Annotated in this window: 34 protein-coding genes and 3 pseudogenes (1 of these 37 only partly in view); 22 read left to right on the top strand and 15 right to left on the bottom strand. The window is 71.3% G+C overall.

What is annotated here, in order from left to right:
• Window positions 1-61 precede the first annotated feature (61 nt).
• The gene (locus ABZ721_RS18965; protein WP_358789764.1) at window positions 62-3352 is read left to right on the top strand and encodes an AAA family ATPase; all 3291 of its coding nucleotides are present in this window, start codon (window positions 62-64) and stop codon (window positions 3350-3352) included.
• Window positions 3353-3578: 226 nt separating this feature from the next.
• On the opposite strand, the gene ABZ721_RS18960 is transcribed toward ABZ721_RS18965, so the two are convergent.
• The 3 genes and pseudogenes from ABZ721_RS18960 to ABZ721_RS18950 all read right to left on the bottom strand — a co-directional run bounded on the left by ABZ721_RS18960 (window position 3579) and on the right by ABZ721_RS18950 (window position 5421).
• The gene (locus tag ABZ721_RS18960; RefSeq protein ID WP_358789763.1) at window positions 3579-3923 is read right to left on the bottom strand and encodes a transposase; all 345 of its coding nucleotides are present in this window, start codon (window positions 3921-3923) and stop codon (window positions 3579-3581) included.
• A gap of 476 nt (window positions 3924-4399) precedes the next feature.
• Window positions 4400-4813, bottom strand: a pseudogene (locus tag ABZ721_RS18955) (VOC family protein).
• Between the two features lie 104 nt (window positions 4814-4917).
• On the bottom strand, window positions 4918-5421 hold the full coding sequence (locus ABZ721_RS18950; RefSeq protein WP_358789762.1) for an SUKH-4 family immunity protein: 504 nt from the start codon (window positions 5419-5421) through the stop codon (window positions 4918-4920).
• Window positions 5422-6451: 1030 nt separating this feature from the next.
• Here ABZ721_RS18950 and ABZ721_RS18945 point away from each other — a divergent pair.
• The gene (locus ABZ721_RS18945; RefSeq protein ID WP_358789761.1) at window positions 6452-6805 is read left to right on the top strand and encodes a WYL domain-containing protein; all 354 of its coding nucleotides are present in this window, start codon (window positions 6452-6454) and stop codon (window positions 6803-6805) included.
• A 297-nt stretch (window positions 6806-7102) separates the two neighbouring features.
• Here the strand turns inward: ABZ721_RS18945 and ABZ721_RS18940 are convergent, their stop codons facing one another.
• Together ABZ721_RS18940 and ABZ721_RS18935 are read right to left on the bottom strand one after the other, a co-directional pair.
• Window positions 7103-8221 (bottom strand): acyl-CoA desaturase, encoded by a 1119-nt coding sequence (locus ABZ721_RS18940; protein ID WP_358789760.1) that lies wholly within the window; start codon window positions 8219-8221, stop codon window positions 7103-7105.
• Window positions 8222-8228: 7 nt separating this feature from the next.
• Window positions 8229-9284 (bottom strand): ferredoxin reductase, encoded by a 1056-nt coding sequence (locus ABZ721_RS18935; RefSeq protein WP_358789759.1) that lies wholly within the window; start codon window positions 9282-9284, stop codon window positions 8229-8231.
• Window positions 9285-9370: 86 nt separating this feature from the next.
• Between ABZ721_RS18935 and ABZ721_RS18930 the strand changes: the two genes are divergently transcribed.
• The 6 genes and pseudogenes from ABZ721_RS18930 to ABZ721_RS18905 all read left to right on the top strand — a co-directional run bounded on the left by ABZ721_RS18930 (window position 9371) and on the right by ABZ721_RS18905 (window position 15688).
• Window positions 9371-10510 (top strand): helix-turn-helix domain-containing protein, encoded by a 1140-nt coding sequence (locus tag ABZ721_RS18930; protein ID WP_358789758.1) that lies wholly within the window; start codon window positions 9371-9373, stop codon window positions 10508-10510.
• A 684-nt stretch (window positions 10511-11194) separates the two neighbouring features.
• Window positions 11195-13276, top strand: a complete 2082-nt coding sequence (locus ABZ721_RS18925; RefSeq protein ID WP_358789757.1) for a hypothetical protein — start codon at window positions 11195-11197, stop codon at window positions 13274-13276.
• Between the two features lie 66 nt (window positions 13277-13342).
• On the top strand, window positions 13343-13501 hold the full coding sequence (locus tag ABZ721_RS18920; RefSeq protein WP_358789756.1) for a hypothetical protein: 159 nt from the start codon (window positions 13343-13345) through the stop codon (window positions 13499-13501).
• A gap of 68 nt (window positions 13502-13569) precedes the next feature.
• Window positions 13570-13722 (top strand): hypothetical protein, encoded by a 153-nt coding sequence (locus ABZ721_RS18915; protein WP_358789755.1) that lies wholly within the window; start codon window positions 13570-13572, stop codon window positions 13720-13722.
• Between the two features lie 397 nt (window positions 13723-14119).
• Window positions 14120-14795: pseudogene (locus ABZ721_RS18910) on the top strand (SUMF1/EgtB/PvdO family nonheme iron enzyme).
• A 527-nt stretch (window positions 14796-15322) separates the two neighbouring features.
• The gene (locus ABZ721_RS18905; RefSeq protein WP_358789754.1) at window positions 15323-15688 is read left to right on the top strand and encodes a YbjQ family protein; all 366 of its coding nucleotides are present in this window, start codon (window positions 15323-15325) and stop codon (window positions 15686-15688) included.
• Between the two features lie 28 nt (window positions 15689-15716).
• On the opposite strand, the gene ABZ721_RS18900 is transcribed toward ABZ721_RS18905, so the two are convergent.
• A complete protein-coding gene (locus ABZ721_RS18900) occupies window positions 15717-16475 on the bottom strand; it encodes a MerR family transcriptional regulator (RefSeq protein WP_358789753.1) in 759 nt (252 codons plus the stop codon).
• Between the two features lie 479 nt (window positions 16476-16954).
• Between ABZ721_RS18900 and ABZ721_RS18895 the strand changes: the two genes are divergently transcribed.
• The 4 genes from ABZ721_RS18895 (at window position 16955) to ABZ721_RS18880 (ending at window position 19447) form a co-directional block, all read left to right on the top strand.
• The gene (locus ABZ721_RS18895) at window positions 16955-17176 is read left to right on the top strand and encodes a hypothetical protein (protein WP_358789752.1); all 222 of its coding nucleotides are present in this window, start codon (window positions 16955-16957) and stop codon (window positions 17174-17176) included.
• Window positions 17177-17811: 635 nt separating this feature from the next.
• A complete protein-coding gene (locus tag ABZ721_RS18890; protein ID WP_358789751.1) occupies window positions 17812-18231 on the top strand; it encodes a hypothetical protein in 420 nt (139 codons plus the stop codon).
• Window positions 18232-18233: 2 nt separating this feature from the next.
• Entirely contained in the window at window positions 18234-18479 is a 246-nt protein-coding gene (locus ABZ721_RS18885) for a helix-turn-helix transcriptional regulator (protein WP_358789750.1), read from the top strand.
• A complete protein-coding gene (locus ABZ721_RS18880) occupies window positions 18476-19447 on the top strand; it encodes an NAD(P)-dependent alcohol dehydrogenase (protein WP_358789749.1) in 972 nt (323 codons plus the stop codon). The genes ABZ721_RS18885 and ABZ721_RS18880 overlap by 4 nt, the downstream gene beginning before the upstream one ends.
• A 123-nt stretch (window positions 19448-19570) precedes the next feature.
• On the opposite strand, the gene ABZ721_RS18875 is transcribed toward ABZ721_RS18880, so the two are convergent.
• Together ABZ721_RS18875 and ABZ721_RS18870 are read right to left on the bottom strand one after the other, a co-directional pair.
• Complete coding sequence (locus ABZ721_RS18875) at window positions 19571-20761, bottom strand: MFS transporter (protein WP_358789748.1); 1191 nt, start codon at window positions 20759-20761, stop codon at window positions 19571-19573.
• Window positions 20762-21149: 388 nt separating this feature from the next.
• Window positions 21150-22079: an alpha/beta hydrolase gene (locus ABZ721_RS18870; protein WP_358789747.1), complete on the bottom strand. Its 930-nt coding sequence runs from the start codon at window positions 22077-22079 to the stop codon at window positions 21150-21152.
• Window positions 22080-22188: 109 nt separating this feature from the next.
• On the opposite strand from ABZ721_RS18870, the gene ABZ721_RS18865 reads away from it, so the two are divergent.
• Window positions 22189-22635: a MarR family winged helix-turn-helix transcriptional regulator gene (locus ABZ721_RS18865; RefSeq protein ID WP_358789746.1), complete on the top strand. Its 447-nt coding sequence runs from the start codon at window positions 22189-22191 to the stop codon at window positions 22633-22635.
• A gap of 190 nt (window positions 22636-22825) precedes the next feature.
• Here ABZ721_RS18865 and ABZ721_RS18860 read toward each other — a convergent pair whose 3' ends face one another.
• On the bottom strand, window positions 22826-23002 hold the full coding sequence (locus ABZ721_RS18860; RefSeq protein ID WP_358789745.1) for a hypothetical protein: 177 nt from the start codon (window positions 23000-23002) through the stop codon (window positions 22826-22828).
• 198 nt (window positions 23003-23200) lie between these two features.
• Here ABZ721_RS18860 and ABZ721_RS18855 point away from each other — a divergent pair, with 198 nt between their 5' ends.
• From ABZ721_RS18855 to ABZ721_RS18825, 7 genes are all read left to right on the top strand, one after another.
• A complete protein-coding gene (locus tag ABZ721_RS18855; protein WP_358789744.1) occupies window positions 23201-24484 on the top strand; it encodes a helix-turn-helix transcriptional regulator in 1284 nt (427 codons plus the stop codon).
• Entirely contained in the window at window positions 24460-25692 is a 1233-nt protein-coding gene (locus ABZ721_RS18850) for a hypothetical protein (RefSeq protein WP_358789743.1), read from the top strand. The genes ABZ721_RS18855 and ABZ721_RS18850 overlap by 25 nt, the downstream gene beginning before the upstream one ends.
• Window positions 25693-26410: 718 nt before the next feature.
• Complete coding sequence (locus ABZ721_RS18845; RefSeq protein WP_358789742.1) at window positions 26411-27946, top strand: ATP-binding protein; 1536 nt, start codon at window positions 26411-26413, stop codon at window positions 27944-27946.
• 2 nt (window positions 27947-27948) lie between these two features.
• Complete coding sequence (locus ABZ721_RS18840) at window positions 27949-28353, top strand: roadblock/LC7 domain-containing protein (protein ID WP_358789741.1); 405 nt, start codon at window positions 27949-27951, stop codon at window positions 28351-28353.
• Complete coding sequence (locus ABZ721_RS18835) at window positions 28350-28709, top strand: DUF742 domain-containing protein (RefSeq protein WP_358789740.1); 360 nt, start codon at window positions 28350-28352, stop codon at window positions 28707-28709. The genes ABZ721_RS18840 and ABZ721_RS18835 overlap by 4 nt, the downstream gene beginning before the upstream one ends.
• Window positions 28690-29310: an ATP/GTP-binding protein gene (locus ABZ721_RS18830; protein WP_358789739.1), complete on the top strand. Its 621-nt coding sequence runs from the start codon at window positions 28690-28692 to the stop codon at window positions 29308-29310. Before ABZ721_RS18835 ends, ABZ721_RS18830 begins: the two co-directional genes overlap by 20 nt.
• Window positions 29307-30929 carry a cytochrome P450 gene (locus ABZ721_RS18825; RefSeq protein WP_358789738.1) on the top strand — a complete coding sequence of 541 codons (1623 nt, stop codon included), beginning with the start codon at window positions 29307-29309 and terminating at the stop codon, window positions 30927-30929. Before ABZ721_RS18830 ends, ABZ721_RS18825 begins: the two co-directional genes overlap by 4 nt.
• A 61-nt stretch (window positions 30930-30990) precedes the next feature.
• Here ABZ721_RS18825 and ABZ721_RS18820 read toward each other — a convergent pair whose 3' ends face one another.
• Window positions 30991-32034: a hypothetical protein gene (locus ABZ721_RS18820; RefSeq protein ID WP_358789737.1), complete on the bottom strand. Its 1044-nt coding sequence runs from the start codon at window positions 32032-32034 to the stop codon at window positions 30991-30993.
• Between the two features lie 592 nt (window positions 32035-32626).
• On the opposite strand from ABZ721_RS18820, the gene ABZ721_RS18815 reads away from it, so the two are divergent.
• Together ABZ721_RS18815 and ABZ721_RS18810 are read left to right on the top strand one after the other, a co-directional pair.
• Window positions 32627-33520, top strand: a complete 894-nt coding sequence (locus ABZ721_RS18815) for an aldo/keto reductase (RefSeq protein WP_358789736.1) — start codon at window positions 32627-32629, stop codon at window positions 33518-33520.
• Window positions 33521-33839: 319 nt separating this feature from the next.
• Window positions 33840-34742 (top strand): methyltransferase domain-containing protein, encoded by a 903-nt coding sequence (locus ABZ721_RS18810; protein ID WP_358789735.1) that lies wholly within the window; start codon window positions 33840-33842, stop codon window positions 34740-34742.
• 105 nt (window positions 34743-34847) lie between these two features.
• Here ABZ721_RS18810 and ABZ721_RS18805 read toward each other — a convergent pair whose 3' ends face one another.
• The 5 genes and pseudogenes from ABZ721_RS18805 to ABZ721_RS18785 all read right to left on the bottom strand — a co-directional run.
• Window positions 34848-35288, bottom strand: a complete 441-nt coding sequence (locus tag ABZ721_RS18805; RefSeq protein WP_358789734.1) for a hypothetical protein — start codon at window positions 35286-35288, stop codon at window positions 34848-34850.
• A gap of 111 nt (window positions 35289-35399) precedes the next feature.
• Window positions 35400-35663, bottom strand: a pseudogene (locus tag ABZ721_RS18800) (creatininase family protein); the annotation flags it as partial.
• Window positions 35664-35795: 132 nt separating this feature from the next.
• Window positions 35796-37046, bottom strand: coding sequence for an acyltransferase (locus ABZ721_RS18795; protein WP_358789733.1), 1251 nt, complete (start codon window positions 37044-37046; stop codon window positions 35796-35798).
• 552 nt (window positions 37047-37598) lie between these two features.
• Window positions 37599-41534: a hypothetical protein gene (locus ABZ721_RS18790; RefSeq protein WP_358789732.1), complete on the bottom strand. Its 3936-nt coding sequence runs from the start codon at window positions 41532-41534 to the stop codon at window positions 37599-37601.
• Between the two features lie 4 nt (window positions 41535-41538).
• A protein-coding gene (locus ABZ721_RS18785) for a hypothetical protein (protein ID WP_358789731.1) crosses the window boundary here: on the bottom strand, window positions 41539-41994 show its 3' portion. Its footprint extends 492 nt past the window's final position; the window shows 456 of its 948 coding nt (coding positions 493-948); the start codon falls outside the window, past its right edge — the gene reads right to left on this strand; the stop codon is at window positions 41539-41541.

The following is a 41994-nucleotide window of genomic DNA, read 5'->3' as shown; positions in this document are numbered from 1 at the left end:
GGCCCCCCTGGTCGGCGGCTTGCGGGGCACCGGGGCCTGTTCGTGTACCGTTATCGGCCTGATGGGCGTACCAAAGGCCGGACGGACGGCACCACCCGCACTGCGCCTCTACCTCTTCGACGGATTCCGGGCGGTCCGTGACACCGGGGCACCCTTGGCCGAACGGTGGCCCCGCCCCAGCGCCCGCATCCTGGTCAAACTGCTCGCTGTCACCCCCGGCCACCGTCTGCACCGCGAACAGGCCATGGAGACCTGCTGGCCCGACACCGACCCGTCCGCCGCCGCCGGCAGCCTTCGCGTCGCCCTGCACGCCGCCCGGCACGCCCTCGAACCCGAGCTCGCCCCCCGCGCCATCTCCTCCTACCTCAAGGCCGACGGCGGACTGCTGCTGCTCGACCCCGCCGCCGTCTGGATCGATGCCGACCACACCGAACAGGCCGCCGAGGACGCCCTCGCCGACGGGCGGGCCGAGCACCTCGCCCGCGCCATCAGCCAGTTCACCGGCGAACTACTTCCCGAAGACCGCTACGCGCACTGGGCCGAACCCCGCCGCACCCGGCTCGACCGGCTGCGGGAACAGCTCCTGCTCCGCCTCGCCGCCGCCCACCTCGACCAGGACCGCCCCGAGGACGCCGCCGTCTGCGCCGAACAGGTCCTCGCCACCAGCCCAGCCGAGGAACTCGCCCACCGCCTGCTCATCGACGCCTGCCTGCGCCAGGGACAGCGCCGCCGCGCCCTGCTCCAATACCACCAGTGCCGCGAAGCGCTCGACGCCGAACTCGGCATCCGCCCCGGCCCCGAGACCGAACGCCTCCACCGCGCCGCCCTCGCCGCCGCCCCCGCACCCGCACCCGCCCCCGCAGCACTCCCCGCCCGTCTGCGCAGCGCCGCGCCCGCCCCGCTGCACGGCCGGGAGGAGGAACTCGGCCGCCTGCTCGCCCCCGCCGGGCCGCCCGTCCGCCTGCTCACTGGCGAGGCGGGCATCGGCAAGACCCGCCTCGCCGCCGAGGCCGCCCGCCGCGCTGCCGGCGGCGGCACCGCCGTCCTGTGGGGCAGCGGCCAGGACGCCGAGGACCACACCCCCTATGGCATCTTCGCCGCCGCCCTCGACGGCTGGCTCGCCGAGCACGGCCCCGCCGAACGCGCCAGGGTCGGCGCGGAGTACCCCGAACTCGCCGCCTTCCTGCCTTCGCTGGGCCAGGTGCCGACCGGTGCCGCCCGCAGCCCGCAGGAGGAGCGCGACCGCCTCTTCCGGGCCGGGGCCGCCCTGCTCGGCGACCTCGCCGCCACCCGCTCCGTCCTGGTCGTCCTCGACGACCTGCACGCCGCCGACAGCGGCTCCTACCAGTTGCTCGGCCACCTCGCCCGGCGCGCCCACGACCGCGGCACCCTGCTGCGCTTCCTCGCCACTTACCGTGAGGAGGAGCTCCCCGACGGCGACGCCCGCCGCCGGTCTGTCGCCGCCCTGCTCCGCCAGCAATTGGCCGTGAAGGAGGAGCTGGGACGGCTGGGGGAGGCCGCCGTGCTGGCCGCCGTCCACGACGCCACCGGCCGCGCCGCCCGCCCCGATGTCTGGGAACTCTCGCTCGGCAACCCGCTGTTCGCCCTCGAACTCGCCCGCGAAACGGGCCCCGGCAGCGACCGGAACCGACCCCCGGCCGGAGTGCGCGACCTGGTCGGTGAACGCCTCATCCGGCTCGACCCGCACGCCCGCCGCTTTGTCGAGGCGCTGTCGGTGGTCGGGGGCGAAGCCGCCCTCGCCGAACTCCTCGACGTCGCCGAGCACGGCCTGCACCCGCCCGTCGCCGGCGCCGCCGCAGCCGACGCCGTCGAACACGCCATCGGCGCCGCCCTCGTCGAGGAACGCCAGGTCGTCATCGCCGGACGCGCCGAACCCGGACTCGCTTTCCGCCACCCCCTCGTCCGGCTCACCTGCTACGACGGCCTCTCCGCCGTCCGCCGCCGCCAACTGCACATCTCCTACGCCCAGGCCGTCCAACGCCGCCGCCCCGACGCCGTCGACACCCTCGCCTCCCACTTCACCCGCGCCGACGACCCGCGCGCCGCCGACTACCTGCGCCGCGCCGCCGAACGCGCCGCCGCGCTCTACGCCAACGACACCGCCGACCGCTACTACCGCGACCTGGTCGCCCGCCTCGACATCGACGCCGCCCGTGCCCGCCTCGCCCACAGCCAGGTCCTGCGCCGGATGGGCGAACCCGGCCGCGCCGCCGAGACACTGCGCGCCGCCCTGACCGACTTCACCGCTCGTGGAGACCATGACGACACCGTCACCACCGCCGCCCACCTCGCCGAAACCCTTGCCCGGACCGGCGAGCACAGGCAGGCGGCCGCCGTCTTGGACGCTCACCCGCCGCAGGCCGCATCCGGCCCGGAGGCCCGCGCCCTATACCACCTCGCCCACTCCACCCTCCTCATGCTCGGCGGCCGCCACGAGGAGGGCCATCGTGCCGCCCGCCGCGCCCAGAATCCCGCCCAAGGCCTCTCCGGCCCCACCGGCCAGCTCCTGCAAGCTCGTTCCTACGCCATGCAGGCCGTCAACCTTGGCCTGGCCGGCCGCTTCGGCGAAGCCCGGCGGGCCGGCGACCGGGCCCTCGCTCCTGCCCAGGCGTACGGCGACCCCGTCCTGCTCGGCTCGGTGCTCTCCACCCTGCGCGAGAACGCCCGCCGGCACGGCCGCCTGCACGACGCCGTCCGCTTCGGCCGCCAGGCCCTCCACCACGCCCAGCAGTCCAGCAATCCTGCCGCCACGGCCTTCGAACAGCTCAATCTCGCCGAACTCCACCTGCTCCTTGAGGAGTTCGCCACCGCAACGGCGTTCGCCGAGGCCGCCGTGGCGAGCGCGGACTGGGAGGACGCTTGGCCCCTGCCGTACGCCTTGACCGCCCACGCCCGAGTCTTGCTGCGCACCGGCCGGGTCGACCGCGTCGCCGGACTCCTCGAACGGGCCAGGGAAGCGGCCGACCGCTCCGCCGACCGCCAGGCCCAGCGCGAAGTGTTCCGCGCCAGCGCCGAACTGGCGCTGCACACCGGCGAAACCGCGCAAACTGCCCATCACGCCCCCGACCTGGCCGCGCGCGCCCTTCTCGCCGCCGATCGCCCTGCCGAGGCCGCAGCGGTCGCCGCCGCCGAGGCCGCCAGGGCCGCCGCCAGCGGCGAGCGCCTCGCCGAGGTGGAGGCGCTGCTGGCCCACGCCGCAGCCCTGCACGCCCTCGGTGACACCCCAGCAGCAGCCACCCCGCTGACGCACGCCGAAAGCCTCTGCCGCGCCCTGCCCTACCCGGCCGGCCTCACCAGGGCCCGTGTCCTGAGGGCGACGCAGGAGAGCTGATGGCGCCTTGAGCGGGGGGTGCCCTGCCACTGGATGGTGCAACGACCGGACCTGGGCTCGTAGCGCCCGGGACGAGTCTCGTAGTCATGGGCGCTGCGGCGGTGCTTGTCGATCCACGCGGAAGTCTGCTCGACTACCCGACCAGGTGGGGGCACCACGAAGACTTTCATGTCGTCGGTGCGTTTGCTCACCTCCGCAGGGTGGTTCAGGTCCGCCGTCGGCCAGGTCACGAGGCGCCCGGGATGCCTTGTCGGCCTGGTCCACTGTGATCGTGCCGCACGCGGGGCGCGGGCGGGGTCAGCAGTCGGATGGCCACCTCCTTCTCTTGAAGGCCGGCCATCGTGGCGAGCACGGTGCGTGGCAGGCCGCCCGTGTCGACTGCTACGTGCCGCTTTGCGCCCGTTGGGCCCCTTGCGCCGTCATACCCGCGACTGCCGGTAGGTGCCGTGTCAGCTCCGCGCACCGGGTGTAGGTCGATCGCCGTTGCGGTGGGCAAGGGTTTGCGGTTCTCACGTACGCGTACCTGATCGCGCAGAGCGTCGTGGAGGCGCTGCCATGATCCGTCGCGCACCCGGCGCCGGTGGATTCCGCGTACCTCGTCGTCGGTGGCCGGAGCTGGCGCGGCAACTGCCGCCGCGCACGACAGAGGAGATCGCGTCGAGCATCATCGGCGCGGATGCTTCTCCGGCCGGCCGCTTCTGCCTCGCGTATTGGCTGGTGCAGGCAGGTCGCGCTGGACAATCGCCCCTGCTGGTCCCCCCATCGGTGAGGACGGGCGGGCCCGACAGCCGGCTCCGCCGCAGCCTGGTCACGGGCGGGGCGGACCCGGCACAGGCAGACAGGCGGGACGGACGCGAGAGCTCCTGGTAGGACTGAAACGCGGACACCTCCCGCCCTACCAGGGGCTCTTGGCCGTGTCGTGCATGTCCGCAGCAGGTCCACCCCCGGCCCGGCCGCTCACCGACCGCAGCGCGGCCCGACGGCCACCCGTCCGGTCCCGGTCCTCGTAACGAGGACTCGTCGCAGACCGACCCCGCTGCGACGCCGCTACGCCCGGCCGGTACCAGCCTGCTCAAGCGGCGCCAGCCACTCCTGGAGCTCGATCAGATTCCCTTCCGGATCCTCCAGGTACGCGACTCGTATCCGGTCGCCCATCGGGCCTGGATCCCGGGTGAACTGCGCCCCGCCGCGAAGTGAAATCGGCATGGGCGGCGTCGAGGTCGTCCACCCGCAGCACCACCAGCGAGCGGTATCCCTCCGGCTCCGCCCCCAATCGCCCCAGCACGCCGCCCATCTGCGCCCGGTCCTGCACGCGATCGCGGCGTGCCCGGTATCGGGGCTGAGCTTGGCGTACGGGCCGCTCCCAGCCTCGAACTGCGGCTTGAGTCCGAGCACGTCCCGATAGAAGCGATAGACGGCGGGGAAGTCGGACACCATCAGACGTATCTGGGTGAGTTCCATACTGATCTCTCTAGCCCAGTTCTGACTCCATCGCGATCCTTGCCGAGAGCCCCGCGGGCGTTCAGCGACGCACACCAAAACTGGAGTGCTGGCGTACTTCAGCCCTACCAGTTCGCGTAGTCGCCCATCGCGACGTCGTCACACAGGGTCTCCCAGAACCCGTTGTGTGCCAGCGCGGTGTCATCGAGGGCGACGAGGAGCTCGCGCAGATCGTCCGCCGCCTCGTCGAATTTCTCCGCCTCACCCTCGTCGTAGAACGGGAAGCGGGCGATGACGGCTGCCACGCACCGGTGGAAGGCCCCGAGGTCCCGGTTCACGTGGTTGACGTCCGGAGCCTCGGTGCTGGGGATGTGCACGATGAGGCGCGAAGCCGCATCGACGCCGATCAGCCCGAACACACTGCAGGACCCGAAGACGACCACCCCGCACTCGCCGAACCCGTCCAGAACTGCCGCCTCGGCCAGCGGTCGGTACTCGTAACCGATCAGTCCCGCCGGCACGCCGGCCTGCCCCAGGTCGACGGCGATCTCCGCGGGCACCCGCGGCGAGCAGCCGATAGGGGCCACGGCGTACCGGGGCCGCGGCAACGGCGGCAAGTCTCGAATCACGTAGACATCATCCTCGTGCTCCCGTCGTGCGGAACCCGCAAGTCGGGCCCCGCCCACTGCCCGGCAGACCCCGACACCGCGGATTCACGTTCAGTATCCCACCGCCTGCGGTAACACTGATCCAGTGAAAGAAGCCTCCACTGAGCCAGCGCCCGTCGTGCCCGGCAGAGACGACCTCCGCGACATCGGCAAGGGCGTCGGGAGTTTCGTGGCGTCGCCAAGCTGGCCAAAGGAGTGAAGCACCATGGGCGTCACCCTTGACAGGGCACCCATCGCGAGCCAGGCAGACCTGCACCGGGATCTCGCCGGGCCTCTGAACTTCGGTCCGTATTGCGAACACAACCTGACCGCCCTGTGGAAGCGTCAGAGCAGGGATATCGAGCGCTCGGTGGGACCGTGTAGGAGAACGCTGAAGCGGAGTTCGTCCTGGCACAGGTTCAGGAAGGCTCCCTTGAACATGGACGCTCGTCGTCCGTGCTCATCTACCCCTCGAAGGGAACCGCACCCGGAGCGGTTCCTGCGCCACGGGTCAACACACCTCGGTCACCTCCCACGGTCTGCTTTTGCGGTGAGGTCGCTCAGCGTCGACCTAGAAACCGTCCAGCTGACCCAGCATGCCTGGACCGTCCGCTGCGACAGCACCTTCTGCAAGGGGATCGCTGGGCGCGTGATCCGCCAGTACGTCCCGGAGATCGACCTCGAGACACGGCAGAACCCGGTCGCGGGAGCCACATAATGGCTCTTGATGAAGAGGTTGCAGAACCACCCGGGGAGCAAGAGTCCGGACAGCCCTTTCGTCGCGAGGCCGACGACACGAAACGAGTCTCCAACCGCGAGGAGCCTTTCCGGTTCGGGCGGCCTGTAGGCAAGGACCCGGACGACACATGGCAGGCCGTCTGCGGCCACATGCCCGATAACCAGAACCAGGACATCGCCAACCCCCTTGGCGTGCGGAAATTCCCAAACGCGCGCACAGGACGGTGAAGCCTTCTATGGGGGAACCCCAGGATGCGAACACTGCGCCCTGGGCGTGTCCTCCGCCAACCCGACCGACGATCCGGTGAACCGGCCCGAGGACTTCGACCTCGCCACCAGCTGGCGCCAGATCGCCGACGAGCTCGACCGCCAACGAACACCCCTGGAGGTTCAGGCGCTCTGCACACCCCACGGCATCGGCATCCCGCGGATCGGACTCGGCGATCGGCTCGACGTGGGAGGCACCACGGCCGACGGCCGCATCCAGGTCGTGATCCGCGGCCGCGACCCCTACACCCTCGCCGGCGAACTCGCCGGACTCGTAGCATGGCTCGAAGTGACCGGCCCTGCGCCCCTGCGAGCCCACCTGGCCTCGATCGGCGACGCGCTCATCGAACGCTACCGGTGAGACCGCTGTGCTGCTGTCCGGAAATCTCGAGTCGGACCCGCTGTGCGGCGAACGCAGCGTCGTACAGCGGGTGAGGGCAGGTCAGGGTCTCAGCTACCGAGGTCGCCTTGCCGGTGGAGACGGGTGCATCCACGCCCGCGCCCCATGGCCGGCCTCAGCCATCAGGCCGAAGGCCCCGCGCAGCCCACCCACGTAGTGCTCACGATCGCGACCGCTGCCGACCACCGCGGGCCGGCAGCGCGACAGGCGGTGCTACGACGTCACATTGGCAATCACGACAGTCGTTTGACAACAACCCTAGGAAGCGATGAGCTCCAGCTCACGGTCCGGCGTCGTGGCCTCGGGCTTCCTGTTCGGCAGCGAGAGCCGCCAGACCTTGTGCCATGCGGAGTACACCTGCTTGGGTAGCGGCCCCGTGACGTACTTCAGCTCGTACTTCTCGAACAACGCGCGCACCTTCACCGCGACCTCGGCGTACCGGTTGCTCGGCAGGTCCGGGAACAGGTGGTGCTCGATCTGGTGCGACAGGTTGCCGGTCATGAAGTGCATGGCCTTGCTGCCGCTGATGTTCGCCGAGCCCATCATCTGGCGCAGGTACCACTGACCGCGCGTCTCGCCCTCGATCGACCGGCGCTCGAAGACCTGCACGCCCTCGGGGAAGTGCCCGCACATGATCACCGAGTGGGACCAGATGTTGCGGACCAGGTTCGCGGTGAACGTGGCGGCGAGGGTGGCGGGGAACGACGGGCCCGAAAGGAGCGGGTGGATCACGTAGTCCTTGAGTACCTGCTTGCGGATCTTGCGGCCCACGGCCCTGGCCCGCGCGCGGAACTCCGGGTCCTTGCGGCGGCGCTTGCCCAGGTTCTTGCCGAGTTCCAGATCGTAGGCGGCGATGCCGTACTCGAAGAAGCAGGCGTTGATGAGGTTCCATAGCGGCTGGCCGAGGTGGAACGGGTGCCACCTCTGGTCCTCGTCGACGCGCATGATGCCATAGCCGAGGTCGTTGTCCTTGCCGATCACATTGGTGTACGTGTGGTGCAACTCATTGTGCGCGTGCTTCCACTGTTCGGCCGGCGAGACATGATCCCAGTCCCAGGTGGTGGAGTGGATCTTCGGATCCCGCATCCAGTCCCACTGGCCGTGCAGGATGTTGTGGCCGATCTCCATGTTGTCCATGATCTTCGCCACGGACAGGCCGACGGTGCCGATCAGCCACGCGGGCGGGAAGATCGAGAACAGCAGGACGCCCCTGCTGACCAGTTCGAGTCTGCGCTGAGCCGAGATGATCTTGCGGATGTAGGCGGCGTCCTTCTCACCTCGGCTGGAGATCACCTCGTCACGGATCACGTCCAGCTCGCGGCCGAGCTCCTCGATCTGCTCCGCGGTCAGGTGGGCGGTGGGGTCGATGGCGGTCAAGGCGCTCCTACCGTTCGATGTAGCAGGGGCCCGCCGCGGCGGACACACAGGTCTGGATGAGGACGCCCGGCTCGGCTTCGGTGATCTCGCCGGTGCGCAGGTCGCGGACAGCGCCCGCTATGAGCGGCGTGACGCAGCCGAAGCAGATGCCCATGCGGCACCCGGACGGCATGAGCACGCCGGCCTCCTCACCGACGTCCAGCAACGGCGTGGCGCCGTCCGCGTCGACGGTCTTGCCGGTGGTGCCGAACGTGACCTCGCCACCGTCGCCGGCGACGACGATGCTGGGGCGGAAGCGTTCGGTGTGCAGACGCTCTGGGACGCCGTGCTCGGTCCAGTGCTCTTCGGCGGCGTCGAGCAGGCCGGCGGGCCCGCAAGCCCAGGTCTCGCGCTCGGCCCAGTCCGGCACGAGTTCGTCGAGACGGGCGATGTCGAGCATGCCGTCCGTGTCGGTGTGCAGCTCGGTGAGCCGCAGCCTCCTGTCCGCGACCAGGTGGTGCAGGTCGTTGCGGAAGATCACGTCGTGCGGCCGTGGCGCGGAGTGGACCATGACGACGTCGTCGAGCTCGATGTCGCGCAGCATGCCCATCACCGGCGTGATGCCGCTGCCGGCCGTAAGGTAGAGCACCTTGGCGGGCTTGGCCTCCGGCAGCACGAAGTCACCGGTCGCCTGGTCGAGCTGGATCAGCGTGCCCGGTGTCGCCTTGCGGACCAGATGATTGCTGACCTTGCCGTCCGGGATCGCCTTCACGGTGATGGTGATCCGGCCGTCCCGGCGGTCCGTCGGCGAGGTTACCGAGTATGCACGCCACAGGCGCACCCCCTCGACGTCGACCCCGATCCGCACGTACTGACCGGCTGTGTGGCCGCGCCAGCCTCTCCCCGGCCTGATCACGACAGTCACGGCGTCGCCCGTCTCGGGGTGCACGGCCTCGATGCGCCCTCGCAGGTCGGCACCCGCACGCAGCGGACTGATCAGGTCGAGGTAGTCCGACGGCAGCAGCGGCGTCGTGAGCATCCCCAGCAGGTTCCACGCCCTACCGCGGAGGGCTGTACTCGTCATGACCCCAGCTTGATGCACCTCTGGGGGTAATGTCCTGTCCGTAGGATGTGAATCTGGGCAGTCTATTTGTTCACAGGGAACAAAATATGAATCACGCAATCCGAAGGGCCAGCGAACTGATCCTCGATGAGACGACGGTCACCGCGCTCCGGGCCGCGCTGAGGACCACCGCCGACGAGGTCGTCCAGGCGATCATCGACGAGGTCCCTCCCTACGCCAACGCCCTCTCGGGACGCATGGGCTCCACCATCCGCCGCGCTGTCCGCACCGCCCTGGGCCTGTACCTGGACCTCGCGAGCGGGAACGCCACAGGCGGCGACGCCAGCGACGCAGCCTACGAACTGGGCCGCGGCGAGGTCCGCGACGGCCGTTCGATGGACGCCCTGCTCAGCGCCTACCGGGTCGGCGCCCGCGTGGCCTGGCGAGGCCTGGCCGCAGGTGCCGTGCCCGCAGGTCTGCCCGCCGCCGAGGTCGCCAAGTTCGCCGAGCTGACCTTCGCCTACATCGACGAGCTCTCCGCCGCGAGCGCCGCGGGCCACGCCGACGAATTGGCCGCCCGCGGCCGCGCCCACGAGCGCCACCTGGAACAACTGGCCCGCGACCTTCTCACCGGCGCGAGCCCCGACGCGCTCCTTGCCGCTGCCGGGCGGGCCGGGTGGCAGCCGCCGCTTTCACTGACCGCAGTCCTGCTGCCCGCCGCCCAGGCCCGCCCCGCCTACCGCGCGCTCGACCCGGGCACCCTCATCCTCGACGATCTGCCGGACGCCTTCGGCGTGCTGCTCGTCCCCGATGCCGACCGAGCACATCTTCTGAGGCAGCTGCCCGACCGCACCGCCGTGGTCGGCCCGGCCCGGCCATGGACGCGTGCGTCCGCCTCGTACGCACGAGCCGTACGCGCGCGCTCCCTCTCCTCCGATATCCGCGACACCGAGGACCACCTGCCCGAGCTGGTACTGAGCGCCGACGCGGACGCGTTCGCGGACCTGCGTGCCCGAGCCCTCGCACCGTTGCTGGCCTTGCCCACCACGACCGCGCGACGCCTTGAGGAGACGTTGCGGGAGTGGCTGCTGCATCAGGGCAGGCGGGACGAGGTGGCAGCGGCGCTGTTCGTCCACCCCCAGACCGTCCGGTACCGGATGTCCCAGGTCCGGGAGCTGTTTCCCGACCTCGGGACCCCGCAGCGAGTCCTCGAGCTGACGCTGGCGGTCGGTCTCCGGGTGGGCTGATGGGCTCTTCGAACTCCACGACCGCATCCCCGAACGGTCCAGGAACCGTGCCTCGCTCTGGTGCGATCGGGGCTCCTGAGGCCGGGGGAAGGAGCCCTACGACCCTGCTGGGGCTGGAGACTCATAAGGACCAGGCGCATTCGATGACTGCTCCCACCAGTAACGCAATGGTGCGTACGGGGCCCTGCATCACGGCACTTGCGGAACAAATACACCCCGCCGATACCTCTCAAAAGCTTGGGGTCCTGCGTGAAGTGCTTCGAGGGCGCGCCCGCCGACCCCTCCCCCTACGCCCCTCCCCCCGCAGCCCACGGACCGGCCGCCTGATCCACCAACCCCTCAAGGGAGAGTCACCGTGGCTCGGTTCACCCGCCCCGCCCCCGCGCCGGAGACCGGGACACCAAAAGGCACGAGCGCCGCCCGGCGCTAGCGGATACTGGGCGGCGAACCCGTCCTGGTCCACACCGCCGACACCGACCCGGCGACCGCGTACTACGCCATGGCAGTTATCGGCTGATGATTGCAGCCACTGGACGGGGGCTTTGATGTGGTGCTGAACATGCGGGCGAGGATCGCCGCGCGGACGCACGGTCCCCAAGGGGACGAAGCATGCACGCTGACGCAGGCCGCCACAGGCGACAGGCCCTGACCGTCCTGTCGGACCCAGCTGCGAGGATCGGTCCCATGGAACCCGCTGACGCCCTCGCCGGCCTCGACGCCCATCCCTGGGCCTCCGTCTCGCACGCCTACGGCCCCGCCGAGGATCTGCCCGACCTCCTGCGCGCCCTCACCGAGGGCGGCGGGGAGGCCGAGGAGGCGATCTCCGAGCTGTACTCGTGCATCCTCCACCAGGGCACGGTGTATTCCGCCAGCGTGGACGCCGTCCCGTACCTCGCCCGGATCGCCGCTGCTGCCGGGCCCGGGGCGACCGAAGTCCTCTGCCTGCTCGGCGGAATGGCCGAGAGCGAGGATGAATGGAAGATCGCTCCAGGCGCTGTCCGGGCCGCCGTGGTCACCTACGTCCCTTTGTTGATACCGCTGCTGACGCATGCCGTCGTGAACGTCCGGCTGCTCACCGCTTGGACGCTAGGCCACACCCGCAATCCCGAGGCCGCCCTGGCCGCCCTGCAAAGCCGGTGGACGGCCGAGGCCGATCCCGATGTCCGGGCCGAACTGCTCATCGCCCTCGGCCGGGTCGACCTGGCCGGCGCCGCCCTCGAGACGCGCGCGCTGCTCGGTACAGACACGCCCGCGCCGCTGCGCCTGGCCGCGCTCCTCGTCGCTCTGGCCGCCGGGGAGCCGTGGACCGACGCCCACCACAATGCCGCGCTCGGCCTGCTGCCCGCCCGCGAAGTCACCATCGACCGGTACAGCTTGCGCCACCGAGAGCCGCTGCACGCGATCGTCGACAGCCTGCTGCGCCGCGAGACCACGGCAGACCGCGAGGCCGCCTTCGCCCTGCTGGACTCCGCCCTGCGCGACGGCCGCCCCGAGGTGCGAGCCGAAGCGCTCTCCGCGGCCGATCACGCCTGCTACCTCTCCCGCAGCGCTCCCACTCGACTCGTCCCGGCGATCGCCCCACTCGCCGCCGAGTACCCGGCGTCAACCCTGCTCGGCAAGCTCGGCCCGGCCGCCGCCCAGGCCGCGCCCGCCCTCGCCGAACTCGCCGCCCAACCCGATGACGAGGCGGCTGACCGGGCCTTGGCCGTGCTCGTGCGGGTCGCGCCCCGACAGGCCGCCCCGCTCCTGGCCCGGAACCTCGACCGGCGGCCCCGCGCGCTCGACGCGGCAGGAGACTTCCATGCCCCCGCCTTCCCCTTCGACCCGGCCCTGCTCGCCGCGGTCCGCACACGCCTGGCCGCAGACGGGCTCGGCAACAACGAGACCGCCGCCCTCGTCCACCTTTTGCGTCAGTGGGGCCCGCAGGCCACTGCGGCCTTGCCCGAGCTGTACGCCGCGCTGCCCCGCTTCCCGTACGCGGCCACCGCCATCACCGCCGTGGCAGCCGCCGGCCCGCAGACCGAGCGCGATCAGGCCGGCGCCGTGCTGCGTGCCGCCGCCGAGTCGCTGATGGTGGCGCGGGCCCACCACGACCTCACCGGCGAGAGCGACGTTCTGCTCGACGGCGTCACCACGGCGCTCAGCGCCGGTCCGCGCGACGTCGCCGAGGCCGCCCAGGCCGCCGCTGCCCTGGGCGCGAGGGCCGTAGGACTACTCCCCGCCCTGCGGACAGCCGTCAGCCAGGACGTTGAGCCGACCACCCCGCAACTGGACACCAACATCGCGATCGCCACCGCCCTGTGGCAGATCGACGGTGCCGACGAGGAAGCCGTCACGATCCTGGCTTCCGTCCTCGACCGCACCACCGGCAACCAGCTCCGGTACCGGTGGACCGCCATCCGCGCCATCCGCGCCGCCGCCTTCCTTGGCCCGGCCGCCCGGCCCCTGATCCCCCGACTTGAACAACTGCTCGCTGACCCCGAGAAGGCCCCTGCTGCCGCCCTCGCACTGCTCGCCATCACCGATCCGAACGTCGTCGACCTTGGCCAACTCGTCGAGGCGGCCCTCCACTCCGCCGAAACCGGAGCGGACATTTCCGGCGCTTGCGAGGCTCTCCAAGTCCTCGGTGCCACCGCCCTGAGCACCCACCAGCGCCTGCGCGTCGCCCAGCTCGCCGAGCAGGACCGGCGCATCGTCAACTCAGGTGTCGCGAACAGCATCATCCGTGAGGACGAGCGGCTGCGCGCGATCGTGACCACCATCTGATCCCGAGACCGGGGCGGACGAGGAATCGATCAGCGCGACGGCCCGCCCCGGATAGCGTGCTGCCGAATGAATCCTGGTGCAGGCCGTTCCGCCATCGCCGGATCGGGTGCCGAGGACGTCCCCACCACCGAGACCACACCCGGCGGCCGCACAGTGTGCCGGTTCCGTCCGGCCTGCCTGCCCGACAACCAGGACACGGCCGCCGCCGAGGCGTCTGCCGAGTGAGGTGCGCGCCTCCGATCTCATCTCCGCGATCGTGGCCAGCTGCGCATGTTCTCCAACGCGAAGGCACCGTGTTCGACGATCATCACAGATGCGTCGTTGAATTCCTCGGGCGGCGTGTCGTCGCAGACGCAGAGCGCGATATGCCCAGCGAAGAGGTGATCAGCACGGAATCGATGCCGAACGGGTCGATGGAGCCGACCCGCAAGGGCCGCGACACCTGATTCCCGGAGGGTCTTGGCAACGCCTGCCTGCACCTACCGGCTCCGGACGGCACGCCCGCAGTGAGTGACGACGCACACGGCCCCGCCCCAGGTCACCCCGCGACACAACGAACCCAGTCCCGGGCAGGCCGAGTTGTAGTGCTTCGGCCCAGCCGAAAAGATCCCTGGAGACCTCCGGAAGGCGCCCACCCCGCCGACTGCCCGCACCCGAGCAGCCACCCCCGGCCCGCGGCCGACCGGAGCGACCGGAGCACATCCAGCCGGTCCGGCCTCCCCCCGTCGCCCGGCTGAACAGACCGGGAGTCCGCGACGCCCGGTGCGGATGCCTTGACGGTGTTCACACGTAGCGGACACGAACCGACTGTGCAGGAGTACGGCTGCGATGAACCGTCAAGCAATGCCGTGCCGATTGTCCGTTGATCCGGTGATCGACCTGCCCGCCGGCGCCATCGTCCTGCGGGATGAAGGCACGAGGACGGACTGGTCGATCGAGGTGGCCGCCTTCTGGCTGGCACCGACCCCGGTCACCCGCGAGCTTCACACCACAGTGCTGGACACGGCGCCGCCGAGCTCCGCAGGCCCACAGACCCCGACGACCGAGGTCTCCTGGTTGGACGCCGTTTGATTCTGCACCCGGTATTCGCAGGCCGCCGGCCTCACTCCGTGCTACACGCTGGGCGACAGCCGCGACGCGGAGGACGTGGTCTGCGACGGGGAGGCCGACGGCTACCGCCTGCCGTCCGAGGCAGAGTGGGAGTTCACCTGCCGGGCCGGGCGGGTGGAGGCCCGCTACGGAGACCTGGACGCGATCGCCTGGTATCGAGGCAATTCCCAGGGCGAGTTGCACAACGTCGCGCTGCGCGCGCCGAACGCGTGGGGATTCCACGACATGATCGGCAACGTGTGGGAGTGGTGCTGGGACGTCTACGACCCTCGCGTCTACGGCCCCTACCGCGTCTTCCGCGGGGGCGGCTTCTTCGACGAACCCCGGGGATGCCGAGTGTCGTGCCGCCGTAAGAGCCGCCCTACCCTCGCCATCAAACCTCGGGTTCCGGCTCGCCCGTTCCCGGTGAGCGCCGCACAGAGGACGGCGGCGCGAGTACGCGACCGCGTCCTCGGGGCCAGGCGTGATCGCCGAGCTGCTACCGTCGCCCATCGGCACCGGCAAGCTCCTTCGTGGACTACGCCGCGGCGCTGACCGCCCTGTAGGCCGTGTCCATGGGTGCCTTCTGATCATCGCGGCGTTGTGGGGATGCCTGCCGGATCGGCGGACCGTACCGGCTGGCCGGATGGATCGTCAGCATCGTTTCCCCTGATCATCACCGGTTCCCGCAGCCGCGCGGGGCAGCCGGAACCGCCAGGCGACGCAACGCTGGCAGGCCCCTGATTTGCCGGGCGCGATGCCCGCCCTCGGGCACGCTGGGGCGCCAGGCGACATCCATGCCCGGTGACCGGGTGGCCCTGCTGGCGGATCTGGTTTGACAACACCTGCCGCCGGATCTTCCTGGCTCCAGCGGAGCAGCCGCGGCTGGAGGAGTCCCGGGCACGTCCGGAGCAGTCCGGAGTGCGGAGGTCGTCCACAGGGACGACTGTTTCCTTCATGGGTATCGAAGATTTCGGTGGCGGCCAGTCCGACCAGGCTGATGTCCTGGTGGTGACCACGAACGAAGCGCACGGCTACCGCGTGGAGAAGGTGATCGGCGAAGTGTTCGGGCTGACCGTGCGCTCCCGCCACCTGGGCAGCCAGATCGGCGCCGGGCTCAAGTCGATGGTGGGCGGTGAGCTGAAGGGCCTGACGAAAACCCTAGTGCAGACCCGCAACCAGGCGATGGAGCGACTCGTCGAGCAGGCCCGCGCCCGTGGGGCGAACGGCGTTCTCATGATGCGCTTCGACGTGACGGAGGCCGCTGACGTAGGTACCGAGGTGTGCGCGTACGGCACGGCGGTGGTGCTGGTGCCGGGGTAGCCCTGCGGCCGGGCTTCCGCGCTCCGGTTCACCTGTTGCGGGCGGCGTTGGCCAGGATCGCCTCCTGTAGAAAGGCGGCCAGGCCCTCCTTGTCCTTGTCGAGGTTGTGGCGGAAGCGCTCGTCGGCGACGAACATCTCGCCGAGAGCGGTGTGGATCTCGTAGCCGCACGCGTAGTGGACCCGGCAGATCTGCTGCCGGTGCTCCTCAGCGAGGTCCATCGCGGCTTCCGAACCGGCCTTCTGGCCGGAATCGATCACCGCGATCAGACGCCGGGTCCACTCCTCGTTCGCCTCCTTGATCCGCAGCCAGTCCCGCTTGCTGTACAAGGCGGCCCGGCGCTGAGACTCCCGGTAGGCGTCGGTGTCGCCCCAGCGGCGTTCGACCTCCTGCGCGTACTGCTCGGGGTCGTGGTCCCCGAAGACCTCGAACTTCTCCTCGGGCGTGAGGTTGATGCCCATCTTCTTCGCCTCCATAGCTCGTTCGACGGCGGCGGCCATCTCCCGGAGACTGCTGATCCGGGCGGACAGCAGCTCGTACTGTCGGCGCAGGTGCGCTGAGGGATCGGCAGCGGGGTCGTCCAGCAGGGTAGCGACTTCGTCCAGGGGGAACCCGAGCTCCCGGTAGAACAGGATCTGCTGGAGCCGGTCGAGGTCGGCGTCGTCATACCGTCGGTGGCCCGCGTAGCTGCGGCCGACCGGGCGGAGCAGCCCGATCTCGTCGTAGTGGTGCAGGGTGCGCACGGTGATGCCGGCGTATCCCGCGACTTCTCCCACGGAGTAGCCCATCGTTTCGCCGCTCCTTTCCTTCCCGCTTCCGGTTTCCACCGTGACGCCTCACGTCGCGTGAGGTGCAAGCAGCACACTCGATCGCCTGCCCACCAGGTGCTCGGCACTGCCGGCCGCGACCTCGTGCACGTCGCCCCGCCATCAATGCCTCCACGCAATACCACCCGCCGCCGAGTGCCGGCGCTGCCGACAGTCGTGGGCGTGTCAACGCCGAGGGCTCCCGAGGCGCGTGTGCACCATGGCGATCACCGAGTACGACGCCGCCTGGCCCTTCGAGCCGGCACAGGCCGTGCGGCAGCCGGCGTGGACCCCACTCGCGCTCTGCCCGCCAGGTTCCGCCCAACGTTATGCGGCCACGGCCGGCGCCAACCAGCTGCAGGGATCGTGCTCGGTGAGTTCGGTTGGGTGCTCCCTGTCCGGATGGGTCCTGTGGACGTGGGCGTTCTGCGCTGTGGGACGGCCGACACCTGCCCGCCGCGGTGTCCATCGGCGCTGCTTCCACCCGCCACCACGCCTTCGCGCAGGCACTGCGAGCTGCCGACACCTCGATGTACGCGACCGAGCACGCCGGCCGTCCCCGGCTGTGGGCCCGGTGCGACTCCCTTGCCGACAACGTCACCGGCCGCCGCACCACCCACCTGCACACGCCCGCTGCACAGCGCGTGGCCGGCCCAAAAGCGCATCTGCCCTGGCTGTCGTGAGCCGCTGGTCTTCGCCGGCTAGGATTTCGCCGCGTCCCGGCGGCGCGACACGAAGGCATGGTCGGTGATCCTCGCCTGCCGCGACGCCTTCACTCCGGAAGGCCGCGACGAGGATCCCCCCTCTCGGTCGGACGCCACGCCCCGATAGGACCTGAGCGTCGCGCCGGAGGGTGGCTGATGAAGCACCGGGTTGGTGGGATCGCGGGGACGGAGCCGTCCTGGGTATCCCCGTTCACCGGCCTGAACCCCCGTGCGTCCGAGAAGCGGATCGAGATGCTGCGGCGCCAGGCTACCGGCGCGGTGCGCCCGGGACGTCCCTGATCGCTGGCCCGGGAGAATTGCACGCTCCTCGTCGCGGCCTCCTGAGGCACGAGCCTGAGGCTGCGACAGCCACTGTGTGAAGCCTAGACGTCTGGACGGTGCGCCCGGCTCGCCGGGGAGAGCGCACCGGGCGTGGTGTGGCGCTGCCGCGAAGGCCGGGCGCGGGGGACGCGCTGCCGGGAGGACTGCCAGGTTCTGACTACTGCCGTTCTGCGATTCGGCCTCCGTGGAGCGAGATCGGCACGCACAGCCCGGCCACATTGCCGATGTAAAGAACGATAGACATCGTGTCAGCTCTGCCATACATTCATGGCATGTCATACGACGAGAAGAACGCCTGGGTCTACGCCGTGGTCGCGATCGGCGGCTACGCGGGCTACCTCGCGGTGATCCTCGACAGGGCACAGGGCGTCCCGCTCAGCACGGTCGCCTACGTCCTGCCGATGATCCTGGCGGTGGGTGCGGCGGCCGTCGCATCGGTCGTCGGTCACCTTGTGATCGCCGCTGCCTGGCCCACCGAGGCCGGCAGGACCGACCAGCGGGACAGGGAGATCCACCGGCATGGCGAGTACATCGGCAGCATGGTTCTCGCCGCGGGCGTGTTGGTTGCGCTCGGCCTGACGATGGCGGAGCTCGACCACTTCTGGATCGCCAATGCGATCTATCTGGCGTTCGTGCTCTCCGCGCTCTGCGGGACCGCGGTGAAGCTCGGCACCTACCGCCGGGGGTTCTAGCCGTGGGGAAACCGACCAAGGTCACCAACGACATCCGGCGCCTGCGGTTCGCGAACGCCGAGATGACCCAGGCAGAGCTGGCGGACCGCATCGGTGTCACCCGACAGACCGTCATCGCAATCGAACAGGGCCGCTATTCGCCCTCCCTGGAGATGGCGTTCCAGATCGCCCATGCCTTCCGGGTGCCGCTCAGCGAAGTTTTCCAGTACCCGGACAACGGACCGGACGACGCAGGAGACACACCATGAGGGCTGTTGTCCAGGACGCCTATGGATCGGCGGATGTCCTGGAACTCAGGGACATCGACCAGCCCCTGGTCGGCGACGAGGAGGTCCGGCTGCGCGTGCATGCCGCGAGCGCCGGGATCGGAGACTGGCACGTCATGACCGGCAAACCGTACCTGATCCGGTTCTTCGGGTTCGGACTGCGCAGACCCCGGGCCCGCGTGCGCGGCATCGACGTGGCGGGGAGCGTGGAGGAGGTCGGCGGCAGCGTGACCCGGTTCCGGCCGGGCGACGAGGTCTTCGGCACGTGCGACGGCGCCTTCGCCGAGTACGCGTGCGCTCGGCAGGACCGCCTCATACCCAGACCGGCGCACCTCAGTGCGGAGCAGGCCGCGGCCGTACCCGGCTCCGGAGTCGCCGCCCTGCAAGCCCTTCGCGACCAGGGGCAGCTTCAACCCGGCGAGAAAGTCCTGGTCATCGGGGCCGGAGGGGGTGTGGGGACGTTCGCGGTGCAGTTGGCGAAGGCGCTCGGGGCGCATGTCACGGGGGTGTGCGGCACGACGAAGGCCGACCTCGTCCGCTCCATCGGGGCGGACGAGGTCATTGACTACACGCAGGACGACTTCGCGGACGGCACCCGGCACTACGACCTCATCCTCGACACGGCGGGCAACCGCCCCCTGTCGTTGCTGCGGCGCGCCCTCACCCCCGAGGGGACCCTCGTCATCGTCGGGGCCGAGGGCGGCGGGCGATGGCTGCAGGGCTCGGACCGCCAGCTCCGGGCGATGCTGCTGTCCCCCTTCGTGCGCCAGAAGCTGCGCGGGCTCATGTCCGTGCAGCGCGAGAGGGACTTGCGGTACCTGGCGGAGCTCATCGAGGCGGGCAAGCTTGATCCGGTCGTCGGCAGGACGTACCCGCTGAGCAAGGTCGCCGACGCTATGCGGTACCTGGAGGAGGGACACGCGCACGGCAAGGTCGTCATCACCCTCTGAACGCGGCCGCCGGCCGGTTCGACACCGGAAGCCTCCGCACGGTCATGACAGCGGCGATCGGTGCTGCTGGGGAGGAGAGCACGACATTGCACGTTGATCACCAGCCCGCGTTCGGTGCTGCGCTCACGTTGTCGCCGGCTGGGACCGTCGGAGGAGGTAGAGGCCGGCGCTCGAGGCGAGGACGGCCATGCAGGCGATGAAGACCAGTCCGGCGCCCTCGAGGCCGAGTGGGCCAGTCAGCAGGCCCACGCCGATGACCGGCACCGAGATGCCCGTGTACGCCACCACGAACAGTGTCGAGATCACCGAGGCGCGTCGATCCGCGGGGGACGCCTCGGCCACTGCGGTCAGGGCCCGGCGGAACGTCAGGCCCTGACCGGTTCCCCCGACGAGGGCACTGAGGACCACGAGGGCGAGCAGGTCCCAGTGCAGGGCGGCTGCGAGGAGTGCCAGGCCGGCCAGGAGTCCGGCGCAGCCCAGGGGCAAGGACCACCTCGCTCCGGCTCGGCTGACCGCGAGTTGGCCGGCCGTCGAGGCAAAGAAGGCCAGCGCGACGATCAGTCCCGTCAGGGCATGGTTGTCCACGCCCAGGGACTGAGAGAGGAACGCGGGGCTGACCGAGGTGAAGACCCCGAACAGGGCGAATCCGACGAAGGAGGCGAGGGCTGCCGGTACGAACACTGCCCGCACCTGCTGGGGCAGTCCGGACCGTTGCGGACGGGCCGCGGTCAGGGGTCGGCGTTCGCGGACGGTCTCGGGCAGGCGCAGCAGTATGGCGGCCGAGCCTGCGACCAGCACGATGTGCACGATGAAGGGCAGTTGCAGCGGCCAGGGGGCGTACTGCGCGAGCACTCCGGCCAGCAGGGGGCCGCAGCCCAGTCCTCCCATGTTGGCGGCGGTCGCGACGAACGTGGCCCGTGCAGTGCCTCCGATCGGTGCCATCTCCATCACGTAGGCCGTGGCGGCGCCGGTGAACAGGCCGGCGGACAGGCCTGAGAACAACCGGCCCGCATACAACCAGCCCAGTCCGGTGGCGCACAGGAAGCAGGTGGCGCTGGCCAGTGCGCATCCCAGGCCGACCAGCAGCGCCGGCCGCCGGCCCACCACGTCCGAGGCGTTGCCGGCGAGGAGGAGCACCCCGATGACCCCGAGGGCGTAGACGGCGTAGACGACGGTCACCGTCAGCTCGGAGAAGCCGAACTTGTCCTGGTAGAGGCCGTACAGAGGGGTCGGCAGCGTGGTGCCGACCATGCAGACGGCGAACACCGCCCCGCCGAGGAAACACCGACGCCACCCTTGGCGATCACCGATCATGCTACGGACGGTATCGGCACGCGCCGCTCGAGGCCGGGCGGGTCCTGTTCGACACGCAGCGGCCCTCAGCGTTCGGGGCCGTCGCGGAGCATGCCGTGGATGGTCCGGCACGGAACCGCGGTCGCCTGGGTGCCCCGCTGCCGTCAACGCGGTGTCCCGAGGCGAGCCGGCCGCGGCGGAGGGCGAGGGCCGGGGAGCCACGCCCGGCCCGACGCGCCGTCAGTGCGCGGGCCGGAGCGTCGGGGTGAGCTGTCGGTGGTGGCGGTGGACTCGCTCGTGGGCGGGCGACGCCATCGATGCCCTGCCGCCGCCACGCTGGGGTCGCGTCCGGACTACCCGGCCCTTCCCGGATGCTCCTGCGGTCGTCGGCGCCGGGGTGGGGTCCGGGTCAGTGGGCCGGCTGAAGGTCGTCGGCGCTGCGGCGCGCGGCGCGCAGGTGGGTGGTGAGGAAGTGGGCGGCGCGGTCGAGGGCGGCGTCCGCCTCGTCCAGGTGCCCGTAGTGGTGGTGGTAGACGTGCGGGAGGCCGGGTCCGACTTCGAGGGTGACCTCGACGCCGTCCGCGCCGGCGCGGCCGGCCAGCCGGATGGCGTCGTCAAGGAGGACCTCGTTGGCGCCGACCTGCACGAGCAGTGGGGGCAGTCCGGTGAGGTCGGCGAAGAGCGGGCTGACCAGGGGGTGGGCCCGGTCGCCGGTGGCGACGTAGAGGTCGGCGGCGGCGCGCAGGTCGGCCGCGGCGAAGATGGGGTCGGCGCTCTCCTTGGAACGGACGCTCTCTCCCGCGAGGGTGAGGTCGACCCAGGGGGAGAAGACGACCAGGGCGGCGGGCTGGGGCAGTCCGGCCTCCCGGGCGGCGAGCAGCGTGGCGATGCTCAGTCCGCCGCCGGCGGAGTCGCCGGCCAGGACGAGGTCCTGGGGGTCGGTGCCCGCGGCGAGCAGGTCGCGGTAGGCCGCGAGGCCGTCGTCGACGGCGGCGGGGAAGGGGTGCTCGGGCGCCAGGCGGTACTCCACCGAGGTGGTGTGCAGCTTGGCGCGGCGGGCCAGTTCGCCGACGAGTCCGGCGTGGGTGTCCGGGGAGCCGAGGATGTAGCCGCCGCCGTGCAAGTAGAGCAGCCGGCCGGGGCCGGAGGGTTCGGCGGGCTCGAGCTCCAGGGTCGGCCGTCCGCCCAGGACGCTCCTGCGGGTGCGGACGCCCTCCGGCGCGAGGCGGGTGGCCGCGGCCGCGAACCCGTTGCGCAGCTCGTCGAGGGTGGGCGGTGTCGCGCTGCGCGGGACGGAGCGGAGGGTGGTGTCGAGGGCGTCGCGCTGCTGTCGGGACATGGGGGGCCTCCGGGAGTCGGGGTGCGAGAATGGATTCCTGGGAATCCATCTGTCTGATCCTAACCAGATTCCCAGGAAGTTGATTCCCTGGAATCTATTGGAGGTCACTGTGAGCCGCGTCACCTCGATCTTCACCGACCTGGTCCGTGTCGAGACCCGGCTCTACAACGCGGTGAACGCCCGCCTGCGCGCCGAACAGGGTCTGAGCCTGGGCCAGTTCGAGTTGCTGGAGATCATCGACCGCGTGCCGGAGTGCCGGGTGCTCGACATCGTCGGCGAAGTGGCGATCACGGTGGGGGCCGTCAGCAAGGCGGTCGACCGGCTGGTGGCCGCGGGCTGGTGCGAGCGCTTCGCGCACCCCCAGGACCGCCGCTCGTCCGTCCTTCGCCTCACCCCCGAGGGGACGCAGCAACTGGCTGCCGCCCGCCCCATCGTCGAGAGCGAGCTCGCCGCACTGACCGCGACCATTGCCCCTGACGCCCTGTCCGGCGTCGCCTCCACCGTGGCCGCCCTGCGCGCGACCCTTGAGGCGGGTGCCCACGGCCAGCCGGGATGACGAGCCATCTCCTGCGCCCCCAACCGCCTGACGCCGTCCCACCGGAGTCGAGCGGCCGTACTCGGCTCGGCGAAGGTCGACGTCGCGCGTTCCCCTGTGTCGCGACGGCGCGTCGCAACCACTGGGCGCCGGCGCGTGGGCGCTCGCCATTCGCCGGCCGGCCGCCTGCGGCGCAGCGTGATGCTGCGCGCTATTCGCCGTCATCCGAACTCGGGCGCCCGACGGAACCGGCTCGCAGGTCCTTCCATGCGCAGACCGTCTCGCCGAGGGCGCGGAGGACCGCCGCGGCGGCGCCGGGAATGCGGGCGGCCGCGTTGAGAACGATGGAGATACCGCCAATGGCGGCCAGGATATTGGTCATGGTCACTGGACACTCCAGGATCTGCGGGCGGCCTACGCGGCATGCCCTGGTGAAGCCAGTAATGCCGAGACGGAGATCCGGTCTGCCTCCGGTTCTCCCCATTCCGCCCGAAGCCGCAGGTGAAACCGCTACCGTAATCTTCCGGACCGGATCCGGACCGGAGGATCGCGCGAGGGCACGGTGGGCGCCCAGGGGGACGGACAAGTGACGGAAACCGGAGCGCGGGAAGCATACGCCCGCCGGATTCGGGACCTACGGGATCTCTCGGGTCTGTCGCAGGAGCGCCTGGCCGAACGGATGCTGCAGATCCGCCCCCGCGACGAGAAGTGGAAGGTGGAGGCGCAGCGCATCAGCGGCTGGGAGAACGGGGAGAACGTCCCGTTGGAACAGCCGGCCCAGGCGTTGGCCCGGGTATTGGTCGAACACGCCCAATCCGCTCTTCTGCGAGGGGCGACGTGCAGTCTGGACGATCTCGATCGCCGGGCCATGTTGGACCTCAGGTCGTGGGACACGTGGTGGCAACAGGCCAGGAACGAACCGAAGACCAAGAGGGCGGCGCCGGCCGGTGAGGCCCCCGCGCACGACGGGGCGGAGAAGCCGGCCGTCCCGAGTCGGGCTTTCGCTCCTTCCCGCAGGCAGATCATCGTCGGGGCCGCCGCAGCCGCCCTGTGCGTGATCCTTGCGCTGATCGCCGTCGAAACCCCTTGGCGCACGGGCGGTTCCGCCGAGGACGGTCGCCCCACCACCGGTGCGGCACCCCCGGGCGCGCCGGGCGATAATCCGATCGGAAACGCCCTGATCTTGACGGTCACGAATGAACGTGACGGGAAAGGTTCATTCGGGTTCGTCTACCCGTCAGGCGCCGCGCAGACCGCTGGGATTCTCCGCAGAACCGATCGGAAGAATACCGGGGGTGATCTCTTCGCCGATGCCATGGCGGACGGCGCATACGGCTTGGACGGACTGCGGGTGACCGCGCAATTGACCACCACCAGCGCGGACTACGTCACGGTCTACGATGTGCGGCCCGTGACCCACCGCGAGCCTGCCGCGTCCGGTCTGGTGGTCTATGAAGGAACGCAGGGCAATGACGTCCGCACCATCGGCTTCTCTCTCGATGCGCATCGGCCGGTAGCCAAAATGTTCGACGTACAGACCGGATCTCTGGGAGGCGATTTCTTCAGTGCGCAGAGGATCGCGGTGTCCCGCACCTCGGATGGCGAAACCCTGCTCATGCAATTCGATGCCCGCCAGGCCGCCTACACCTTCACGATCGCGGTGGACTACGTCGTCGGCGGCAGGAAGTACACCCAGTACCTCGATCACGGGAAGTCTCACCGCGTCTTTCGTGCCAGCGCGGCCCTGTGTCACGAGCCCTTCGACCACCAGAGCTACCAGCAGGTGCGGTTCATGGACCTCTCGCAACACCAGGCGGTCTACCGGACCACCACATCGGCGGCGCTGTGCCGTTCCTGGTCGGCGAGTTGAGGATCCTGCGCAGAACGTGCGACCGACGCCGCATCCCGTTTCTCGGCTCGGCCCGGATCGCTGTCGTCTCGATCGTGCTGCTGGTCTCGCTCCTGGTCGCGGCCACCGCTGTCTGGTGGGGGGTGCAACCGCAGCCACACAGCACCGCGCCAGTCGTCTATGCCTACACCACCGCACACACCGTTGTAGTGGTCCGAGACGGTCGCACCGTCGCTCAGCGGACCGGCGACTTCGGCATCGGCGCAGCGCAGCCACAGTGGACCGCTGACGGACAGTGGTTGTTCTTCCTGCTCCACCCCGCGAGCACCCTCCCGGGGGATACCTCCGCCGCCGTGCCCCAGCCCCGCCTGGTCACGATCCACCCGTCAACCGGCACCGTGCGCGACCTGGCCTGCCCCGCGTGCGCGAGCGTGGGCGCCGTACGTGCGGATGTTGTTCTGGCTGCCCAGCACGACGGCACCAGCGAGGATCGCCGTCTGCGCCTTCTGCACTTCGACCTGGCATCCGGGCAGGCACCGATCCAGTTCACGACCACGCTGCCTGCGGAACTGAGCAGCTTCCGATTCCTGACGGCGACTGCGGGAACCGCTGTCGCGGCGGGGACCGATCCCTCTCTTGTCTCCGCCTACGGGGGACCCGAGCGGCTGTTCGTCATGGACGGCACTGGTGCCGCCCGCCCGGTGCCGTTCCTCGGCGGCGACATGGCGTTCTCCTCAGCGACAGGGGTGCGGGAATCCGTCGACCGCAGCGGCATCGTCGCCCTGGTCGGCGGAACGCACGCAGGGGCATGCGAGTGGGGCAACTCCGTCGAACTCCTGGACACCCGCTCCGGGACCGTGACCATGACCGACCTGTCCGCCGCGGTTCCCCCGCAGGCAAACACTGCTCGGGACAGCGGTCTTGCGGTGTCCGATCTGTGGTGGAACGGCGACGGTACGCTGCACGCCACGATCAGTGCGTGGCGGTGTGATCACCGTCTGCCCGACCCCCACGTGGCGGTCATCCGGCCGAGCCTGTGGCACCTGGACGGCAGCCGCTGGCGCTCCGACGGGCCCGCCCCGGCGGGCATGACACGTCCGCTGGGGTCCGGACGCCAGCTCCAACTCGCCCCGCCCCCCTCCGACGGCAGCGGCAGCACGCTGGTGCTGCAGACGCCTGAGCACACGTCCACCGTGGCCACACACGTGCAGGGAATCTCCGTGCCCTGAGCTCGGCGCCGCGGTCACGTGCCCCGACAGGCTCGCTCCCGGCGAGGACACGCTGCGAGCGTGGCCTGCCGTGCCCACGACCGCTGCCGAAGGCCCGTGCCCTCCGCCTACGGCGAAAGGCAGCTTCGCTCGTGGCTCAGCCGCCGTCCGCGGCGGGGCTGGTTCCCGGCGTGGTGCGACCGTCGCGCCCCGCCAGTGGGCCAGTACGGCCAGCCCTGCGCGCCGGACCCGGGAGCCGCGAGCCGCCACGGATCTACGAGGCACGAACTCATTTGCTATTTCTCGGCCACGATCGGCTGTACCGGACCGCATTACGCCATCCGTTCGGTGCATGAGGGCAATCCTGGGGAGCGTTCCGCGGCCGTCCGCAAGCGGCTGCTGGACGAACCCTGGGGTCCGCCACAGGGCAGGAGCTGGCACTTCCTGTCGGGAGACAGGTCGGTGGCGAGCAGAAGTTGCCTGCAAAGGAACGGCAAGTCTCTTACACCACCGCTATGTTCACGACGTGCTAGTTGGGTGAATTCGCCTGGCGCATACCCGCGGCGGATATGCTCCCCGGTGACGCTGCGAGTTGAACGCAGCACCCTCCGTTGTCGCTGCCTGCCGTCCGAATCGGTGTCATACGCAGGGGACGGTTCGGTTATGTGCTGAGTCCCTGGTGGCAGTCGGCCCGGGGTGTCACCGGGCCATCCCCGCCTTCTATACCTTGAGGTTGCAGATGGTTCGTGATCAATCGCCACCCGGGCAGCAGCCGTCCACTCCCCTGGCGCTGCTCCTTCCAGCGGCGATCACCGCAGTGGTCGGGACCATAGCCGCGAGCACCGTGCCCGATGCGGCACGAGCGTCGGTGATCTGGTGTGTGGTGACCGCGACGGTGGCCATCGCCGTCCTGACGGCTGTCGCGGTGCGGCGCGGGGAGGTCATCGCCGATCTGCGCAAGGACCACACCGCGGCCCTGGACGACCTCGCACGCCGGCTGTCCGAACAGCAGCTCCAGACGCTGCGGCTGGTCCAGGACCAGCTGCCGGCGGCCGTGGGCCGGCTGCAGAAGGGCTCGACGGTCGACGAGGCACTGGCCGCGGCGGGGCCCGTCCGGGCCGAGCACGCCGCGCTGCTGCGCTGGGTGCTGGAGACCGTGGACGACGAGGAGGGGTTGCGCGAGTCCGCGCAGCGCGCGTTCGTCAACATCGCGCGCCGGGTGCAGGCCATCGTGCACCAGCAGGCACACGCCACCCGCGAGATGCAGGACCGGCACGGCCGGGACGCCGAAGTCCTCGGTGACCTGATGCGCCTGGACCACGGCACCGCGATGATCGGACGCCTCGCCGACGGCATCGCCGTCCTCGGCGGGGCCCGCTCGGGCCGGCAGTGGAGCAAGTCCGTCCCGCTCTACAACGTGCTGCGCGGCGCCATGTCGCGCATCTTGGACTACCAGCGGGTGGACCTGCAGGCGGTGGCGTCGATCGCCCTCGTCGGCCCCGCCGTCGAGCCCGTGATCCACGCGCTCGCCGAACTCCTGGACAACGCGACCCGGTACTCGCCACCGAACACCCGGGTGATCCTGACGGCCACCGAGGTCCAGTCCGGCATCGCCATCGAGATCGAGGACGGCGGCGTCAGCCTGAGCGAGGAGGCCCGGGAACGCGCCGAACGCATGCTGCGCGAGGCGCAGTCCGGGATCGACCTCAAGGACCTCGGCGAGACGCCCCGGCTGGGCCTGGCCGTGGTGGGCCGGCTGGCGCAGGAGCACAACCTCCAGGTCGCGCTGCGCCCCTCCGCGTACGGCGGCGTCCGCGCCGTGGTGATCGTTCCGGCCGACATGACGACGACGGCCCCGGTCAACCGGCCGGAGCGCCGGGCCGGGAACGCCGCGGCGCGAATCCCCTCAGCAGGAGGCCGCCATGCCGGCACTGCCGCCCCCGCGATCGCGGTCCGCATGCCGGCGCTGCCCTTCGCCCGGCCCCCGGTGACCGGCCCGGTGAGGGCCGCCGACGCGGAGCCGGAGTACGACCGGGCGGCGAACGGTCTGCCGCAGCGGCGGCGCCGCGCGGCCGACCCCGAGGGCCGGACCCCCGCCGCGCCCGCCCCCGCCGTGTCCGCGCCGCAGCCCGCCGCGCGGCCCGCAGCGCCTGCGGCGCCCGCGGCGCCCGGCCTGTGGCTGGCGGACTTCCAGCGGGGTGTGTCCGGCGAGATGTCGGACACCGGTCCTGATCACCACCCCAGTGACACGTCGTCGTCGGATAGGGATGAATAGCCGTGATTCAGCAGGCCAACTTCGACTGGTTGCTCAAGGACCTCGCGGAGGGCGTTCCGCAGACCCGCCATGTGGTGGTTCTGTCGTCCGACGGCCTGTGCATGGCGCAGTACGGCACCGAGAGGGATACCGCCGAGCGCCTCGCCGCGGCCTGCGCGGGTCTGCAGAGCCTGGCGGCGGCCGTCGCCGCGGAGGTCCCGCACAGTGACGGCCGGATGCGGATGGTCGTCATCGAGATCACCGGCGGCTTCTTCTACCTCATGGCCGCCGGCGAGCGGGCGTATCTGGCCGTGCTCGCCGACGAGGGGGTCGACGCGGGCCTGATGGGGCTGCGGATGCGGGACCTGGTGGCCCGCATCGGCGAGCACTTGAGTACCCCGCGGCGCAACGACGAGCAGCGCGCATGAGCGGATCGGACCAGGACTGGGAGGAGCCCACCCCCGATCGGCTCTACGTCATCACCGGAGGGCGCAGCGGCGCGTCCGACCATGCCGTCCTCGATCTGGTCACCCTGATCGTGTCGCGCTCCCCGCCGCAGCACACGATGCCGCCCGAACACGTGGCCATCGTGCGCATGTGCAGTTCCCCGCTCTCGGTGGCGGAGATCTCCGCCTACCTGGAGCTGCCCTTCAGTGTGGTCACCGTGTTGCTCGCGGACCTGCTGGCGGACGGGCGGGTGGAGGCGCGCAAGCCGGTGCCACCCGCCCAGCTACCCGATGTTGATCTCTTGGAGGCGGTAATGCGTGGACTTCAGAGGCTCTGACACGCTCCCCGGGCCGCGGAGCGAGGACATACTGCCGTCGACGGCCACGACCGCGGTGAAGGTGGTGATCGTCGGCGGGTTCGGGGTCGGCAAGACGACCCTGGTCGGATCGGTGAGTGAGATCCGTCCGCTGTCGACCGAGGAGACGATGACGCAAGCAGGCGTCGGCGTCGACGACATCCAGGGCATCGAGCACAAGGCCGCCACCACCGTGGCCATGGACTTCGGCCGGATCACCCTCAACGAGCAACTGGTGCTGTACCTGTTCGGCACGCCCGGCCAGCAGCGCTTCTGGTTCTTGTGGAACGGCCTGTTCGACGGGGCCCTCGGCGCCGTCGTGATGGTCGACACCCGCCGCCTGGAGGTCAGTTTCGACGTGATCGGGCGGCTCGAAGAGCGCGGCGTCCCCTTCGTGGTCGCCATAAACACCTTCCCGCAGGCGCCCACCTACCCCACGGAAGAACTGCGGTCGGCGCTGGACCTGCCCGGCAACGTTCCCATCGTCAACTGCGACGCCCGCACGCGCTCGTCGAGCCGCGACGTCCTGATGACGCTCATGCGCTACCTGCACTCCCTCACCGTCACCCCGGAGCACACGTGACCACCTCCCCCACCGACGGCACCCACAACACCTACGGCGCCCTCGACACCCACGCCGACGGCCTCACCACCCCGCCCCCCGGATGTCCGGCCCACGCCCCGGGAACGCACATCCCGGGGCCCGACGCCCTCGCCGCCCCCGCCTGGGGCACCCCCGCCCGGGGAGGCGACGGCCGGGGACCCGACGGCCGACGCCGTCTCTACGGGCCGGAGGCCGACGCCGACCCGATGGCCCTGTACGCGCGGCTGCGCAGCGAGCACGGCTCCGTCGCGCCCGTCCTGCTGCACGGCGACGTCCCCGCCTGGCTGGTCCTGGGCCACCAGGAGAACGAAGAGGTCGCCCGGACCCCCTCGCGGTTCTCCCGGGACTCCCGGCGATGGGTCGAGCTGCGGCAGGGCCGGGTCGCTCCGGACTCCCCGCTGCTGCCGATCGTCGCCTGGCAGCCGATGTGTTCGTTCGTCGACGGTGCCGAGCACCAGCGGCTGCGCGCGGCGGTCACCCAGAGCATGGAGCGCTTCGACGGCCGCGGCATTCGCCGCTACGTCAACCGCTTCGCCAACCAACTGGTCGACGGCTTCTGCTCCGACGGCCACGCCGACCTGGTCACGCAGTTCGCCGGGCACCTGCCGATGCTGGTCATGACACAGCTGCTGGGGATGTCCGACGACTACGGGCCGCGCCTGGTCGAGGCCGCGCAGGACATGATGAGGGGCTCCGAGACGGCCATCGCGAGCAACGACTACCTGGTGACGACGCTGCGCGAGCTCGTGACGCGCAAGCGCGCCGACCCGGGCAAGGACTTCGCCACCTGGCTGGTCAACGACCCCACCGCGCTCACCGACGACGAGGCCGTCGAACACCTGCGCCTGGTCCTGATCGCCGGCTACTCGACCACGGCCAACCTGATCGTCAACACCCTGCACATGGTGCTCACCGACCGCCGCTTCCGTGCGTCGCTGGCCGGCCTGCAGATGACCATCCCCGACGCTCTGGAACAGTCCCTGTGGGACTCGCCGCCCTTCACGGCCGTCTACGGCCGGTGGGCCACCGGGGACACCGAGCTCGGCGGGCAGGCCATCAAGAGCGGGGACATGCTGGTGCTCTGCCTCGCCGCCGGCAACGTCGATCCCGCCGTCCGCCCCGACCCGGCCGCACCCATGTACGGCAACCGCTCCCACCTCGCCTTCAGCCGCGGCCCGCACGAATGCCCGGGGCAGGATCTCGGCCGGGCCATCGCCGGCACGGGAATCGACGCCCTGCTGACGCGCCTGCCGGACCTGGGCCTGGCCGTCGACGAGGCGCAGTTGACGTGGACGCCCACCCTGCTCTCCCGCAACCTCGACGCACTGCCGGTGACCTTCACCCCGCGCAGGACCGCCCCGACGGCGTCGCCGGAGGAGCTGGCGGCGCCCGGGCAGCCGGTGGCGTCGGGGGCCTCGGGGGCGTCCTCGCCGTGGACGCCACCGCTGCCGGCGCAGGCTCCGCGGTGGCCCTCGACGGGGGCCCCGACCGGCCGCGCCATGCCGCCCGAAGCCCCGGCCCCCACGGTGCGGGCACCCGCACGGCGTCCGGCGACGTCGTGGTGGCGGACACTGACCCGCCGGCTCCGGGGGCGCTGACCGCCTGCTGGGGCGGGGGACGCGCGCGGGCGCGTCGCGCGTCCCGTCGGACCCGTCGGGGCTACGTCAAATGCCGCTCGATGTAGGTAGGAACGGCGCCATCGGCGGTGGTCTCCACGTCCCGGTAACGGGGGGACCACCGGTGCCAGCTCAAGCTGCCCGCGATCCAGGCACCGAGATCCGCCAGCGAGTCGTCCACCGGTGCCCAGGCGGTGTCGTCGAGGCCGTAGGCGGCCCGCATGGCCCGCAGGTCGTCGGCGGCCACCAGGAAATCCCGGGTCAGGGCCTCGACCATGTCCGACGCGTCCGCGAGAGCCTCCTCCCAGGTACTGCCGGTGCTGTGGCGGAGCACCGCCGCGAGGTGGTCCTGATCGCCACGGGCGGTCTCCTTGCGCACGGAGAACATGTCGTTGGTCCAGGAGATCGCGTCGTTGGCGGCGAGCCGGACAGCCCGGTAGGCGTCACTGCGCGCCACAGCCGCCGGGACTTCCTGGACGTTCGCCGTCTCGATGAGATCGAAGCTCATCTCGCACCCGGAGTTCAAACGACGGCGCCGCACGAACGCCGTGACGTCGGAGGGGGTCGTCGGGGCGCTGCCCGAACGGGCGTGCGGCAGGAGCGTGAAGGCCAGAAAGTCCAGGTAGTGCGTGGCGAACCGTTCGCGCCACGCCGACGAGTGCTGGGATCCCGTCCGCTGCCAGAGGTCGGCCAGCGCCGCCGTCAGCGGACCGCGGGCGCGCGGGGCGCGCAGGTCCAGGGGCAGCTGCGCGACCAGATCACGGACGATGCCCTCCCGCTCGCGGTAGGTGCCGGCGAGGTACCCCTCGTCGAGCCGGTCGTCGACGATCCAGTTGAACGCCTGCCACTCCGCCACCAGATGCAGCCGGACGGCACGTGGATACACCCGGGCGGCGAACTCACCGAAGCCGGCCGAGCGGAAGTGCTCCGCGGCGGGTTGGCTGCGGATGAGATCGGAGCGTTTCGCCCAGTCCAGCAGGTGATCGTCGATGCCATCCGCATGCGGATGCGTACGGGCCGGTATGGGGCAACGGATCGGCGGGCACACCAGAGTGGGCAGCAGTTCGGGAGGGGTGTTCAGGGCCACGGGGATCTCCTCGGCTCGGGCTGCGCCCGGGTGGTGCGGGCGTGCGGCGTGTCCTACGCGCAGTGGGGGCTGTCGGGATGGCGGCTCCTGGGTGACCTGCGCCGGTCGATGAGGGATGTGAAGCACCGCCCGCTGACGGCAGCCGGGGCTACCCCTTTTGGACGAAGCGACACTTGTTCGCCATTGAAATATGCCATCGAAAAACCGAGCCCAACCATCTCGGCAAGACTCGGCGGCACCGGCGTCTCAGGACGGCAACCTGGTGAAGCGTTTCGTCAGGGCGTGGCGGCGGCCGCCGCGGCCTCGTGGTGGCCCCGGGCAATTCGAGCGTCGATCTCCCCTCGGTGGCACGGGAGTTCATCGTCGCGACGTTCGTGCCCCACCCTTCTGCCGCGGCGCCCCGGCCTCCACTCGCTCCCGTCACAATGCTCCCGCCCGGCGCTCCACCGTGCGCGCGGCGGCGCGACGGCACGCCCCCGTCGCCGACACAGGGCACGCGGTCGGGCGCTTTGCGCGCCCGGAATGGGTAGACGGGTTGCAGACTGCACACGGTCGCACTGCCGGACACAGTGAAAGAGGAGGCACCTTCTTCATGGGGAACACGTCGCACACGGGGACACGCCGTATCGGGGACATCCAGGTCAGCCCTGTCGGCCTCGGGGGGATGCCGCTGTCCATCGAGGGGAGGCCGGACCGGGACCAGGCGGTCGCCACGATCCACGCGGCGCTGGACGCGGGCATCACCCTGATCGACACGGCGGACGCGTACAGCCTCAACGGCGACGACTTCGGGCACAACGAGTCCCTCATCGCCCACGCCCTGGCCGCGTACGGCGGCGACACCTCCGACGTACTGATCGCGACCAAGGGCGGGCACACCCGTACCGCGGACGGCGAATGGACCCTCGACGGGTCGCCCGCGTATCTGAAACGGGCCTGCGAGGCGTCGCTGAAGCGACTGGGTGTGGAAGCCATCGGGCTCTACCAGTTCCACCGGCCGGACCCGCAGGTCCCGATCGCCGACTCCGTCGGCGCCATTCGCGAGCTGCTCGACGAGGGCAAGATCCAGTACGCGGGGGTGTCGAACTTCGACCCCGCGCAGATCACCCAGGCCAACGACATCCTGGGCGGCCGGCTGGCCGCCGTGCAGAACCAGTTCTCCCCTGCCTTCCGCTCCAGCGAGCCGGAGCTGGAACTGTGCGACGAACTGGGTATCGCGTTCCTGCCGTGGAGCCCGCTCGGCGGGATCGCCAAGGCAAGCGGCCTCGGGACGCGGTTCGCCCCATTCGCCGAGATCGGCGCCGCGCACGGGGTCAGCCCCCAGCAGGTCTGCCTGGCCTGGATGCTCGCCAAATCGCCGGTGGTCGTCCCGATCCCCGGCTCGTCGCGGCCCGCCAGCATCCAGGACTCCGCCGCGGCGAGCACGCTCGAGCTGACCGCAGAGGAGATCGCACAGCTGGACGCGTCCGACCAGCCGGTGTCCTGACAGCCGGAGCTGTTCTGGGTCTGTCTGCGAGCCCTCGCCCCGCGGCCGGACGGATTCCGGGATCGATCGGGCGTGCAGAGCGGACCCCGCTCCCCCGTCCAACCGACGACGCGGAGGCGACCCTCCGCCCCAGCCTCGATCACCGGTCGTCGACTGCCTCCCGGCTCCGCGCCTCCAGCGGGGCCGGGAGGCGGGCGCCCGGATCCGCCCTCGCCTCCACAGCCGCCGGTCAGTGCGGCGATGCTGCGCCAGCGCCCGGCGCCGCGCTGGCCGGAAGCCGCACAACGCGGGATCATGGTGGTGACAGACCGTCCACGTCGTGGGCCGCGCCTACGACCTGCCGCACGCGACCTTCGAGGTTCCGATGGCCGGCTCCCCGCGTTCCCACGCCGCAGGCGACGGCCGCCCGACGAGCCCGGCCCCCGCGGGTGGCTACGGCAAGGACCTCTTCCCGCCCGCGCGGCAGGGCGAGGCCGCCCGCATCGACTACGGCGCGCTGGCGTACGACGACGTGACCTTCCGCCGACTCACCACGCTGGGAGCCGGGCCCGGCTGGGCCTGTCTGGACGTCGGCGCCGGCACGGGGACCGTCACGCGCTGGCTGGCCGGGATCGCAGGCGTCGACAGGGTGCTCGCCCTCGATCGGGACACACGGTTTCTGGAGGTACCGCCGGGAAGGCGCGTGCGCACCGTGACCGCCGACCTCGACGGCCCGGAGCCGGATGATCCGGACCTGGGGCCGGGCCGCTTCGACCTCGTGCACTGCAGATTCGTCCTCATGCACCTCCCCCGGCACGACGCCCTGCTGGCGCGGCTCGCGAACTGGGTGGCTGCTGGAGGGTGGCTCGTGGTCAGCGACGCCGTCGACCTCACCACCGACCACTCCACGCACCCGGCCTACCGCCGCACCATGGCCGCGATGTGGCACGCGCTGAGCGACACGATCGGCACGGACGTCAGCTGGGTCACCGACACCCCGCAACGGCTGCGCTCCCAGGGGCTGTCCGAGGTCGGAGCGGAGATCTACGTGCCGCCGCTGACTCCCGACGCGCCGGTGACCGCCTTCTGGCGGGCCACCTGGGAGCGGATGCGGCCCGCGCTGGAGTCCGGCGGGCTGGTGGACGCGGCGACCGTGGACGAGGCGCTGGCGTATCTGGCCTCCCCGGAACTCGCCGACCTCTCCCCCGGCATGATCACCACCTGGGGCCGCCGCCCGTCCTGATCGGCGCGCCCCCAGCGGCATCGCGGCCCTCACCGCCCGGCACCCGGCCGAAGTACTGCGACCCGAGGGCTCAGCTCGGCGTTCAGCTGAGCGGGTATCCCTCGGTCAGCGGCGGCCGGTGGCCAGGATGACGAGGAACTGGCCGCCGCCCGGCTCGATGTCGGCGGTCACCGCAAGCCCCGGCACGAGTCGGGAGAACCGGTCCACCAGCCACTCCGCCGCCTGCTCGGCGTCGCGCCGCGTCGGACAACGGCCCACCATTTCGCGGCCGCCCTTGCGCTCCAGCCGTCCCGCCACGGTGAGCAGCGGCGCCGGCTCGACGACGTACAGGCGCTCCGGCCAGGCGATGACCACCTTGACCGCCCCCTTGCGGGAGTTGCACCCCCGGTGCGCGAGCCGCTCGACGAGCTTCGCTTTGCGGTCGGCGGTCCGGCTGTCGACGCTGGGCCCCCGCGGGTCGTTCACCGACTCGTCGGGATCAACCGGCTCGTCACATACCCAACAGCGCCAACCGTCGCGCTCGGCCACATCATCCAGAAGACTCACCCCAGCAACCTAGCCTGCCCGGCCCCCACCCCGCACATCCGGCCCCGGCAACGGGCGGGCCTCAGCACCGCAGGCCGACGGTCAGCGGGCCCGCGCCACACCGACCGCTTCGAGCGAGCGCCAGATGTCGTTGACCATCGCGTAGAGCGTGCCGGCGCTGATGCTCACGGTGCCCGGCATCGCGGCGTGCTCGTGGGAGCAGGAACACGCCGTGGTCGTCGGCGATGCGGCGGGCGATCATGCAGGCGATGGCGGTGTCGGTGATCAGCGGCAGATGTCGCCGTGCTGCTCGAAGCTCCCCACGGGAAGGACGGCGACTGCGGGGCCTCGACGGTGCTCGTCACCCGAGGTGGATTGCGTGATCAGATCTTCCATGCCCTCAGCATCTCTCCCCGCGTCCAGCCCAGCTCAGCGCTTCGTGAACACCGCATCTTCGGGCGCACTTCGTCCCGACGCCACCGCCGGGGCCACGGGGCCCAGTTCGGAGAGCGCCCGGCCCGATCCGGTCTAGTGCGCGCTGCCGGGGTACGCCGGGAGGCTCCGGCGCCCGCGCCGCATGTCGAGCAGGCGGCGGGGCACCCGGATGCAGCGCGCCAGAAGTTCGTAGGCGGCCAGGGTGAGGGCCAGGGAGGCGGTCACGATCATCATGTATTTGAGGGGAATCGGGGCGCTGAGGCCGACGACGAAGTAGGCGACGGCGACGACGATGGGCTGGTGCAGGACGTAGACCGGTAGGACGGCGGCCTCCAAGTAGGCGTAGGCGCGGTGGCGCCCGGAGGGGGATTCCGGCGGGGGCGGGGTGGTGGGGTGGGCCAGGCGGTGGCGGTCGAGGTGGCCGAGGATTGCCACGACCAGGCACCAGCCGGCCGCTCCGAACAGGGTGCGCACGCTCACGCCCAGCGCGGTCATCTCGGTGAAGGGCTCGTCCGCGAGGGAGAAGCCGGGCCCGGACAGGGCGAACAGCACGCCGCCGATCCAGCCGGCCGGTACCGCGACGCGGCGCATGGCGGTGCGGTAGCGGTCGTCGGAGGCCAGGGCGCAGCCGGCGGCGAAGAACACCAGATAGGCCCAGTGGTGCCAGCCCGCGTAGTTCTCCTCCATCCCGGCAAGGGCGCCGATCAGGGCGAGCGGGAGCGCCGGCAGCAAGATCGTCAGAGGCGCGTGGGTGACGGCCTGCGCCAGCCGGTCGGCCAATGGCCGGATGCGGTCGGGCGGCAGTACGCGGTAGAGCAGCGCCAGCATCAGGCAGAAGGTGAGCAGCAGCACCACGAACCACAGGTGGCCGGTCTCGAAGTAGGGGCCCTGGACGACGAAGGGAAACCCGGGCAGGTCCAGGTGCACGTCGTAGAAGCGGGGCAGGAACGCAAGGTAGGACGCGTGGTAGTCGGCGTTCGCCGCGCGCAGGCGCAGCCATTGCGGCAGCGGGTTGAGTACCACGGTGCCCAGGAGCAGCGGCACTCCCAGGCGCAGCAGCCGCGCCCGGGTGAAGTCGGCCGCTCCGCGGCGGCGCAGCGAGTACCACGAGCCCAGGCCGGAGATGAGGAACAGCGCGGGCATCGCCCACACGACCGCGAACCCGGCCACGATCATGACGACGTCCGTGGTCCGGGCGTTCTTGACGTAGTAATCGTCATCGGTGGCGAAGACCAGCGCCGAGTGAAAGAAGATCAACCCGAACACGACGAGCATCCGCACCGCGTCGAGCTCCGGGCGCCGCTCCGGCAGGTTCCGTCCTGCTGGTTCTGTCCGAGACGCCATGGCCGGTACTCCCCCCGACGTATCCGCGTCCCCACAGTGTTGGGGTGGGAAGCGCTCGTGCGCCAGTCTGCGGGCCGCCCGGTGACGAGGAAGGCCGGTGGGCGCGGCGGGCAGCCGTGGGCCGATTTCACAACGGTCCCGCCCCAGTGGGGTGCGCAGGCGGCGGGGGTGGCGGGCTGTGACGGCCGGACGGTGGGTGTCGCTCCAGTCGGTGGCTCGCCAGGTGCGCCCCCAGGAGATCGAGGCTCCGCTCCGCGTCCGCCATCTTGAGCTGGGCGCGGTCTACCGCGCTCCCCCAGTGGCACTCGCAGGTGCAGTCGTCGAGGTGGGCGGTCATTCCCCGGCAGGTGGTTGACAGGCCATCGAGCGCGGCGAGGAGGCGCCGTCGGACGCGGGCTTGGCCGGGGTGCCTCATGGACGTTCGCCTGTGTGAACTCCGAGGGGTGGGACCGCCCGAAGACCGCTGACTTGCCGGGGCGACGTCCCCGCCGTCACCGGCATTTCGGTGGGGTGGGGCTGGGTGGACACGTTTCGTCGCGGTCGCCGTGCGGGTCATCCTCGGGTGGGGAAGATCTCGCGTGCTCCGTTCGCGCGTACCAGCCGGCCCGCTTCGGTGATCAGGCGGCGTGCCATGGCGTCCGACACCCCGCGCAAGGTGGCCACGGTCGCCGGGACGGCGCCGCTCAGGGCGACCAGGTCGCCGATGCCCAGCTCGGTGAGTTCGAGGGCTCGTCGGGCGCCGATTCCCCGGATCGCGGTGAGCGGCAGCTCGGTCCGTACCCGCGACACGACGGCGGGGCCGGGGGCGGGTGCCGGGCGGTGCGGGAGGTGGAGGCGTGGGAGGGGGGTCTCGGGTGCGGGTTGTGGGCGGCCGCCGAGGCGCACTCGTGCGGTGCCGCAGGTGGGGCAGGCGGTGAGCGCGGCGGGGCGGCCGGCGGGGGTGCGGACGGCTGTCGGGCGGTGGACGGGACGGTCCTGGCCGCAGGTGGCGCAGTAGCACTGTTGGCCGTCGGGTCCGTCGCCGGCAGGGGTCGACGGGCAGAGGCCGTCGGCGGGCAGTGGCGCGGCGACCGCGGGGCCCTCGTCGAGCCGCACCGCGACGCGGGTCATCGTCAGGTCGCCCGGGGCCTCCGAGACGAACTGCAGGGTGACCTGCTGGGCGGTGACGCACGTCAGGGACAGTGCCGTCAGCTCCACCGCGCCGCCGGCCGGTATCACGAACCGCAGGCGGGCGGCGGCCGTGCCCGCGGGGACGGGCCCGCTCATCGCGCGGTCCGCGAAGTCCAGCGGGTCCAGGGGCAGCACCGACGCGGCGGCGAGGGGAGTTTCGGTCTCGTCGGCGAACACGAGCTCCAGGGCCGCGGCGGGACCGCTCACGCAGGCGGTCAACCGCAGATCGAAGTGGTCGGCGGGGCCCACGGGCACCCATTGCGTCACGAGGGCGTCGGTCGCGCCGGTGTTGGTCAGGGTGATCCCCGGGCCGGCCGACGGCGTGATCACGGCGCCGGCGGGCGTCCAGGAGGCGGGCAGGGTGGAGGCGACGTCCGTGGTGCCGGCCAGGGTCACGTGGTCCACGGCGGTCCGGCCGCCGGGGGTGAAGAACCGGATCTCGACCTGGGTGACGCCGGGCGGCGAGGTCACCGCGAGTTCGTGGTGGGGGACGTGGTCCAGGGCGGTCTCACGGTCGGGGTCGAAGGAGGTGATCGCCACGCGGTCGGTCCGCCCGCGCGCGCACCCCGCCCCGCGCCAGATCAGCTGGGCGACGGCGTCCTGGTCCTGGCTGATCCCGTCGAAGGCGAACCGGTACCGCGTGCTCGCGAGCACCCCGACGGCCTGCGAGATCGCCGCCGGCCGCGGCACCGTGCTGCGGCAGCTGACCTGATCGCCCAGCAGGGCGAGCACGTCGCCGGTCGTGGGCAGCGCCACGGGCTCGACGGCGCCGGCGGTCAGCTCCCAGTCGACCGGGTGGGCCTGACCCAGGGTCAGCAAGGAGGCCGACCCGGTGCCGACGACCGTCACCACCGCGTGCGTCCCGGCGGGGCCGATCACGATCTCGGCGCCGTCGGACGTGCCGGTCATCGACGCGCCGACCGGCGAGTGCAGTAGGGCCCGGCGGCGCACGTCGATCCCCAGCACGGCGCCGTCCTGGATCACCACGCCGAGCTCGTCGGCGGGATCGATCGCCAGGCACTGCGGGGTCGAGCCCGCCGGCAGGTCGAACCGGCTCACCGGGGCCAGGTTGTTGGCATGCAGGAACTGCACGCCCTGCTGCCCGAGGACGATCACCTGGTTCCGGGACGGTGCGACGGCCACGTCGAGCGCGGTGTCGGTCAGCTCGACCGTCATCGCGTTCCGCCCGACCAGCCCGGCCCGGTCCGGGTACCGCACCAGGGTCGAGGTGCCGTCGCCCCGCGCCAGGACGTAGATGGCGCCGTCCGCGCCGGTCGCCAGGGCCCGCGGGGAGCCGATCGTGCGGTCGGCGGGCAGGTGCGCCCAGTCCGGCGCGCCGGCGCGCAGGTCGGCCCAGCTGACGAAGCGCGCCACCGCGTCGTCGGCACTGTCCCGGCAGAGCAGCAGGACCCCGGATCCATCGGCCACCCGCACCACGTCGAGCACCTGCTCGGGTACGGCGATCGCCGCGCCGATCGGCCGGCCGGTGTCCGTCGCCGCGAGCTGCAGGAAGGAGGCCGGCAGGCTGCTGGTCAGCTCCCCGCCGAACTCGGTCAGCGCCACCACGGCCTGCGCTCCGGCAGCGTCGAGGGCCATCGCCACCGGGTAGCCGGCGCCCAGCGCCGCGTCGAACCCGGGCCGCCGGGTGAACACGTCGTAGGAGCGCAGTCGGGCGCTCCCTCCGTCGGGTGCACCGAGCAGCACGGTGCCGCTGTCGGGCAGGAAGGCGGCGGCCCGGCCGAGGGACTGGCGGGTCTCGGCGCCGCCCAGCGGCTGCGGGCCGCCGATCGTCGTGCCGACGCGGTGCCAGTGGGCGAAGTCGCCGTTGGCCGCGTGTTCCGCCGTCGCCTGCGCCGCGCCCTGGCCGGCCGCCGCGGCGTTGATCGCGCCCGCCACCTCGGGGAAGCTCAGGTCGAGGTCGATCGATCCCTGGGCGGCGAAGCGTTGCAGGGACACGGCGACCTCGTCGGTGCCCGCGGCGACGCGCAGCTCCAGCGGCATCCGGAACGCTCGCGTGGCGTGGCGCAGCCGCAGTTGTGCTCCGGCTCCGCCGGCGGAGCGCCAGGACAATCCCCCGTCGGTCGTGCGCTGCAGGGCGGCCTGGGGGGCGCTTCCCGCCCCCCAGGTCGCGATGCCGTCGCAGGCCTGGACGACCAGCCAGTGCCGTACGCCGCCGGGCAGCTCGAGTTCGGCGGGCAGGGCCGTGTTCAGCCAGGTCGGTGAGCCGGCCGTGTCGCGGGTCAAGGTGAGTTCGGCCGGTTTGCTCAGCGCGGAAGTGCGGCCGGGTTTGCCGTCCAGGTCGTTCACCACGTCGACCGCCAGTCTCGCCCGGGCCGTCACCGCGGTGAGTAGCAGGTCGATCGAGCTGGTCACCACGGCGGTGTCGAGGGTGAAGGGCTGCGCCAGCGGTCCGGCGGCGGAGATCTCCACGTGCTCGGTCGCCGGGGGCGTCAGCGCCCCGAACACCACTTCGCTCGCCTCGAATCCGCCCTGTACGCGCCCGGCCGTCCCGCCCGGTACCGCGATCAGCCCCGGGGGCACCGCGACGGCGAGGGCCGGGGCGGTGGTGGGCGTGCCGGCGTAGCGGTAGGTCGCCTGGATGGTGGTGAGGTCGTCGGGTGTCGCGCTGACCGCGAGGGTGTAGTCGATCTCGAGGTCGAGATCGAGGCGGGAGATCGAACCGGAGGTCACGAGGATCGGCACCCGGTGGCAGCCGTTCTCGATCGGGAGCTCGGGCAGCAGGCCCTGGAGCAGGGTCGCGAAGTCGGGGGTGGTGACGGGCTCGACCAGCTCACCGGGGCGGCTGTAGAAGACCGGGCCGCCTTCCACGGCGAGGGTCAGGTCGCTCGGCGGCGACACCACGGTCAGCGCGGCGATGTCCGCACCGGCCTTGGCCACCCGCAGCCCGGTCACGGTCAGCCCCGGCAGGTCCATGACGTCGCTCAACGGCAGGGCTGGCCCGGCGCCGAGGCCGCCGGAGGCGTTGACCCCCAGGAAGCCGCCGCCGAGATCCACCAGCAGCACGCCGGCCGGGGCGGTGGTGTTCAGTCCGGACCCGGTCAGCGCCGCCAGGGTCCGGCGCGCGTGCAGGGCGATCTCGACCGCGCCGTCGGGCCGTGCCTTGCTGGCGCCCCAGGCGCCGGCCGGACCGGGGAACGTGAGTGTCTCCAGGAACCGCCGGTCCGGGTCCGCGCTGTGCGGGGTCACGGTCAGCACCGCGCGGCTGATCACCGCGCCGGCCGGGAGCCGGCGCAGCACCAGCCGGCGGGCCTGTTCGAACGGGGCGGTGCGGCCTGCGTACCGGGTCCGGATCCTCATCGCGTCAGGCCTTGAGCAGGATCATGACCGCGAGCTCGTTGCCGTACTCGCCCTGCAGGTAGTCGGCGACCTGCCCGGCCTCGGGTCCGCCGTGCACCGCGTCGCCGCGGAACCACACGGCGGTCCGGTTCAGGTCCAGGTGCTGGATCATCACGTTGGCCGGGGCCGGGATCGGGACCTGGTTGTCGGTGCCGGAGCCCGGTCCTGCGGGGAAGTTCAGCGTCCGGCGCGGCCGGAACTGGAACAGCAGGTCGTTCCAGTCGCCGCCCGCCTTCAGCTGCTCGACGGTGGTGTTCTGCTTGCAGCAGCGTTCGAACCACGGCGAGTGGCAGTAGGTGTCGTCGCCGAACTGGTCGTTGGGGCCTTTGAAGAACGCCTTCCAGAACTCGGTCTCCAGGTCGTCCAGGGTCGAGCTGTCGGTGTACGGCACCCGGTAGCGGGTGAGCAGGTCGGCGAAGGG

It is taken from the genome of Streptomyces sp. NPDC006733 (genome assembly GCF_040636125.1).
GTDB lineage: Bacteria > Actinomycetota > Actinomycetes > Streptomycetales > Streptomycetaceae > Actinacidiphila.
This window is presented reverse-complemented; position numbering and strand designations above follow the sequence as displayed.

Excerpts from the sequence above, each read along its gene's own strand:
- ABZ721_RS18890 (WP_358789751.1), top strand. The coding sequence starts at position 17,812 with ATGTCATACGACGAGAAGAACGCCTGGGTCTACGCCGTGGTCGCGATC.
- ABZ721_RS18925 (WP_358789757.1), top strand. The coding sequence starts at position 11,195 with ATGGAACCCGCTGACGCCCTCGCCGGCCTCGACGCCCATCCCTGGGCC.
- ABZ721_RS18900 (WP_358789753.1), bottom strand. The coding sequence starts at position 16,475 with ATGGGCTACTCCGTGGGAGAAGTCGCGGGATACGCCGGCATCACCGTG.
- ABZ721_RS18790 (WP_358789732.1), bottom strand. The coding sequence starts at position 41,534 with ATGAGGATCCGGACCCGGTACGCAGGCCGCACCGCCCCGTTCGAACAG.
- ABZ721_RS18905 (WP_358789754.1), top strand. The coding sequence starts at position 15,323 with ATGGGTATCGAAGATTTCGGTGGCGGCCAGTCCGACCAGGCTGATGTC.
- ABZ721_RS18930 (WP_358789758.1), top strand. The coding sequence starts at position 9,371 with ATGAATCACGCAATCCGAAGGGCCAGCGAACTGATCCTCGATGAGACG.
- ABZ721_RS18795 (WP_358789733.1), bottom strand. The coding sequence starts at position 37,046 with ATGGCGTCTCGGACAGAACCAGCAGGACGGAACCTGCCGGAGCGGCGC.
- ABZ721_RS18875 (WP_358789748.1), bottom strand. The coding sequence starts at position 20,761 with ATGATCGGTGATCGCCAAGGGTGGCGTCGGTGTTTCCTCGGCGGGGCG.
- ABZ721_RS18835 (WP_358789740.1), top strand. The coding sequence starts at position 28,350 with ATGAGCGGATCGGACCAGGACTGGGAGGAGCCCACCCCCGATCGGCTC.
- ABZ721_RS18965 (WP_358789764.1), top strand. The coding sequence starts at position 62 with ATGGGCGTACCAAAGGCCGGACGGACGGCACCACCCGCACTGCGCCTC.
- ABZ721_RS18870 (WP_358789747.1), bottom strand. The coding sequence starts at position 22,079 with ATGTCCCGACAGCAGCGCGACGCCCTCGACACCACCCTCCGCTCCGTC.
- ABZ721_RS18880 (WP_358789749.1), top strand. The coding sequence starts at position 18,476 with ATGAGGGCTGTTGTCCAGGACGCCTATGGATCGGCGGATGTCCTGGAA.
- ABZ721_RS18935 (WP_358789759.1), bottom strand. The coding sequence starts at position 9,284 with ATGACGAGTACAGCCCTCCGCGGTAGGGCGTGGAACCTGCTGGGGATG.
- ABZ721_RS18920 (WP_358789756.1), top strand. The coding sequence starts at position 13,343 with ATGAATCCTGGTGCAGGCCGTTCCGCCATCGCCGGATCGGGTGCCGAG.
- ABZ721_RS18815 (WP_358789736.1), top strand. The coding sequence starts at position 32,627 with ATGGGGAACACGTCGCACACGGGGACACGCCGTATCGGGGACATCCAG.
- ABZ721_RS18845 (WP_358789742.1), top strand. The coding sequence starts at position 26,411 with ATGGTTCGTGATCAATCGCCACCCGGGCAGCAGCCGTCCACTCCCCTG.